Origin of the sequence: Peteryoungia aggregata LMG 23059 (assembly GCF_030814435.1) — a bacterium.
GTDB classification, from domain to species: Bacteria; Pseudomonadota; Alphaproteobacteria; order Rhizobiales; family Rhizobiaceae; genus Allorhizobium; species Allorhizobium aggregatum.
In genome coordinates this window covers 53,497-107,734 of record NZ_JAUSUW010000010.1, presented here as the reverse complement: position 1 = coordinate 107,734, position 54,238 = coordinate 53,497, and the positions used below count along the sequence as shown (strand labels likewise).

Below are 54,238 nucleotides of genomic sequence, written 5' to 3'. Positions count from 1 at the left end.
CTATCGCGGCGCCTTCATAGCGGCTGAAAAGGCACCCGGAGGCGCCACAATCGTCTGCTCGATCGTCGAGCTCGGTGACGAGCGTCTGATCCGTCGACTTGCCGAAGTGATGTATGGGAAGGATCTCCCGTTCCGCCTTGAGATCGTTCGCATTGCCGGTACGGGCAAGCGGGATGCGCTGGCTGCTGGTTTCCGGGCGGTTGCCGCCTATAAGCCTGCGGGTGACGACACGGTTTCCGTCATCGATGGCGACAGCATCGTTCCTCCGGATCTCGTTGAACGTTGCGCCTGCATGTTCCTGACTAACCCGAACCTTGGTGCGCTGACCACCGACGAGGTTTGCACGGTCGAAGGCGCCGAGATCTTCAAGCAGTGGTATTCGATGCGGTTTGCCCAGCGCCAGATTCTCATGTCTTCGCACGGTCTGGCGGGGCGTGTGTTAACGCTGACGGGACGAATGTCGATGTTCCGTGCGCGGCTCGCATGCGATCCCGATTTCATTGACCACGTGCAGAACGATTACATCGACCACTGGCGTCTCGGTCGCATCCGGATGCTGACGGGAGACGACAAGTCGAGCTGGTTCTGGTTGCTGAAGAACGGCTACAACATGCACTATGTGCCGGATGTTCAGGTTGAAACCATCGAGCAGCCGCCTTTGCCGGGCTTCATCGCGTCTGCCTATGTCCTGATGACTCGTTGGTTTGGCAATATGCTGCGCACCAACAGCCGGGCACTCAGGCTCGGGCCGATCAAGATTGGCGCCTTTACCTGGTGGTCCGTGCTCGATCAGCGGATGTCGATGTGGACCAGCCTTTCAGGCATCACCCTGGCCATTCTCGGAACGGCGATGGTCACACCTTGGACTGCGGCTTTCTACCTCCTTTGGGTGATCGTCTCCCGCTACATTTTGGCACTGACATTCCTGACCGTTCGGCCGTCAATCAACCTTGTCTACATCCCGTTGCTCTACTTCAACCAGATCTTCGGATCAGCGGTGAAGGTTATGATCTTCTTCCGGCTTGATCGGCAGAAATGGACCCGCCAGAAGACGGCCTTCAAGAGAACGGATTCGCGCTTTGACGCCGCCTTCAAGCTGTGGTCCTCGCGGCTGGTCAACACGGTTGCGGTTCTCGTCTTCGTATCCATTCTCGTGGTTCTCGCCAATCTGGGCAGCTACTTCCCCGAAGATATGTCGGAGAACCTGCCGAAAATGACAAATCGGATGTTCTGAAAATGGCAACAGCAGCTCCCAAGCGCCGCGAGCGCGAGTTTCCCCGGTACAAGATACCGCTTGCCGCGATCATCGACGGTCAGCGCGTCATGGTTTGTGACTGGTCGGTCGCCGGGCTGGGGCTTGTAGATGTCGAGCTTTCGCGCAAGCCAGGGGATCACCTCGTTGTTCAACTGCTGATCGAGACCGAGGGGTCGACGCTGCAGCTCCCGCTCAACACCTCCGTCGTCTGGGTGAACCCAGCCGAACGGCGGGCGGGACTGCAAATCCTCGATCCGGCTGAAAAGACGGCGCCCCTGGCGGAATTCGCCGACCTATATCTGGCCGGCCGCCTTGTTGACAGCGATTCAAGTATCTTCGTGTTGGGAAATGATATGGCAGACAAAGAAGACACCAAGGCTGCAGTGGTCGGGACGACTGCTCAGTCGACGGGAGAGGGCCTCGCCGGCCGGATCCTGGGGCTTGCGGTATTCCTCGTGGTTGGATTAGCCGCTTTCGCCTTTCTCTCAAGCATCGTCTACAAGCGGCTGTTCACCTTCGAGGCCGTGGCCGCCAATGTCGCCGCCGAGACGACCACCGTCTACCAGCCGCGGGATGGTGTGGTGGAATTTGCTGCCTTGGGTGAGAGTGTCAAGCAGGGCGAGCGTCTTGCCACCATTACATTGGCGCCGCCGGCCTCCGCAGGGCAGGCGACTGTCGATGTGCTTTCGCCCTGCGACTGCTATGTCGTCTCGGTTGACCATCCCTCTACGACCTATGGTCGCGCTGGTGGACGTCTGATTACCCTCGTCGACAAGGATGCCACACTCTACGTATCGGTAAGGCTTCCGTTCCGGAGACTTGCCAATCTTGCTGAACAGCCGAGCATTTCGCTGACCTATCTCGATGGTCAAACAGCGAGTGATGTCGGCGTACTGTCGATCCCCAAGATAACCGAATACACCGCGACGCAGCTTGAAATAAGGGTGCAGCCGGGCCGCGAACTCGATCCTTCATTGGTCGGGCAGCCCGTGCTTGCGACCTTCGATACTGCACCCTGGAATTGAACTGAAGATCTACACCCAGTCATCACCGACGAGTCCGGAGGCAAGCAATGAGCACATTGACGAAGTCCGTAACGGTAATCCCGGCCATCATGATTGGTGGAAGCGGTACGCGCCTTTGGCCGCTATCCCGCAGCAATATGCCCAAACAGTTCCTACAGTTGGTCAATGAGAGCAGCCTGTTCCAGAACACGCTTGCCCGCGTCGACAGCGCACTGTTTTCCGAGCCTTGGCTGCTCACCTGCCGCGCCTTCGTTGACATGGTCAACGCCCAGGCGCGCCATGTGGATGCGAATTTCGCTTGCATCGTTCTCGAACCGATGCAGCGCGGTACCGCGGCGGCGCTTGCCGCTGTCGCCGAGGCGATCAACCAGTCGGATCCGGACGCCCTCGTGCTGGCAATGCCGGCCGACCACGTGATTGAAAACCCAGAGATCTTCCTTGAGGCGGTGCACAAGGCGATCCCGCTCGCACAGTCCAGCAAGATCGTCACATTCGGTATCGTGCCGACGGCGCCGGAGACTGGTTTCGGTTATATCCGCCCGGGAACGCCGTTCCTCGTGGACGGCCAGGTGATTGGCTCGCTTGTCGACCAACCCGGCGGCTTCCTTGAAAAGCCGAACGTGGTGCGGGCCCAGGAATTCGTTGAGCTGGGCTATCTCTGGAATGCCGGGATATTTCTGTTCAAGGCCTCGACGCTCGTCGGCGAACTGAAGAGGCACGCTCCCGACGTCTATGAAGCGGTCGCCGCTTCGATCGAGAACGGCGTGACGCGGGACCTTGGCAGCCATCTCCTGTTGATGCCTAACGAAGAGGATTTCGCCCGTTGCCCGCTCGATATCCCGATCGATACGGCGGTTCTGGAAAAGAGCTCCGATGTCGCGGTCGTTCCGTGCGACGACATCGGCTGGGCCGATATCGGGTCGCTCTCGGCCCTCTGGGATATCAGCGACAAGGATGAAAACGGCAATGTCCTGCGGGGCGACGGTTATGTATCGCAGTCGCGCAATTGCCTGGTCCATGCTGAGGCCGGCCGTCGAGTGGTGTTGAGCCATATCGAGGACATCATGGTCATCGACAGCGAGGATGCCGTCGTCGTGCTGCCCAAATCCGAGGCTCAGCGTGTCAAGGATATCGTCAATTCATTGAAAAAGATGAATGCCCCGGAGGTAAGCTTTACCCGTAGCGCGCTGAAAAGCTGGGGAAATGTGAAGATTGACCGCATCTATGATGACAGCCAGGTCTGCGCCGTGACCTTTCAAGGTAAGGGATCGGTTACGTATCGCGTGTCCGGCGCTGAAAGCGAGACATGGTTCCTGCACGGCGACAAGCGCGCCGAATACGGGGTCGATGGTCACTTCATTCCGTTCATTTCCGGTAGCCCGGTGACCTTCATCAAGGGGCAGGTCGTAACCATTCGAAGTGCTTCGGGCATGTCGGAGTTTACTTATGTCCGCAAGGACACGGACCTGAACTGGCGTATCGATGACTGGTTCCCGCAGGTGGTAGAGGTTGAGGCCCCCAGGGTACGCGTGTTGTGACAAGTGAGAATATGAACCAGTCTTCGGATTTCACTGTGGAGGTTTCGGGCCGGGCGGTCCCGGTCACGGGACTGAATTCCAGTGGAATCCGTGTGCCTTACCGCGACGACTTATTGGGCTATAGCGGCCCAGTGCGTTTTTCGCTGTCCAGGGAAGGCAGGACCTGGATTGGGGAGCTCCAGGTTCGGGCCGAAAGGGAGGCCGATGAGGTGAAGCTCGTTCTCTCCGGCCCGGAAGAGGAGCGCCGGAGGCTTGTCAGTGTGTTGAACTGGTATGCCGGTCGCGCGTCATCTTTCGTCGGTCAGTTCACCGATCTTCCAAGGGTCGACAGGGCCCTCAAGGGGGCTAGGCGGCGACAAGTGGCGGGGCTGGTCGGCCTTGGCCTTCTGTCGCTTGGTTTGATCGTCACGATTTCTGAAATCCTTGCGCAACGTGGCATGAGCGCGACGTCGAGAGTTGCCTATATCGCAATGCCTGGCGCAGAACTCGGTTCCAACACGGCTGGCCAAGTGGTGTTCGTCAAGCAGGGTGGCCTGATTGAGAAGGGTGAGTTCTTCGCTGCCCTGCGAACGTCGCAGGACTATTCCAAGTTCCTCGAGGCGGATACCGGCGGGGACGTAAGCGCCCAGGCGGTGTTCGCGAATGACTATGTCCGTAAGGGTACGCCGGTGCTGCGCCTGTCTGATGGGAAGGCCGTTCCACATGTGGCGGCCTTCGTGCGGCTCTCCGACGCCGTTGCCGCCTTGAATGCGGCGGAAGCGCGGGTTGAGTTTCCCAAGTCTGGAACAAGCTTCTCCGTTCCTGTCGAGGGGCGGAACTACGTGAACAGCATTCGGGTCATGACGGATGACGATGGCAAGCCGCTTGCCGAAATCAGGCTGCGGCTTCCCGAGGGTGTGGATGTTCCCATGGACGAGCCGGTGGTTGTCAAATTCGGTCGGCCCGTTCGGGGTTTGGCGCTGCTGCCGCGACAGTGGCTGAGCACCCTGACCTCATTGGTGTATTAAGGATCGAATGGCATGAACCCTACTCGGACGAAAATGACGAACGGCAAGGCGCGGCGGATGTTTGGTCCGGCGTTGCTGACCCTTGTTCTTATGGCCTTGCCGGCTCAGCTTCGCCCGAATTTTGCGCTGGCCCAGGAGTTGACGGCCGAGGAGCAGGTGCCGCTTGGCGGCGAGCTGGCTCCCATCGAGCGTGTCATGTCGGAAGAAAGCCTACGATTTTCGGCCGAGCTGGCCGTCACGCGATGGAAAGCGCTTGAAGCCGAGCCGAGTGCCGGTAGCTTCGATGCCTATTTCGAGATTTTCCGGGAAGTGGCGCGTATCGAAAGTTTCGAGCAGGCGACGAAGATCGCCGGCGTTGATGTCCGCAGTCCGCTCGTGATGGTTGCGTCTACGGTGCTGGGCGAGATGAAGGCGAATGGACTTTCGGGTCGCGTGGCCGGTATCAGGGCGCTGGAGAGTCTGGTTGCGAAGCTGGAGGGCACTCAGACTCTCGACGATGCCGATTCCCTTAAAGTGCGCTACACGCTGGTACTCGACTATATGTCCGGCATCGACGTCACGCGCCTGGCCGTCGCGATCGCCGACGGCCTGGGCAGGTCGAACCGGCCGGATATGGCGCTTGATATATATTCCAATTTCCTGACCTATTATTTTGATAGGTTGCCGACCGCGCAGGAGCGGCTCGAACTGATTACCCTGGCCAGTGCTCGGGCCAGCGGCATGGCCGATCCCGCTGCCTTTCGTGTCCTGACCGACCTCCTGCGGATGGCTCCGCGGGCCGAGAAGGTCAACCTCGCGCAGGTTGCTTTCCAGCAGGTCGATATTAACGTTATTGCTAGGCTGAGCGCCGACGCCTCGAACAGCAACCTGTTGCTGGCTGCCTGGTTGAAAGCGGCGGAATCAGTTCAGGGATTGAAGAGCGCTGCCGATATCGCCCCATTGCGCGAGCAGGCGCGCGACAGCCTTGAAACGCCGGCGTTTGAGATTTTGTCGCTAGCGGAAAAGGATGAGACGACCCGCAACCGGATCGTGTCGGACGCAGTGCTGGCCGATGTTAGCCAGAACAGGGCGATGGTCGGATATGACCGCGCGCTCAATCTCGATATGGCACCAGAACAAGCGCCGGAGGCTTATTTCGCGCTGCTTCAGAGCTTCGCCGCCGATGGTTATGCCAATTATGTCCGAAGCCTTGCGCGGCAGATCGCCGAGCAAACGGAGGCTGGTCGATTGGTGTTGAGCGCGGAGCAGTCAACTGCGCTGCTGCTCGATGTCGAAACCACCGCCGATCCCGATTTTGTCCTGTCCCTTGCGCCGGCATTCCCCAACCTTTCAGCGGATCTGGAACGAATCGCGTTGCGAGCCGGCATTCGCACAATCTTCACCATGCCCGTCGATCAGGCGATCGGCTCAGCACGGATCTCTGTGGGAAAAGGTGTCAACCAGGCTCTTATGACGGCGGCAAGCCTTGCCAATGGCGACCTGCCGGCGCCGGCCTCGATAGCGGCGCTTGCGCCATCGCCTGAAGATGACCTGTCGCTTTTGTCCGCCGTGGCTGGACGCCTGTGGCAGTATGGCGAACGCCGTTCGCAGTTGGTCGATTTCATGGCAAGTGAGGTCGGTAGCGAGTTGAAGCAGGCCGTCGCGATCGGTGTGACCGGCTTCATGGGCTTCGAGGCCGGGGAGGGGGCTGGCGTCACTTTTGCGCTTGAGGTCGGCAAACTACTGCCTTCGACGACTGGCGAGGCCAAGGCGCTGCTGGCGGCCTCAATCGGCCAAGCGGCGGAGCCGGGCGAGCTGAGCGCGGAGGCTTTGCAGCGTTATGCGCGCTACCTGGCCGCGACAGGGCAGTCTATTTCCGCGCTCACAAAGGTTGCCGGCGAGCAGGCTTCGCTCGCAACGGTGTCGGCGGCGGTGTTTACAGATATCGAGCCGGCGACGGACCATATTAAGAAGGTTGAAAACGTCCGCGACAGGGTCCGCGAATTCCGACGCCTTGCCGAGGCTCGCGCCAGCGTGCTGGACAACAAAGGCTGGTTGAACAGCGCCAGCCATCCGACACCCACTGCCTCTTCGCCATTGGGCGTCAGTCTTGCGGGGATTAGCGACGGTCGGATTTCCGCCGCCGCCGCAGCAGACAAGGATGCCGTGCCGGCATCCAGACGCCCGTTCATGCCGAACCTATTGCTTGGCCGCGACGCGGTAGCGTCAAAAATCCCAGTTCCCATGCCGAGAGACAGCAACGCGGCGCTGGCAGATATCTCCAAGCGCGGCGAAACACCTGCCACGCGCCTGATCCGCTTTTCGTCCGAGCATTTCGAGGGCATCATCAATCTCGGCGTACGCGAGTATCTCTACCTTAATTCCGACACGACCTTTCCCCGGATCATCTTCGTCACCCGTGGCGTGATGACGATGAGTGAACTCATCGGGCAGGTCCGGGCCACAGCTCCTGATGCGATTACTGTGGAAGACGGCCACGTGACCTTCAACGTGCCGCTTGCGGTCAACGACGGTGCAAGCCTGATCGTCAGCGGTCAGGAAATCCGGTCGCTGCGGCTCAACACAAAGACCGGCGCCTTCCTGGTCAATAGCGGCAAGATATATTTCGACAATGTCACGGTATCCTCCTTCGATACGGAGACAGGCCAGCCGAGTTACGTGCAAGGTTATGAAAATGGCGTTTTCTTCCGGCCGTTTATCTTGAGTTGGAGCGGCAGTGAAACCTATGCGGTGGACTCCAGCTTCGTGGCACTAGGTTATTCCGGCGGAAGAACCTATGGCATGTCGCTCTCATCGGGCCCAACCGACGCCGTGTCACGCCAGGTTGAGTCCAGCCCCCCCCCGACCGGCTATTTCATCAATAACTCTTTCGACAATCTCTACTATGGCTTCTATGTACACGAGGCCGAGGATATCGTGTTTGTCGGCAATGAACTGGTCGACGGTGTCATTTACGGCCTCGACCCTCATGACTTTTCACAGAATCTCATGATGGCCTACAACACGGCCTATGGGACGCAGAAAAAGCACGGGATCATTATTTCGCGCGAGGTCGATGACAGCTTTATCGTCGGCAATCTTTCTTTCGATAACCGCGGCACCGGTATCATGCTCGACCGTCGGAGCTATGGAACTGTTGTCTACGCCAATGATGCGAGCCGCAACGACGGCGATGGCTTTTCGGCCCTGGAGAGCCCTTGCGTCCTTGTTGAAAACAACATGTTTTATGCCAATGGACGCTCGGGGGTGAAGATCCGGAATTCCTGGGATGTTCACGTCGAGAGCAACCAGATCATGCTCAACAAGTCGGCGGGTATCGAAGTCTACATCGACAACCTCGAACTGGCGGCGCAGAGCGAATTTCGTGATTTCAAGAAGGATGCGTACTCGGCGATCGCGACGGTTACTGCGCGCGACAATGTCATCAGCAGCAATCGTGTCGGCATGATTGCGCGCGGTGCGTCCGAAGCCCGGTTCCTCGGAAACCGCTTCATCGACCAATTGCCGCGTTATGTCGGCGGCGACCTCAAGCCGCTGGCTCTTGATATCGTGGCGGAAAACATGCGGTCGGGCGTAGTCGTGCGGTCCATCTGCATGCCGCGCATCCCCATGGACAAGGAATGCAGTCTGGCAAGGGATGGCGTCATCAGCGCGCAATCCATGCAGCCGGAGTTCGGTGCAGCTCAAGGCTCCATCGACCTGTGCGTGAACACGGCGGGGTCTCCGCAGTCGGCCGCCTTTAATGCACCGGAAGGAGAGTGATCCAATGATCATCGAGCTTCGTCGCAAACATATCTCAATGGCGCTGGCCATGGCCCTCTCGTCAAGTGTCGCTGCGCTGACGCCATTCGCCGAGGCGCAGGCTTCGGATAGACCTGCGCAGATCGTGGCCTTGACCAAGAAGGCCTATCAGACAGAGCAACGGGACGTGGAGGAATTCAAGGTATCCACGAACGCCACCGTGCGGTTGACCTATGCTCGCCTGTTGGCGCGGGGCAGAATTGTCAGCGACAGCAATCCGTTGCGTGCCCCCGACATGAATGGGGCGATCGAAGTCTATCGCGGCCTTGTTTCGACGAGCGATGCTGAAGTCCGAGTGAAAGCCATAGGCGAACTCGCCGATCTTCTGCAGCGCAAGGGTGGCGTGGAGAACGAGCAGGAAGCCACCGCTTTGCGTGCCTCCATTGCACGACCGCTTGCAGGAGCCTCCGTTCAGGCGGCGCCGGCCGCGGACACGCCAGTCAACATTGAAGAGGATCTTCGCAACAGAATGGCAAATGGCTCGCTTGATGCAGCCTTCGATCTTCTGTTGCTGCAGGCGCGCGAAAACCCCACCGAGGTTGACACGCTGCGAAGCCAGATGTTGCTGATGGCCAATCTGTCGGCCCTCGAAGGCGACGGCGCCGTCGGTAGGCTGGCCGGTCGTTATGCCGGTTCGTTCGATGCGCAAGAGCATCCCGAGGTGCTGAAGTCACTGCTGGTCCTCGCCGCAGGTGATGGCAGCGACAGCTTGGTCGGCGTGATTGAAAAGAACCGTGAAGCGCTTCTCGCCGTTCTCGGCCAGGAACAGACACGCGAGATCGTCTGGCAGCTTGTGAATGGTGGCTCGACCCGTGCCGCCGAACTGATCGCGCTCGACTTGGTCGACGAGAATGTCTTCGGCTTTGATGAGGCTGATGCCAAATGGGCCATCGAAGCGCTCAACGGCGCCGGCAGCTATCGTGCCAACTATGTGACGGCCAAGCTCTATTATCAGGGCATTTATGTTGACAAGGACATAGATCGTGCCGTGTCAGCGATGGAGAAAATGCTGGCCGGGGCTGATGCCGCCAGGCAGGAAAGTCTCGTGATCGCGGATCGCTTCGCGCGCATGAACCTGTCCGACAGCCTTGTGGCGAAATATGTCCTGCCAATCTACATGGGCGCTTGGAAGGCGGGAGATCTATCGGTGGTGGGGCGGTTGGCCCGCGTCATCGTCAGCGCGGAGAAGGGCGGCTTCTACGCCACCGCGGCAGACATGCCGGTCCCGCCCGACCAACTGGTCGCCGAACTGTCGAGCGCCTACACGAACGGAGATCTTTCCGCCGGCATGATGCTGGGGGATATCTACCGCGAAGGCCGCCTGGTCGCAGCCGATCCCACCATGGCGCGCACGATCTACGAAGACCTCAGGCAACAATATGCCGATATGCCCGGGATGCAGCTGAAGCTGCGCGAGCAATTGGCCAAGTTGGTCCGGCAGGACCTGGAGGTGACGCGGGCCTATGCGGCTTATCATGCCGAGCTTCGCGCTCTTGCCGGAGAGCGCAATCTGTGGGCCATGCGTGAACTTGGCCTTCTTCTTGCCAAGGGCGGGCCCGAAATCGAAACAGACGTCGAGGGAGGCTTGAATCTTCTCCTGGAAGCCTTGTCGGAAGGCTATTTTCCAGCTGGTCCGAATGCGGCAGACATCGCGCTCGCCAGTGGCTCGACCGATAGCCTTCGGCGACTTTCGGACGTCTTCAAAAAATTCGATCCGCGTACCTTGTCACCTGAAAGTAAGGTGCAGCTGGCGGAGGTGGATTTTGCGCTCAAGCAGTTCGATCAGGCTGAATATTTGTTGAGTGATCCGGACGTTCAAGAACTTCCGATCGGCCAATTTCTTCTGGCTCAAGTCATGTTGTCGAGTGGCAAGCTAGCCCCAGAGATCGCAGCCGGGAAGATGAAAGATGTGATCCTCGCATTCACCGGCCAAGATGGGCAGCTGATAGAGTTTATTCAGCAACTCGCAAGGCAAGACAGACTGAGCACAGAGTTCATGGAACCGGTTCTTGAGCGCCTGGCGAAAATTGCCGACAAGAACGACATGTTGGCGATAAACGTCGCGTTCAGACTGCGCCAGACATGGCCGTCGAGCCGGTCGCTCAGCTTTAACAGAGTCGTCGACTGGTCTGTTTATTACGCGGCCCGCGGTGTCAGTGAACCTCTTGCACGGATTGCGACAAATGTGAACGAGGCGGCCGTTGGCCCGGAAAAGTACCGCTATCTCGTCGACAAAGTGGAGGAAGTTCTTCCTGCTGTTCCGAACAACGGAAGCCTTCGAATGTTTCTTGCTGAGGTTTACGCCCAAGGCGTCGGAAGAAGCCGAGATCTCGATCGGGCACGGCAATTGGTCAAGGAGGCGGCCGAACTGGGCAATCTGGAGGCATTGAATGCAATCGCGTCAGATTTCCACAATGGACGTAGTGTTGGCATGGATCGCGACAGAGCCGAGGATCTCTACCGCGCTCTAGCCTTCGTTGGCTCGAACAGTAGCGCTCTGGCACTTGCGAGAAATTACTCGAAGGCACCGAGTTCAAAGGTCCATGAGACCCGCGCTTTCGCTTACTACATTAAGGCGGCGGCAGGTGGATCTAGCAGCGCAATGGTTGAGGTCGGGCGAAACTATCTTGCCGGTGCCGGCGTCGGGCTCGATGAAGCCGAGGGTATTGCCTGGCTTGAAAAAGCGGCCGACCTTGGAAGTGTAGATGCCATGACGCAGCTGTATTTCTACTACTTCGTGAAGAATCCCACGAGCAAGAACGACGATGCCGAGGTTTGGCTCGATAAGCTTGTTGAAGCGAATGTTCCGGAAATGATTATCAGGAAAGTCGTCCTTCTTCGGGATCGGGACCGAGAAGGAAACAAGAAGGAAATCTTCAGTCTTCTTGATCGCGCCGAAACTTTGGGGAGTCAATTCGCCAGGCGTCTCGAAAACATTTATATCCGAGAATATAGAGGGGGTGTTTCTAAATGAGTATATTGTTAGAGCGCTTCAGAATTTGTGCGGCAAGGGCGCATAATTTAAGCCTTGCTGTATCGATTGTTTCTATATTTGGCTTGATGGCGGGAGACGCGCTGTCTCAGGAGTATAAGTATAAATGTGAGGAAATAGAGCAGAAGTCTGTATTGTCCTCATTTGGATCGCAAGTCTATCAGGGCTATGACGGTTGGTTTTTTCGAAGGTACGAACTTAAGAGTATGTTCGAAATGCCTGATTCCGTTGTTTCCATGTTTGCAAATGTTAACAGAGCTCTAGCGTCGAAGGGTACTCACCTTATATTGCTGCCAATGCTGCCGAAGGGTATGGCAGCGTACGATTTCTTGCCAAAGGATGGCGTGCTCGCCGACATGATTTTCGATGTTCGGCTTGCGCGCGAAGACTATCGCAGGATGACGAGTGTACTAAATGATGTTGGGTTGGATGTAGTAAATCTCGAAGAAGCTCTTCGCGAAGATCCCTCATTTGATAGGAACAGTTACTATTTCAAGCGTGACCTCCATTGGCAGCCCGCTGGAGCGCGTTTCGCGGCCAATAAGGTGGCCGAGCGCATCGAGAGTCGCGTTTCCGATGCGATGGGGAATGTCGAGTATACTACAAGTGGGCCGGTCGAAGGTCGCCTCGTTTCAAGCTTGAACTTGGTTCTCAACGAACTGTGCCAATCGCCAGTTCCTTCCGAGCCAATCGAACTTTACGAAACCAAGCAAGTTGTGAGTTCGCTTGACGACCTTCTCACGGAAGAGCCAGTCACCGACACCGCATTCCTTCATGTGGTAGGAAGTTCTTTTACGGATGAAGCCAAGCCGTTTGCTTTCAACGATTTTCTCAGGGCGCGTTTGAGGAGGGTTGTTGACGGGTTCTCCATCGCAGGTGGCGGAGTTGATCAGTCGATTTACGCCTGGGCGCAAAAGTCAGAAGGGTTGGGACGAAAGCCCAGATTTGTGGTTTGGGAACTTCCGAATCTGGCGGACCTGATAAAATTGGCTCCCGAAATGAACCGTACTATTGTTCCGGCGATAGTAGGCTCTTGTGAAAATGAATATTTGATCGCGAGCCAGAAATTCGAGAGTTCCAGTCAGATAGATTTTGACTTTCCTGACCTGTAGGGAGATCCGGGTGGTTATTACATGGAGTTCAACTTTTCCAACAGGGCGCTCACTGAATTCAATTTTTCATATGAGTACCCAGGTCAGGTTGTCGAGAACGTGAATTATAGAAATCCCCCTCGTGTAACAGGTCTTATGAAGCTCTACCAAGCTCTACCTGGCGGGAGGATTGAAAGCCCTCTCAAGGTTACCGTGGATCTCGGTGCTAATGCGACGTCGGCTGGTTCCGTTTCGCTATGTCGCTATCCGGCCGGGATTGTCGAATCGAATGTTCAGAATTGAGGAGTGAAACAATGTTGGAAATCCGCAAGAGTTATAGGTTCAAATTCTTCAGCCTTCTGCTGGTCGGCTGGGCGATGTCCCAGTCGCCGGTCCTATCCAACGACGCTGCCCTCTATGACGCGCCGATTCCGGCAGACAGAAGTCTTGTTCGGTTTCTCAATGTAAAGCTGAAGTCTGGAGTCTCTGTCGAGTTTTCCGGCCAAAAATTTCAGATCGATCAGGCGGCCTTGTCCAACTACCGTATCGTCGGCAACGGCACCTTTACGATCACAGATGGCACCGCCTCCGCTGAAGCGAAATTCGAGCCTGGAAAATTTTACACTGTGGCGGTTGGCGCAAGTGAAGGTGGGATTGTGGTGATTCCCGACAACGATGTCGAAAACCCGTCCAGATCCGCGCTCTCATTCTACAATTTTTCTTCCGCTCCGGCGAATTTGGCATTGCGGTTGAATGGCGACAGCAAGGTCCTTTTCAAGGATCTTGTTCCTGGCTCTATGGCATCGAAGGAACTGCCTGTGATCGACATTGGCCTCGAAGTCACCGAGGGCGACAAGAAGGTCACCGAAATAGAAAAGGTTTCGTTGACTGCAAGGGAACGCCAGAACGTTGTCGTGGTCGATACAGCTAATGGTCCGGCCGGCTTTGTGATCCCGACAGGGATCGATCAATAAATTCTACACAAATGGGCAAGGACCTGGGGGTAAGTAGATTGCGTAAAGACTATTTCAGAAATTCGGTTGTAGTGACGGCGACCGTTGCAGGCTTGGCGGGCGGGTTTGCTTCTGCAGCATACGCAGAAAATCCCTCGATCTTGCTGGATCCCCCGGCTCTTGACTACAAGGCGGTTTGCAAGCCGCCTGTTGCGAAAGGCGACCGTCCGAAAATTGAAAAGGATTGGGCAAAGAACCCGGCTTCCGAAGTTGACCTTCCTGCTTCGTCCATCGTTTCCTTGGCCACGGAATATCAACGTGGCAGCGATCGTGTTTCGAAATCTGCCGATGTCGCGGAAGCTTTGCTGAGGGCAGGTTTGGCCAAGTATCCTGCCCAGCGCGACATATTTTTGCTTCCTCTAGCGCGCGTTCTCATAGAGAGCGGCTCGTCGATCGATGAACTGCGGGAAGCGGAGAGCAATCTGCTGGAAGCTTACGGCACGGGCAATTTGCGCGCCGCTTTCGCTCTCGGGCAGTTGTATGGTGACGGTGGACCAAGCCAGATGCGTGACGTATCCAAGGCGCACATCTACTTGGAGAAGTCCGCACTCTCTTCCGATCCTCAGGGCATGATTGAATATGCTCGCCTTATTACGCTTGATCCGCAAGCCACCGAGGAGCAGAAAAGAAGTGCGGTTACCAATGCGCTTCTTGGGCTCATGGCGCAGATCAAGGCGGGCGATTGTTCGGCGCTCAGCCAGATCGGTTTTCTGTACCTCAGGGGAAACTTGGTCAGCAAAGAAGTCGAAACGGCTCTGAAGTGGCTGGAGGCTTTCGCGCAAACCGGTGATCCGCAGACGGCGCAGAATCTTGCCAATCTCTACCGTTCCAATCAGGTTGATCAGATCGACATCCAGAAGTCGATGACCTATCTCAAGCAGGCCGCCGACGGAGGCATTGCCTCGGCGGAGTTCATGCTTGGAAAAGCTTACGCCACCGGCGTGTCTGTTCAGCAAGATTCGACCCTGGCTGTCCGCTATCTTACCAGTGCTTCCGAGAAGGGATTGCTTGCCGCCGATGAGTGGCTGGCCCGAGTTTACTCTGGCGAGTTTTCTGGCGAAGTAGATGCCGCAAAGGCGCGGTCGTTTTTCGAGCGCGCGACCAAGGATGTCGATCCTGCAGGCGCGCTGCCGGTGCGATACGGCGCGTTTCTTGCCAATTTTGGCGGATCGCAGTCTGATGTCGAAAAGGCATTGAAGGTGTTGGAGACTGCGGCTGCCGCGGGGTCGGCTGACGCTAGCAACGAGATTGGCAAGATCTACCTCAAGATGGGGCGTACCGATCCCAGCTATCTCAGCAAGGCCATCCATTTCTTTAGCGAGTCCGCGTCCTCGGGCAATTCCGATGGCGCAGCTAAGCTTGCGGGTATGTTTGCCTGCGGCCAGGGCGCGCCACTATCTGTCGAGCTTTCAAATGAATGGCGCCACAAGGCGGCGGTCTTTGGATCCACGAATTCGCTTTATATCTCCGGCCTGAACATGGTGACGTCATCTGACGCCACGGATCAGGCGAAGGGGCGAATTTATCTCCAGCAGGCGGCCTATAAGGGCAGTCCCGACGCGATCGGTTATGTCTTGGCTCGTTGGGAAAGGGGCGTGGATGGTTTCGAGCAGAACCCCGAGGCGGCCACCCGTCTTTTGAAATTCGTTGCCTTGCTCAAGGATGAGACTCAAAAGCGGTTGACCGAATTGTCGATCATTCGAAACCGCTTTGACGTATCCGCCAAGCTCGATGAGAAGATCTCGCAGATCGGCGCCATAGACGCCCTCATACAAGCGGGCGACAATGATGCCCTGATGCTCAAGGCGCAATTGCTTCAGGATGCTGGTCAGGCAAAGCCCCAGGATCTGGAGGCGATCTATGAGCAACTGGCGAATGCGGGTGATCCGCGCGGAATGCGGGAATACGGTAAGGTGTTGCTTGCCGATTTGAGCAAAGATAGCTCCGTCGGGCAAACCTGGCTGACGAAAGCTGCGGATGCGGGTGACTTCAAGGCGAAGCTATCGCTGATTGATCCCGGTGACCCGCAGGCCATGCCGAAAATTGCTGCAATTACTTCTGCCGGTGAGGCCTGCACTGTCGATGCCATGGTCAACGTGGCGCGCGTATACGCCAGCCTTCCGGACCCCGAAGCAAAGACCTTGGCACGTTATTGGCTTTCGTTGGCGGAGCGGCTTTCTGACCGAGACGGCGATGACCTCTTCAGTGTTGGTGCCGCATTCCGCGATGGTATCGACGGTGTAGAGAACCGATTCAAGGCCGAAGCGTTTTTCCTGCGCTCCTATGCGCTTGGTCGCATTTCGGTGCTTCGCGATCTCGCGGAGGGGCATTTGCAAGGCTTGTGGGCCTCCTCGTCGGCTGATGCGGCGAAAACCTATCTGCTCAAGCTTTACGCGTCCGGTGACAAGGATGCGGCGAATAAACTGATTAGCGAGATCGCCGACGAGAACCTCACGTCCTCGACGACCGAGGTTGATGAACTCCAGGCGTTCCTCGGGTCAGATGCGGTCAATTCAGGAAAGTACTTTCTCAAACTGGCAAGGCTCAACCTTGCCGGAAAGTTGGGGGCGCGTGACGACGCAACCGTCGTGCGATGGCTGACGATCTCGGCGCAGGCCGGTGAGGCCAATGCGATGTACCGACTGTATCAGACTTTCTTTTATGGGACGGGGGCGGAAAAAGACATCGGCAAGGCGGTCGAGTGGCTTACCAAGGCGGCCGAAGCCGGCAATCCGAAAGCGGCGCGTGAGCTCGCGACAGCCTACAAGGTCGGCGTAGTCGGTCTTCCGGCGGATGCAGAAAAGGCGGCTTATTGGGACGGCAGGGTCAAGGAGCTATCCGATGGCGAATGACGACTATCGAATTCTTATAGACCCCCTAGGCGTTGTAACAGCCTGAAATGGAGTATGCCCGTGTTCAACAAGGCGCGAAACACTCTTGGCCTATTGGGTGCAATGGTTGTGATGGGCACTGGGGTGCAGCCTAGCTCCGCTGCAACCCTTGCTGTTCCTTTCCAACTGGCCCGCGACGTGATGGAAAACAATGGCAAGCAGGAATGCACGCAAAGCTTTCCCGCGCCTGTCGTATCCCTGAACCTTTCAAGCATCTATGACGACGATGATGAGAGCCGTTCCACGATCGACCCGAAGAACAAGGCCAGATATGACGAAACCATATCGCAGACGCGCGATTTTCTAACGTTTGTTACGAAGAACGCCAGCAACTACACCGAAACCGATGGCAAAAGACTTGAAAGCGCCATTTGCGCGCTCAAGGCCTTGAACAATTGGGCCAGCGCCAATGCATTGTCCGATCTCCAGTCCCGCCAAAGCTATCTCAGCATGACGCGCATCGTGGCTGGAGCGGCCTTGGCCTATGTGCAGGTCGTTCCGGCTGCGAAGCTGACGAATTTCAACACGTCCAGGATCGAAAAATGGCTCGAAACCTTCGCCGAGCGAATCGTGCCGATCTACACGGAGTCCGGTGATCGGGATTCCAACCGGCAGAACCACCGCTACTGGGGCGGTCTCGCCCTGACGTCCGTGGGCGTTGCGGTCGGGCGCAAGGATTTCCTCGATTTCGGATTCGAGAGCTACAAGCTAGGTGTCTGCCAGGTTACGCCGGACGGAGCGTTGCCGCTGGAACTGGCGCGCAAGAAGAAGTCACGCGACTATCACCTTCACGCCGCCGGGCCGCTGGTGATGATGGCGTCGTTGTTGCAGGCAAATGGCTACGCGACATTTTCTCAATGCAACAACGGGCTTCAACGGCTTGTGCATTTCGCACTGTCGTCGATCGATGATCCGACCAAGATGGAAGCCTTAGCCGGCGAGAAGCAGGTCAAGCTTCCGCGTGAAAAGAACGGTTTGATCCGGGGCGATAGAATTGCCTGGATCGATGCCTACCTCGCTCAGTATCCCGAGGAAAGAGCATCGTATGGCGGCCTCTACGATAAGGCATTGTTCTCCTCCAACCTCGGGGGGCGCGTGAGTGTCTTATACAACATGAAGTTTCGTGACTGATTTTTTAGTTGGCAACCTTAACGGGAGTTGCGTGTGAGCCTTAAATTTGGAACCAGCGGACTGCGTGGTTTGTCTGTCGACCTCAAGGGCCGGCCTTCTTATGTCTATGCGTCGGCGTTCGCGGTCTTTCTGTTGCGTTCGGGACTGGCCAAGGTGGGAGACCGGGTTCTGGTCGCCTATGATTTTCGCGAATCCAGTCCGGCGATCGCCGCCAATGTCTTGGCGGCGGTGCGCGATCATGGCCTGGTCGCCGTCGATTGCGGTCTTATTCCGACGCCCGCGCTTGCATTCTACGGTTTCCAGACCGGTGCTGCCTCGATGATGGTCACCGGCTCGCACATCCCGGCGGATCGCAACGGTATCAAGTTCTACCTGCCCGATGGCGAGATCGCCAAGCCGGATGAATTGGCGATCCTGGCGATCGCCAACGAGCTGCACGATATCGCCATACCGGCTCCGAGCGCCGGCACGGACTTTGACAACGGCTCGGGAGAGGCGACGTCGCTGTTCCTGCGTCGCAACCAGAGCCTACTGGCCACCAATGCGCTGGCTGGCATGCGGGTCGGGAACTATCAGCACTCCACAGTCGCCCGCGATATGCTGTCGGAGATCCTGCGCTATTACGGCGCCGAGGTTGTCGATCTGGGGCGCTCGACGGACTTTATTCCGGTCGATACCGAAGCCGTGTCGCAGGCAACGCTCGACCTCTTGAAGGCTTGGGCCGGTGAACACAGCCTCGATGCGATCATCTCGGCTGACGGCGACGGCGACCGGCCTCTGATCGCCGACGAGTACGGCGAGCCGGTCAGCGGAGACCTCTGCGGGCTGATCGCCGCCCGCTTTCTTGGCGCCGACGCGATTGTGACTCCGATTACGTCCAATTCCGGGATTGACAGGGGCGGCTTTGCTCAGGTGATCCGCACGCGCGTGGGTTCCCCCTATGTGATTGCCGGCATGCAGGACGCATTGAACGGCAGCGCCGGCGTGGTCGGCTTCGAGGCCAATGGCGGCACGCTCACGGCTTCGACGTTTGCAGTTGCTGGCGGGGATTTGCTGCCCCTGCCGACACGTGACTCCTTCCTGCCGATCTTGGCGGTGCTGAGCTCGGCCAGAGCCGCCGGCCTAACCCTGTCGGACTTGAAGGCGGGACTTGGCCTTCCCGTGACCGCCGCAGATCGTCTGGAGAACTACGCGACCGAACGCAGCACCGCCCTCATGGCCAAGTTGCGCGGTAGCGAGGAACAATTGCGGCAGTTCGTAGAGCCGCTCGGCGAGCTCGCTGGCATTGATGAGACCGATGGCCTGCGCGTGGCGCTTTCGAGCGGGAAAATCGTGCATTTTCGCCCATCCGGCAATGCGCCGGAGATGCGGTGCTATGTCGAGGACACCAATGCCGAAAGCGCCAGGCGCCTGCTTGACGATGGTCTAAGGCTGTTGCGCGAGTTTCGGGCGTGATCCGGGGGAGGGGCGCGGAAGGGCGATATGTGGTTGAGGCCGTCGGTCGAAAAACGTTTTGACGGCATGAGATTGAAGAGCGCCGAGGCGCGGAACCTGCGGGTTAGGGTGGACTGAAAATGAAAGAACTCAAGACATGCGGTCAGGCAATTCTTGTCGCTGCGACTTTGGCAATGCTTGCCTCATGCAATAGCTCTCCCGAGGCGTCTTTCCTTGACGCCAAGGTGCAGATCGCGCAGGAACGCGCGGGTTTCGAAGCCCGCCGCGATCCAGGCGCGCTATTGGCCAAGTCCGCAGAAAACGCCAAAAGCAAGGATGAGATCATCCGCTATAATCGCGCTTATGGCAATTTCGCGCTCGATCATGGCAAGACCGCCGAGGCCTACTTGGCATTCGAGCGTGCGGCACTGGCCGGCGATCCCTCGTCCGGCCGCCGGCTCGCCAAGGTTCACCTTGATGGGGTCTACCACCCGTCGAACACGACGATGGTGGCGCGTTCGGTCTACCTACCGCTGGCCAATGACAAGTCGGAAGTCACGGTGCGCCTGCTGCTGGCGAAACTGATCGACGCGGGACAATTGTCGGCCGGTCAGTTTGGCAGCTCCGATACGTGGCTCAATCAGGCGGCTAGCGCCGGCGGAACCGGCGCGCTTCGGCAGCTGGCCGAACGGGCGGAAGCCTCCGGCAATCTCATGCTGGCTCTCGACTACTATACGAAGGGCGACAAGACCTCCAAGGCCGATCGTGCCCTGCGTCAGGCGCGGGTCAATTATCTTGGCCAGGAGACGGCGACCAATGTCAAGCGTGGCCGCGCCTGGATGGAGATCGCGCGCAAGCTCGACAAGCAGGGCGCGGCGCAGTTGGCGGCGCGCATCTATCGCCAGACTTCGGGCGGGCGCGATGGCGCCTATCTGTCCACCGTTGCTGCCGCGGGTGGTGTCAACGTCATGTCGCAATCGCAACTGGTTGGCGCCTTCCGGGCGGCGAAAACCGAGGCCGAGCGCGAAAAGATTGTCGAACCGCTGAAAGCCGCCGCCAAGGCCGGCAATGCCGAGGCCGCGTTCAACCTGGCCCAGCTCTACCTCGGCATCGGTAGCGACCCGTTTGCAGCCGGTCCCTTGCTGGCGACCGCCTTCAACAAGGGCAAGTCCGAGGCCATGGCGCCGATGGTGGCGCTGCTGATGCGGGCCGAGCCAGGCCAGACCAATGCGGAACCTCTGTTCAAGGCAGTCACCAAGGCGGCTGACGGTGGCAATGTCGAAGCGGCGCGCGCCCTCAGTTCGCTCTATGGCATCGGTGGCTACAAGCCGGCCAACGACGAAGAGCGCATTAAATGGCTGCGCAAGGCAGCCGATTCCGGCGATACCAAGTCGCAGTACGAACTCGGCGTCTATCTCCACGAGAACGACAAGACCGAGGCGCAAAAGAAGCTCGCGGTGGAATATCTGCTTAAGGCCGCCAAGAAGGGTGACGCCTTCGCACGCGCCTATCTTAAATCGAAGAACATCGCGGAGAACTGATCGATGGCAAACACCGATCCATCTTCGGTCATCACCGCACTCGCGGGCGAGATCGACGGCGCGGTTGAATGGCTGAAGCGGTCGGCGCTGCCGATCTGGGTCGATGTCGGCCACGATGCCGAAACCGGTGGCTTCTTCGAGCGCATCAATCTCGATGGCACGGCGAACCGAAACGACAATCGCCGGGCAAGGGTACAGCCCCGCCAGGTCTATTGTTATGCGGTTGGCGGCGACAAAGATGCGCCGGCTTCCTGGCATGCGGCGGCAACCACCGCATTTGCCTGGTTCGAGCAAGTCTATCGCCGACCGGATGGTTTCTATGGCAGCCTCGCCTCTCCGACGGGCACTATGCTGGATGACAGCTTCGACCTGTACAATCAGGCTTTCGCGCTGTTCGCCATGGCGCAGATCGCGCAGACCTTCCCCCCGCGTGCTCGCGAGATGGAAGACAAGGCTCGGGCACTTCTCGCCGGACTGAGGGCTACCTATGCCCATCCGCTCGGCGGCTTCGAGGAAGGCGATCCGGTCAAGCTGCCGCTGTGCTCCAATCCGCACATGCACTTGTTCGAGGCCAGCCTCGCATGGGAAGCTGTGGCCGGCGATCCGGCGCCGTGGACGGCGCTCGCCGACGAGATCGCGCGCGTTGCGCTAACCCGCTTCATCGATGCCAACACTGGTGCGCTTCGAGAGTTCTTCGACCATGACTGGCGTCCCTATCCCGGCGACAAGGGCAGGATCGTTGAGCCTGGCCATCAGTTCGAATGGGCGTGGCTGCTGGCCCGCTGGTCGGCGTCACGCGGTGACGCGGCGGCGATGAATGCGGCCACACGCCTGTTTGATATTGGCGCTCGGCACGGTCTTTGCCCCTCGCGCGAGGTGGCGATCATGGGTCTTTTCGATGATTTCACGATTTCCGATCCGGTGGCGCGGCTCTGGCCTCAGACGGAATGGCTGAAGGCGGCGATTCTGCTGGCCAAGGTCGGCGATCCAGCTGACCGTGAGCACTATCTCGACCAGGCCCTGCAGGCCACGCGTGCGCTGAAGAAATTCCTGGCAACGAAAGTTACTGGCCTGTGGTTCGACAAGATGCGGCCCGACGGCAACTTCATCGAGGAACCCGCGCCGGCCAGCAGTTTCTACCACATCGTCTGCGCCATTCTTGAGGCCGACACGGTGCTCAAGCGGATCCAGACACGCTAGCAGGCAAGCTCGTGAGCGCGAGCGTATCCGGCATCTCGAAAGTATTCGGCGTGCCGATCATCGAACAAGGCAAGGATGCAAGACCAGGGGGCAGCATCATGGCTACGCATTTTCCGTTTCTCCGGGGCCGCCCCCAAGGGCTCTCACGGCAGCCATTCTCACAGTCCGGCGTCAGATAAGGAATATCGGTAATGGTATTTTCGTCCGTCATATTCATCTTTGTTTATCTGCCGGTCTTTCTGGCACTCTATTATCTCTGCCCGCAGCGGTATCGGTCCTACTTCATCTTCGTCGGTTCTTATGTCTTCTATGCCTGGTGGCGTATCGACTTTGCCTTGCTCATGCTGGCGACGACGGCATTCAACTACTATGTCGCCATGATGATCCATCGAACACTGGATCAGAAGTGGTGCAAGCCGATTCTGATCGGTGCAATAATTGGCAATCTGGCGCTGCTGTTATACTTCAAGTATTTCAATTTCTTTGCAGACAGCGCCGCGCAATTGTTCAACCGGGGTGAGGCCTACAGCTGGTCTCTGCCGCATGTCATTCTTCCTATCGGTATTTCCTTCTATATCTTCCATAACCTCAGCTATATCATCGACGTCTATCGCCGTGATCTGGAGCCCTCGCGGACCTTTGTCGATTACGCAGCCTTCATCGCATTCTTCCCGCACCAGATCGCAGGACCCGTGCTGCGGTTTCATGACCTGGCGGAGCAGTTCTATCATCGCGAACACAACTGGTCGAAGTTCAACTATGGTGCCACCCGGTTCATGACCGGGCTGGCGAAGAAAGTTCTGATCGCCGACTCGATCGCTCCGATCGCCGACGCGGCCTTCGCCATCCCAAATCCCACGATGGCGGAGAGTTGGCTCGGCGCAATTGCCTACACGCTGCAGCTCTATTTTGACTTCTCCGGCTATTCGTCGATGGCAATCGGGCTTGGTATGATGGTCGGGTTCTACTTCGTGGAAAACTTCGACGCGCCCTATCGATCAAACAGCATCACCGAATTCTGGCGACGTTGGCACATCTCGCTGTCGAACTGGTTGCGCGACTATCTCTACATACCCCTCGGCGGCAGCCGGAAGGGTGTCGCTCGTACCTACTTCAATCTCGCGGCGACCATGGTTCTCGGCGGTCTCTGGCATGGTGCAAATACCACCTTCCTGGTTTGGGGCGCCTGGCACGGCATCTGGCTTGCCATCGAGCGCTATTTCAACGTCTCCCCGAAGGCGCCTTTCCGAGTGTCGCGATGGCTGTTTACCATGCTGCTCGTGATCATTGGCTGGGTGTTCTTCCGGGCTGCGAACATGACCGAGGCGCTCGACGTGCTCTCGGGCATGGCAGGTCTGCAAGGATTCGCGCTCCGCAGCGATTACGCTTGGCAATTCACCAATTTCTCGTTCGTCGTGATGATCTTGGGTGCGGTAATTGCGGTCGGCGAGCCTGCTCTGCGCCGCTACTTCGCACTGCCAATGACGGTGGATCTGGTCAAAGCCAAGGAGATCGATCGCCCGCGGATCACTCGCGCGATGAGCGTCGCCGCGGTTGTTCTCGGAGTGCTGGCGATCGTCAAGCTGGTCGCCGACAGCGACACGCCCTTTCTCTACTTCCAGTTTTAAGGAGAGCAGAACATGGAAGAGTCCAAGTCTGTCACCGCCAATTCCGCCCTGATAGAGCCCCGTCCGTCTCAGGAAGTGACGCCCGGCTTGCGTGTGCTCAACTATCTGCCCGCCATCTGCATGGTTGGACTGTTTATCAGCGGTATCGGTGTTGTCGGGCACTTCTTCGCCAGCAAGGAAGCGACGGAACACTGGCAGCAGCCACGCACGGTGGACTACATCATCAAGGGCCACGAGGCGCTCAAGATCGAGGAGATCTTCAAGGAAGTCTTTCCGATCCGGGATTTCTCCACCGGACTTCTCAACGCCATTAGCCTGGTGGTCTTCGATGAGACACGCAAGGGTCTCGTGAAGGGCGATGATGGCTGGTTCTTCTCGGACGAGGAGTTCAGCTGGAATCGCAAGTCAACGACCATGGTGGAAAAACATCTCGGTTTCGTGAAGGAAGCGGTTGCCGACCTGAAAACGGCCGGTATAGAGCCGATCATCCTGCTGCTCCCCGAAAAGGCTGATATCTATCGTGACAAGCTCGGATCCATCCAGCATCCAGTGGGCCGAGGGACTTTCTATGATGAGATCCGTGCCCGCTTGACCGCGCTTGGTGTGCAAGTGCCGGATCTTCGTGCTGCCTTTCTTGAGGCACGCAAGGGAACCGACGTCTTCCTCAAGACCGATACGCATTGGACCGTAGCGGGGGCGGGCGTCGTGGCGGGGGAGACTTCAGCGCTTCTGGCCGCAGATGCGGGGCTGCCGCGGGAGTCCTACACGTTGTCAGCAGAACCGGAGGTGCCGCACAGCGGCGATCTCTTGAAGTTTGCCAAACTCTCTGTTTTCTCAGGCCTGGTATCGCTGCCGCAGGAGACGATATCACCTCTGTCTGCGAAGAAGGCCGAAGCCGATCTTGATGAACTGCTCGCAGACGTCACGGCTGGCCCGCAGCTCGCCTTGGTCGGCTCGAGTTACAGTGCCAATGGCACCTGGAGCTTCGAGGCGCAGCTGAAGGCAGCCAGCGGCGTCGACGTGATCAACTTTGCTGAAGAGGGTAAGGGTCCGTTCAAGCCGATGGAGACCTTCCTGGCCGAAAAACTCCCGGGTACGCAGGGATTGAAATACGTCGTCTGGGAAATGCCGCTGCGCTACTTTGATGAAGTGAAATATTGAGGGCCCCAGCAGGGCATGCACATCGGTCCGTTCACCTCAACAATGAGCGGATGGTGCTCTATTCCTCTCGGAACAGGCGATTGGAACGATCCAGGATCGGCTTCGAGACGTAGGAGAGCATGCTGCAGTCGCCGGTCGTGATAAACACGTCCACCGGCATCCCCGGCAACAGCGCCAGGCCCTGCGGCAGTAACCCGTCCTTTTCTTTCGGAATCGAGATTGCTGCGCGGTCGAAGGAGGCCCCGTTGCCGGGTCCGTTTCGAGATCCGCCGACAGCCTGAGGATGGATCCATCGATTTGGGGCGTGGTGTTTCGGTTGAATGCCGCGAGCTGGAGGGGGCTGTCTGGCCCACCCGTCCCTGGTCGATGTCCTTCGGCAGATTCGTGCCTCAACTTGAAGCACGCCACTGCTCGGTACAATTTCCATGAGAGTCTCGGCAGGGGATAACTCCGCCGATCGTATGCACCGACAGCAGATGCACGATCTCGGTATCAGACGCCCGAACATCGGTCCGCTTCAATCGTTCGCGCGCTGAGGCTTCGTCCACCACCAGGGTTGCAAGCTCGTTTGCGACGTCTCGCAGTTCCGTGGATGCCGCCGCGAAGGTCTGCTGGTCTACTTGCATGATCTGACGCTTTAACTCGGATGTTTTAGCCTTCGGGGCCGAGATCGAGGAGAGGGGGTTGCCCACGTTCCCCTCGCAGGCGTACCGCACTCCTGTCGAGGCGTCCGAAGCGAGGCGTGCTGCCGTCACGTTCTGCCGGGGTGCTAGAGCGTTTCCAGCCGAAGCGTGATCGCTTCGGCGTGGGACAATGCGATAAAAAGCAAAAGCATAGAGCATTGACGGTGATCCCGTGATCGCCGGAAACGCTCTAGAGGATGAAGTCGCTGTTGACCAAGGTGATCACCCCGTCGATATGGAACGAAAAATCGGCGGAACCATCGCCATCGGTGTCGCCATACACATATGTTTCGGATGAACTGTTCACGAAACGAAGTTCGCCCGCACGACCTGAGAAGCCCTGGGTTCCGATGAACGAGAAAGTCTGGTTGCCGTCAGTCTTGCTGTTCGCATCGAGTGCGGACAAGTTCAGGAGATCGTCCTCATCCTGGGAGAATTCGTAAATGTCGTCACGACCGCTCGTGGTCAAGGTCGATGAATCGAGCGAAGTGAATATGAAGGTGTCGGTGCCGGTTCCGCCATAGAGATTGTCCGCACCCGCATCGGCATAGAGGAAGTCGTCGCCAGCTCCGCCATAAAGTGTATCGTCGCCGTCGCCGCCCACTAGCTTGTCGTTGCCGTCCTGACCATACAGCCTGTCAGCTTCGGCATAGCCGTAGAGACTATCGTTGCCTGAACCTCCGTCGAGTCGGTCAATTCCATTGCCGCCATCGAGAAAATCGTCGTCATCTCCACCCTTCAAGGAGTCGGCTCCGTCTCCGCCGTAAAGCTTGTCCTTTCCCGAATCGCCCGAGAGTGTGTCGTTTCCGGCCTCACCCTTCAGTGTATCGTCCCCGTTTCCGCCGGAAGCGGTGTCGTTTCCATCACCGCCATAGACGGCATCAGTTCCGTCGCCGCCGCTGAGATAATCGTTACCTGCGCTTCCGCTTAGCTTGTCGTCGCCGGCCTGTCCGTAGAGGGCGTCATTTCCATCTTCACCGGAGATTTGGTCGTTGCCGTCGCCGCCTCGAAGATCATCCGCACCGCCGCCGCCATAGATCTTGTCGTCGCCGGCTTCACCTTTCAGGGCATCGTCACCCGCTTCTCCTTTCAAGATGTCGTCGCCGTCTCCACCTTTGATGACATCGTTCCCATCACCACCATAGACGGTGTCCTGGCCGTCATCACCCGTGATCGTGTCCGCGCCGGCACCACCGACGACCTTGTCATTCCCAGCGCCTGCCCAAATCGTGTCGTCACCATCCTCCCCGCGCAGCGTGTCCGCTCCAGTTCCTCCAACGATCCTGTCATCCCCGGCACCCGCCCAGATCTTGTCGGCCCCACCATATCCGTAAATGACATCGTCACGGGTGCCACCCTTCAGAATATCGGCGCCGGAAGTGCCCGTCGTATCGACCGAATAGGAGTTATCATGGGCATTGCCGGTGATGTCGTCGAGCAGCCCGTCCAGTCCTGCGTCGGAACCATGGCCGAAATCGAGCCCATAGAAGGAGACCTGGCCGGCGCCGGTGCTATTGGTCTCGTTGCTACCGAGATAAGCCCCGGCCTTGAAGTAGAACTGGTCATTTGCCCATTCGGACCCAACCTCAAGGGTTGCCGTGTAGGTCTTGCCGTCTGCATAGACGTCTACGGTGACCTTGTCGCCTTTTACTTTGATCAGATATGAGAAAGGCTCGCCAAGGGAAACGTTCGGCGTTGTGCCATCGTCGTCCGTCAGCTGGTACGTGGTGGATGCATTGCTGTCGTTGCCGATATCGCTTTTGAAATAGACCTTGCCGTCATCCCAGTATAGACGCACCAACTCTTCATCCGAGCCGTGAATTTGGCCGATCACGATCCGGCCTGCAGAGCCATCAGACATGAGTGGAGCTTCGTCTATCTTCAGTGTCGCGGTCATCGTGCCGCCTTCGCTTAACGACCAGGCCGCGAGCGAACCATCCGCCTCCATTTCCCGAAGCTCGGATCGAGCAGCGGTGGTGCCTTTGCTGACGGCGCCCACGGTAGGTGCGTGAAACACCATCGCGCCATCTTCGCCGGTGTAGAAATATGACGTATGCTCAAAACCTTCAAGTTCTAGAATTTCGTAAGCAACACCGTCCGTAGTCCCATTTTGGTCAATCGGAAGGCAAAGTTTCCAAAGCGCTAAATCAAAATTCTCTGAATTAACTGTCATGGCTCGTGCTCTCCGCCAGAATACATCGCTTCCTGGGCGACAACTGAATTTCAGGAAGCCCTGAGGAGGATGCTAGGTGCTACATATTTCCGGGTCATTGACTAAAACGATACATTTTTAACCAAATACAACTGGAAAATGTAATATTCCCACCACCTGATGCTTTCGGTTCCACACCGACGCGACGATACGCAGGAGGGTTTTGCCACCTTCCGGGCTCGCTCCATCGAAATGCTCAGCATCGCGGGCCTTTCCGGTTGTCCGCAGACAACGATGCCGTGGCCGTTACCGAGTGGAGAGGTTTCAGGTCTTTCACTCCTAGCGGCACTCGATCCCTAATTCTGGCTTACCTGCTCTCGTTTTCGCAGCCCGCTTCGGTGTGACGGCGCATGTAGTGAAGCAGCGGATGCGTCTTGGCGCGGTCAGCCCGACGCTGATGCAGGTCTAAATCGCGGTAGCGATCTAACGCTCGATCAGCTGATGGCCTTTGCCGTCACCGACGATCACGCGCGGCAGGAACAGGTCTATGTTTGGCTTGGTAATGACCCTGAGCCGTGGACGATACGCCGCGACGTCACACGCACGCATGTGCAGGCGAGCGACCGCAAGGCCATGTTCGTCGGCGCGGAGGCCTATACCGAAGCGGGCGGCTCTATCATCGGAGACCTATTTGCTGAGGATCGCGCCGGCGAGCGAAGACGCGTGGACGCATATCGGATGGTCGCGGCGCCGGTTGCATAGCGGCTGATCCAAGATGAGCATGGGACAACGTGGCAGAGGGGAGCGCGTTGTGCCTTCAGTCGAGCCAGTCAATAAGGTCGCACCATTCGGAACGTTTTTTTGCCGAGGGACGTCGATCCCTGTTTCCGTCCAAAAGCGTGTCGAGAATTCCCCAGATTGCTCTGGGACCAAACCTTGGACCGCCGGTAATTAGAGTTTTCCGTCTCTGTTCAACCATTCACGGCTTCTGGAACCCATCGGCAACATCCCACCAGCAGAAGCCGAGGAGAAGTATTATGCCTATGCCATGCTGGACGAACCAGCCATGGCTGCATAACTTAAACCAAACGGCCTCCGGAAAACCCGCTGCGGTTCAGGGGCTTTCTTCCGTCGTTCAATGAAATGTCTGATCACACGAACGAGTTCATCCAAGGTGGGTCTCCGATCGCGTTGCACTGACCGGGCTATGATACCTATTCAACGGGAAACATTGACAGCGTCCTCCATCTCCTGCTCGTCGAGTCGATAGCCCCACATCGGCCGCGCGATTGCGAAGATCGTCCCGAGATGACTGGCGTAGTTTCCGACGGTCTGTGGTTTCGCCGTCAGTGATTGCAGAAATTCAACTGTGTCTTTCGATATGCTCGATGAGCAGGGCATGTTGGCCAAGTCGTAGTTCTTGATCGCCGTCAGGACCTGCGCTTTTTTGCGACCAGTATCCTTGATAGTCTCCTTGGTGTAGCGGTCGATGTCGTTGGCCAATGTCGTCAGAGCCTCATTTTTAATTTTGCAACTGCCCCAGGCTTTGAGAGTTCCCGTTCGCGTTTTGAAATCCAGGCGGCCGCCGCAGGAGGTCTGTCAAAGGCCTCGGTCTCGTGATAAATCACGCCATCCTGCATGACCCGCACTCGCGCCCGGTAGACGACGCTGGCATCCTTCCGCTTGCACGCGGTGATCGCACCCATAACCGTACCTCCGTTGGCACAGTAGAAACGCTGGTTGGTACATTGTACCAAGTCTAGGACCCAAATCGGCGGAAATAGCGCCGGAAGAGCGTGAACAAGACGATGGAGAAAGCGCCTTAAGTGTCTGTAAAACAAAAAAATGCCAATTATTTCCAGGCTCCCGTCTTCGCCGTCGCACCTATGATCGACTGGACGCATTAGACAAGAAAAAGCCCGGAGAACCGGGCTTCTTGGTTGCTCAAAGTTTCAATGTCACCCCGGCTTGTCACCCCCGCCGCCCAATCCGGTGGAGCTTCTCGAACTCCTTGACCGCTTCATCGCGCCGCTGATCAAGGTAATTCGCAAGATCCGTCAGGTGTATTCCCTTCGCAGATTTCTGGCTTTGCTCGATCCGAACGAGCGGGATCGCGATTTCCCCCGCGTCGACTTTCCGAATGAACTTCTGCGGCGTCAGGTGCTTGAAGTAGTCGAGGCAGACATCTTCAATCGGGATGATTGCCTTGCCGTCATACTGGGCCATGAGGAGGAACGCGGTGTTCATGCGTTCCCCATCGTCGGGTAGGTGTAGGCCTCGTAGGCAGCGAGGTTCTCGACCTTGGCCTTGGCTGCCTCGAGGGAGAGGCTCGGACCCAGGCGGGTTATCTGGGTCATGGAGTAGTAGGCGTTGCCATAGAAGGCGACGACGCCGAGCTGGACCCCGTTCTGCATCAGGTAGGTTGTCTGCTTGTTGCAGCCCTCGTCGCCGCATTCGCAGGGCTTGAACTCTGTCCAGGCGGCGATGTTCATGGCTCCGGCTCCAGCGCGAGGTTTGACAGGCGTGTCTCCTGATGCCGATTGTTGAACCCGCCCCTCTTGTCGAGCGGGCCTTGGGCAACCGGGTAGACCGGTTCCTGGGTGTGGATCATGGGGATGCCCCCGCCAAGGGCGATGTATTGCAGAAGCATACGCCTGCCAGCGTAGCGCCCTGAGTGGATGCGGTAGATGCGGCCGATCTCGCGACCGCACTCCGCCTCGAAACGCTGCTGGATGAGCCTCATGAGCAGCTTGCGATCATCCCGCGCCTGGCGCTCAAGCTCCACCAGCTCGTCGGTGGGAAGGTTATCAAAGCGCGTTGTCATTTCGCCTCCCGCAGGTTCTTCATCACGTCGTCGGGGACCAAGGCCGGGATATACCAGCGGCGTATCCAGCCCTCCTGGGCCTTCACATACTCCCCGATGATCCAGTTCGGCTCCTTGCAGGCCGGGTCATGGATGCCGTCGTGCCGGCGCCAGCGCTTGCCCTCGGCGACCCCGTCCGGATAGGAGGCGCTGTATTCCGGCAGGGCGAAGAACTCCTCCCGGGTGAGCAGAAGCCCCTCCATGGGAGGGGCCTTTGCTTTGCAGGCGCGATGCTCGGCGCAGAGATACTTCACCAGCTTGGCGTGTTCGTTGTCGCCGTAGTCGGTGTGGCCGCAGTCCCGGCAGGAATAGACCGGGATCGAACAGGCGGCGTCCGGATGGCAGCCGCAGTTCGCCCCATCGGAGATGGTCATGACGTGGCCGAGGGGGCAGTAATTCATGCGAACCTCCCTTCGCCATCCATCTTGCGAGCCGGGCGAGCCATGACCTTTTCCTGCAGCCGATGGATGCCATGGCGGAACTCGGATATGTCGTCCCCATGTTGGATGGGGAGAGCGACGAAAGCGTTCCACGCGCCGACTAGGTGCGAGAGCACGAGCTTCTCTTCGGGGGACAGCTCTCTCATCTCTTGAACCCAAAGTAGATGCTGACCCCAAGCCAGACGGCGAGGCAGACGGCGACAACGGCCCACCGGGCAATGATCGGCGTGTTGTCTTTTTGCGGCGGCGGCGGGGTGGGTCTCGCCTCGGTCTTCTCGAGTCCACGACGCATGTCTCGGATCAGGTCGTCGATCATCATGGGCGTGAGGCCGGTGTATCTGCGCACGTCGTCGACCGTCATGGAGACGAGGCCGTCGGCCGAGACTCGAGCCAGCCTGTCCAGATCCACGGCGAAGCGGATCGAGCCCATAACGGGGTGGAGGTAGCCAAAGCGCAGGCCACGGCTCACCTCCTTCTGCAGTGCTTCAATCTCGTGCTTCCTCGATCGGTACCGGAGGAGGAAGGGTTCCAGTTCGTGAATGATGCCGCCGGCATTGACGCGGGTGGTGGGTTCCTGGCGCGGGTTCGTCATTCCCCTGCCTCCCTCGGTTGGGGTGCGGGTGAGCCAGCAAACAGAGGACGTACGCGATCCGGATCCCACTTCGCTTGCGCAAAGCCCTTCTCATCGGTCCATGCGAGCATCTTGCCCATCTCATCAAATAGGCCATAGCCCGCCACATTCGGTTGGGGTGCGGGGGTGGCCTCTGGCGGGGAAAGAAGGCAAGCCGCAAGCTCTTTGACAAGAGGCAGGGCATTCATCATGAACCGCCTGTTGTCGGTCGCGCCCCCGTGGTGGGGCCTCACGTCGGCTGAATACGACAGGTCCGTTTCGACAAAGACCACCATCCCGTTGAGCGAGACAGATATCTCCCACTCACGGCCCTCGGCGACCGTCAGTGTGCCGATGTGCTGCGTCATGCAAAGGGTGTTCGGGCTAACCTCGGTCCACTGGCCGGAGATCGACGGACCCGGCTTGTCAGGTTGTGCTTTTGGCAAGTTCATCGCGTCCTCCTCGCCAGATCGTAGGCTTCCATGGCTATGTCGCGAGCAGTCCCAGCGAGGAGGGCGGGGGCTTCCGCCTTGCGCCCATCATCGAGGATCTCATCAAGCAGTGAAGGGTTTGCGCAGAGGCCGGACAGCGCGCTGCAGAGGAGGGCGTCGAAGAGGCTCATGTTGTCGGCCGCGATCGGCAGGCCGTCGCCGTCGGGTCGGTAGATGACGAAGTAGTCGCCCTGGTCATCAAACGCGGTGTGGCCAAAGCGCCAGTTGTGGCCGTCGAACGGGAAGGTGACCCCCTGCTGCGGGGTCATGAGCGGAGCGCCAACTTTGTAGTGCTCGTCCGAGTTCTTGTAGATTTTACGAGTGATCGTCCCCATTGGACTTGGTCTCCTTTTTGCGCTGCTGAAACGGGCGGCTAGGCCACTTCGTTTTCTTGCGCGGGTTCACCGGTTCGCTTTCGCCTGGCTCGGTTTTCGCCAGCATTCTGCGCCTTGCCTCTTCCTGCGCCTTGGTCAGGCGCCTGACCTTTGCGATGGCGTGGATGTCGGACCCGGCTGTCGTGATCCTCTTCTCTCCGCCTCTGCCGAATGTCTTCGTCTTGTGGTCGGTGATGAGGAGGAGCTCGATATGCCTCGGGTCGTTCGCGGGTGGGATTGTGTCTTGCTTGACCGGATCCCACTCGCGGAGTGCTAAGGGTGGCGAGTGATCCCAGTGGATCTGCTCGATGGTCAGCCCGAGCTTGCGCAGTGCAACCTCGAGCTTGACCGAAAGGGGGATAGCCTTCCGCCTGTCAGGCTTGTCCGCCATTCAGCGCCTCGAGGATTTTGTCACCAGCCTCGTCGGTGATGCAGAGGCACATAACCCCTTCGTCATCGCCGCCTCGGATACGCTCTGCATCGACCCAGTCCTCTGCGATATAGATCTGGGTCGCATTGTCATCATCTTCGAATTTCATGATGATCTTTTTGTAGCTGGTCTTCATTTTGAATTGTCCCTAGTCCCTTTGAAAAGTGATTTCCCCAAAACTCTTCGATGTCTTCTGGTCGGCGCACCTCACTTGCTATCGCCACGGTGGCATCTCCCGTCTAGCGATCAAATATCCCCATTAGAATATGCCATTGCGACTCTGGCGTTTAATTCTGAGCCAATATCTGCAGGTATGGTGAACTTCCGGAGCGAAGTCTTTACCAAGTATCCATTCAAGCAAACCCTCATCTAAGTCGCTGTAAAGCTTTCCCTTATGTTCCTTGGTGAAGGTCAGGGTCTTGAGCAGCGGCATCTCCTTCGTCAGCGCAATGAGATCCTGCGGTGAACGCTCAAGTAGCAATCGGGTCAGGATGTAGGAGGTGACGTAGGTGTCGGGGCCGGCGCGGTGCGGAGGCATGGCGCGGTGCGGCTCGGCGATCTCCTCGTCCACGCCGAGCCAGTAGCGGAGGAACTGATTGCCGTAGGCGGGAGCGTCGGGGAAGACGTGCTGAGCGCACCGCATGGTGCAGATCCAGGGGAAGTTGCCGCCACCGAAGAAGGCCTGCTCGAACGGGGCGTTGTGCGCGACGAAGACGTCCCCGGTCTCCATACCCTTCATGAGGGCCTGGCATGCCTGCATGTAGTTCACACCAGTGGCAACGTCGGCGTCGCTGATGTGGTGGACTGCCCGACCCTGCGGAGGGATCGGGAAGCCCGGGTTGACGAAGGCGGCATGGGTGTCGCCAATTACGAGCTGGTCGGTGACGTCGGTGTATCCGTATTCGACGACTCCGACCCGCTCACCACTTTCCTTTGCTTCGACGCGGTCGGTGGTTTCGAGGTCAATGACCCTGAGTTTCATCCTGATAAGTCCCTGATGAGCAGCAGGCCGATTACGACCATGACTGCGAATGCGATTTTCATTCCGATGTCTGCGACGCGGTAGATCTTTTTCACGGTGGGGCTCCTGCCTTGAAGATGAGCATTGCCCCTATGGTGTAGACGATGATCGCTGCCACCATCAAGGGCACTCCCCGCCTCGGCGTCTCCTCCCAGGTGCTCTTGGCGAAGAGGCACATGCCCAAGATCTGCAGAATGATTGCGAGCATCACCATCATGTGCGTAGCTCCGGCTGGGTCTGGGCCGCTTGCGAGATCCCGTGGGACATGGCGGTGGCGAGGAACTCCTCCTTGCGCTTTTCCAGTGCATTGGTGGCGTGTTCGACCAGCCAGCGCAGGACGGCGGGCTTGGAAACGAACTCGTGCCAAGCGGCCTCAACGGACTCGCGGATGTGCCAGTCTGGGTGCTCGATCGTGATGCCCATCCGGTATTGTCCGCCTTCGCTCTCGAACTTCTTGAGGATCTCGACGCGCTGCTCGGCTTTTTGCAGGTCATTGAGGAGTTCCTGCATCTCCTGAACTATCGAAGTCATTGGGTATCCTTGGCTGCATGATTGCGGCGGGTGGGTGGAGCGCCCCGGTGAGGGCGCCCCGGGTTAATCACTTGATGGGCAGGAAGGGGAGCGTCGCGTTGGGGACCATGGTGGCCGGCAACTGGCCGTTCCAACGCTGGACGGTGGTCAGCTCGATAAGTCCGGCGTTTTCGCGCAGGGCCTTACCTTTCGCCGCCATGGCATCGGCTTCCGCCTGGCCGGCGAGCCCAACGGCCTTGGCCTGCGCCTGGGCGTTGACCAAGGTTGCATAGGATTCCGCATCTGCCTTGGCTTTCGCGCTGTCGGCATCTGCCTTGGCTTTGGTCACGGTGATTTCGGCTTGCACCTTTTCACGCGCGGCGTTCTGCTGGAGCCTCTGCACCTCCACCTCGGCCTGCATACGCTGCTCGATCGACGTCTCATAGGTCGCCGAGAAATCGATGTTCTCGACCTGGACCGACTTGATGTTGACCGGTCCCTTGATGGCCTTGGTGATCGCTGCCGAAACCTCGGCGGAGAGGCGGGCGCGTTCTTGCACGGCAGCGATGGCATTGAACTGGCCGAAGACGATCTCGGCAGGCTCGCTGATGTTACGGTCGATGAGGCGGGCCTCCATGTTCTCGACTGACTTGTAAGTCGAATAGAGGTCGGTGACGCCCCCGGCCGGGACCACGTATGTGACCGATATGGTCAGTTCCGCTGTCTGCTGGTCTCGCGAGTAGACGGGAACCTTCTCGTAGCGGCGGGTAACATCCTGCAGCGAGATGCGGCGGACGGCCCCGAAGAACGGGTTCTGGAAGCCGCGGCCGGGCTCGGCCACGCCGACGACTGCACCGTTGTAGAGCAGGACGCCGCGCTCGCCTTCGTCAATCGTGTAGGTGCCGAACCACCAGAGGACGACGAGGGCGACACCGGTCACGGTCAAGAACGGGCCTGCGAGGATAGAAAGAATGCGCATGTTAGGTTCCATAGTTGGAGGGTTGGTTTCAGGGGTACTTGCCGATGTTGAGCTTCTCGACACCGAGCAGCTCTTTCATCTTGTGAACGAACATCGCGTGTTCACCTGCCCACGGCAGGCCTGCAGCATCCCGAAGGATTGCCCAGTCGGTCACGTCGATCATCGTTTTCAACAAGGGATGCAGGTATTCCGGAAGCACAGGCTTCCAGGTTTCCGGCATTCCCTTGAGGACGCCACGGCGACCAGGAGCGTCGAGCTTCTTGTCGAGGGCGATCTTGAGAACCTTCTCGGTTGCCTCCTTGAGGGAGTCGATGTCGCCGGGGAGAAGGTCGAGGTCTGAGGGGAACTCCGGCGGCTTCTCCGCCAGTTCCTTCTTGGCAGGAGCGGTCTTCTCCGAGGCACCGGAGCCCGCCTGCTGCGTTCGCGAGGCCGGGGCGGCATCAACCACCGTCCCGTCGATCGTCGCGCCAGAGAACGGGTCTACGCGCTCGGCCTTCGGCTTCTCCTGGAAGTCGAACATGGTGTCCTGGCGCTCGATCAGCGCGCGGATCTTGTCGTTGTTGATCGAGATGTATTTCGCACCGCGCCGGAGCACGGCTTTCTTGCACATCTCCTCGAACCAATGCTTCCAGGCGGGGCTGTCCGGGGCCTTGGAGGCTGCGCGCACCCGGTCGAAGTCCTCGCGGGACATCTTCTCGAAGTGCATCAGGCGCTTGTGCTCGTCGCGGAAGATGACGTAGCCGCCGACGACGTCACCGCGATCGGTACCGAAGGGGTCGGCCTGCTTGTGCGCGAGGCTGTCCGGGTCGGCCTCGTTCATGGAGAAGAGGTCGGTCTTGTAGACGAGGTTGCAGACGATCTGGAAGACGCCGCCCAGTTCCTTCATCCGCTTGATGATGCCGTAGACCATCGGCTGGTAGTTCGCGATGTATTCCTTCGACTTGTTGTCGAGGTACGGCAGGAGCACGGCTTCCTTGCTGTCCGGCACAAGGCCGTCAACGGCGCACTTGGAGATCTCGCGGCGCAGCGATTCCGGTGTGCATTTGAGGATGTCCGGGTTCTGCTGAACCGCGATGGAGAAGGTCGACTTGAGGCGGTCGAAGGACTGCCCAGTCTCGGCCATGATGGGGAGCAGGTCCGGTCGGAACTGCTCGAACATCGTGGCGGCGTTAACGGTTAGCTGGTTGCTCACAGAGAACTCCTCGGTTGTAGGATGGCAAGGCAGACTGATTGAGGCGGAGGGGCACCTTGGGTGGGTCCGACCACAATTCAGTGGGGCCGCACCGCGAGACGAACTCGCGATAGCGGTCCAAGGCATCGACCACGATCGTGCGACCGTGGTCGAACATCGGGTCGAGGGTATCGACCGAGATGATTACGGGGATCATGCCGGCGTCGCGGCGGATGAAGATCCAGACCCAGTCCATGTCCTGGGCCTCGAGGAAGGCCTTGACCGTCTCGATGGCAGCGTCGTCGCCGCCATAGATGCAGCCGGCGTCCGCGAGCTGGCGGGCGGACTTGATCTGGTCCAGGTAGTAGGCGCCCTGGACGTCGTAGCATTCGCCATAGATCTTGTGCGTGGCAGCCGCCTCGTTGTCGCCCTCCCGAAACGTCGTGAAATGTTTCAGGTCGATCGACAGGGACTTCGTGCGGCTGCCGGCCGGGGGCAGGGCGTAGTCGATGCGGCCCTTGCGGCGGATGCCGTTCTCATCCGTCGAGAAGATCGACAGCTCGGACGCACCCGACATCAGGGTGCCAGCCTGCATGACGCTGGAGAGGATGGGGTCGCGGGCCATGATGGTCACCGCGTCCTCAATTTCCTGCATCTGGCGATCGGTCAGATCCTCGTGGCCCTGATGCTCGGCATACCAGTCGCGCAGGATGTCGTCGAAGAAGGGCGGGCAGCCGTCGACATCCCGGGCGCGGGCGATCAGCTCGCCCTTGTTGCCGGTGAGCTTCTGCCCGTTCTCCTTCAAGAAGTCCTTGATCTGGTCGGTCGTGTTGAGCGCCTTCGGGTAGTCACCCGGTACCGGCGGCTTGGCATAGCGACGCTCGAACTCTTCCTTGCCCTCCAGGATCCGGCAGTGGAAGGCGCGGCCCCAGATGAAGTGCTCGGGCGTGACCTCCTTGCGGGGGCGGAGCCGGTCGTACTGCCACTTGGGCGGGTTCTTCGCCAGTTGCTTGATCGAGGTGGAGCCGAGTGCCGTGTCGGAGTGATAGATATCCTCCGGCAGCTCGATGTAGACGCCGTCGGGCAGCTGATAGGTGCCGTCGGTTTGCTTGAACATATCGTAGACGAGCGACATCAGTTCTTGCCCTCCGACTCGAGGCGCAGGTCTGCCGCCATGAGGGTCTGCATCCTGCCGTCAATCTCGACCCATGCCTTCGGCCCGAAGATCGCGCGCACGGTCCCGGTGCCTACGAACTCCGTGCTCACCACCTTATCGTTCGGGTTGAAGTGAGGGACGAGGAGCGTGACCAGATCCGCCTCGACGTAGAACGGGCTGTGATGGCCATCGACCCTGACATGGGTCATCAGCGGGCCGGCCTCGTGGCCAGAGGGCGTGCGCTGGTCCGTCTCGATGACGCCGGTGAGGCTGATGACGTCGCCTTTGCGGAAGAGCCGGGTCATGCGGCACCTGCCTTGTCTCCCCAGGAGACCTCGAGCCAGACGGCGACGAACTGACGTTCCTCGCTGCCGATATCGGCGGAGTAGCCAATCTCGCGCAGCTGGCCGATGACCGTCTTGCCGATGGTCGGCCACTCCTGCGGGGGGCAGTAGTATGCGGCGGAGCCAAAGCCCCACTCGCGAACCTTGATGCTGTACTCGCCTTTTGCTGCGGCGAGCTTCACCAGCTCGAGGATGTTGCGGAGGGTCTGTTCGGGGTCGTTCTTGCGCGAGATCTCAAGCGCTTCCTTTGCGGTGAGCAGGGTCATGCTGCTACTCCTTTATCGGCGATGGCAGCGATCCGAGACCGGCGGTTGTTCGCTTGCTCCTTGGCCGTGGCCCAGCGGCAATTGCCGGGCTCATAGTGTCCGTCGTTGTCATCCCGCTCGATCGAGAGGTCCGGCGACGGGCGCCGACCGACATCCTCCATGAAGCACTCGAAGCCGGTCTTGCCGTCCTGGCCAAAGCGCCAGCGATCGCAGACCGTGATGCCGCGCCCACCGTAGGACGGGTAGTTCTCTCTGTTGGGGTTGAAGCAGCGCTGGAGCATCGACCGATGGACGGCATACTCTGGCCAGTGCTCCCCGCGAGGGGCGGCACCATGCTTGGCGCTTCGCTCGGCAACGCCTTCCTTCTGCAGGCACCCGCAGGAAGTGGTGTCGCCTGAATGGAGGGAGCTTGCGCGGATTTCCTTCTGCGCGCCGCAGTCGCAGTCGCACATCCACATGGTATAGGCCTGCGTGGGGCCAGCTTTCACCCGATGGGAAACGGCGATCAGGCGACCAAAGCGCTGGCCGGTGAGGTTTCGGAAGGCGGTCATTCGGCAGCCTCCGCGCGCTCGACGATGTGGCCGTCCTCGATGACGATCGCGCCGGGACGGCCGGACTCCACAACCTCGCACCAGACCTGGAGATCATGCAGCTCGGCGTAACCGGCGAGAAGAGCCATGGAGTCGCGGTCCAGAAGAGACCCGTCCCGAACCAGCATCACGCGAAGCTTGGGGTTCATAGCGCCGGCAATGGCGACAGAGGCCCGCAGCTGCTCAGCGTCGCTCGCCTGCGAGAACGGCTGACCATTGAGGAGGATCGAGTCCTCGGTCAGCTCAAGCCCGTCCACGGGCAGCTGTGCGGCCCTGACGGCGTCGGCTGCGGCCTTGCGACCATCGTCCACCTTTTGGGTCAGCGCCTCGGACTCGGCGGTCTTCTGGTCCAGCTCGGTCTGCAGCTGCTCCTTGCGGGCGCGCTTGGCATAGAGGGCGTTCAGTCGCTCGACGTCGCCGATGCGTTCGCGGATGGCGTCGATGTCCTTGCGCTCGGGGATCTCGCCGAGTTCGACGTCGCGCAGCTCCTCGAGTCGCAGCTCGGCCTCCTTGAGGCGGAGCTTGAGCTGGTTGACCGTGTCCTCGGTGGCGGTGATCGACGCCTCATGCTGCTGCACCTGGCGCTCCATGCGGTCGACGCTGGAGTTGTGGTCAAGGGCAGCCTGCAGTTCGTCGGTCAGGTCCGAGAACGAGACGGCCTCAAGCGGCGCGTCTTCGGGAACCTCGATCGCAGATACCTGCACCTCCAGTTCGCCGACGCGGCGGTTGACGGCAGTGCGCGCTTCGAAGGCGTCCTTGATAGCCTTGTCATTGGCGGCGAAGTCGAAGCCCGGGACGAGGGAGCGGAGCGCCTTGACCTGTGCGTCTGCCTTCATGTGGGCGAAGGCGAGGGGATCGAAGGTCAGCTCGCCCACGATGCCCTTGAGGATCTCGGTCGGGTTGCTGGCCTTGATGCCGTCGGCAGTGGTGATCGTGACAGCCTTGGTGAAGCTGCCGTCTTCCTTGGCCTTGAAGGTGCGGGTCACCTTGTATGCGCCGAGGTCGACTTCGATGACGCCCTTGTCAGCGCCGTCGCGGATGGGTTTCTCCGGGATGGCCTTGTCGCCACCAAGAGCCATCCAGATGCTATCGAGGACCGAGGTCTTCCCCTGGGCATTGCGGCCGGTGATCTCGATGAGGCTCCCATCCGGCTTGATGTGAACGGCTTCAAGTCTTTTGATTTGCTCTGCTTTCAGCGACAAAATTCGCATGGTCTATCCCCTGGTGTGCGCATCACATCGATGCGCCGTGAATGTCCGTCACTACGTTCGGCATCGCTTTTGGGCGTGCGTTCCCGTCAATGCGGATCGGGGTGTATATTCGCTGCGAATGCAAAAAAGTCAACGCAAAAAATGCGCAACGAAGCGATTGACACAAGACGTATCGATGTGGGAATAAAAAAAAGGCCCCGCTGGCTTAAAGCGGGGCCTCAACAAAGAGAGCGGTCGGTTGAAGACAGTGGCGCTCTCTCTCGTCTGACACGAGTTTTTCTATACCACTGGGCGCAGGCAAATAGAAGCCCCACTCCGTAAGTCCAAAGGGGTGCCTGCCGTGGCCTTATCAGGGGCGACGAAAAAGTGTGGACAATCGACAGCGCTGATTTCGACTGTCGAGGATGGGTGATGGGCGGCTCCGGCAGTCATGTCATTCGGCATAGGGGCTAACTCCGGATGCTCTCTGAGCACGGGGCTTAGTCCTCCTATGTTCGGGCTCCGGGCTTTCCAACAGTCATAAAGGGTTAAAAGGAATAAATATAACTTAGACTTAGTAAGGTCTCAGAGGGGTTTGATGGTGGCTACCACCTGTCCCAAGATCTTAATCTCACTGAGCGGTTTGATTATTTCCTTATCACCCCCGGTTGAGGAAAAAGCGCGCACGACAAAAGCGCCCTCATCCGTCCTTGAGTGCAACTCAATAGCGAACACATCCGGAAAAATGCCGTCTGCAACCAGGTAGCGTTCTCCTCGCGGAGGGCCGTGGTTCTGCGATCTGACCAGCAGGATTTCGCCGGCACGAAATTCCGAACCGCGCGATGATTCGCGGGAACTGGGCTTCCACTCCATTGCGAATAGGGATGTCGGCTTCGAATAGATCTGCCGATCGAGGAACGCGGACGGCAGTCGCAGCGTGTCGACGGTGAAGTCAGCGATCATGTTGCTGTCGAGAACAGCATACTCATTGAGCATTCGCGGCGTGCGGTCTGCGACACCCGGCGTAAAGTCCACGAGCGGAATGTTATTCTCTTCGGTGGGGGCCGGGCCGGAAGCGTCCGCGCCGAACATCAGCCAGGCTGGGCTGACATGGAACCGGCGCGCGTAATTGAGGCAGGCCTCGCGGTCGTACTCGCGGGTGCCATTCTCATGAGCCGTATAGGTTATTGGGCTCACGCCGATGCGGCGCGCGGCCTCGGCTGCGCTGGCAAAGCCCGCGGATTTCCTCGCCTCTCTAAGGCGGTCTGCTGGTTTGGCTTGTTTCATAGGGTGACTCCTTACTCTGCATTTATACCCTGTTGTTGCTATTCGTTGTGCATTTTTGTTGACGTTGAGCGATGCGTAACGTAGATGTAGTGCGTTCTGAAACGATACATTCCGCATTCCTGAGAGGAACCATGAAGAACGACACAACCCAAGAGAATCAAGAGATCGAAGGCCTCACCCCTATCCTGCAGCGAGTTAAGGGCATGCTCTCTGAATTGCAGCTGCCAATTGACGGGCTCGCCGTCTCGCTTACGGGGCGACAGGTCCGACATGTTCGCGCCTGCCTCGGCGAAACTCAGACGGCGTTTGGTCGTCGGATGGGGGTTAGCCAGACGGCCATCTTCCGCCTGGAGAACGCGCCGGAGCGGTCCAACACCGGCCCCGACGTGATCTTGATCGCGCTGACTGCAATCCAGCACTGCATCATCATCCCTGATGACGCCACGCTCGCGGAGGCGGAGGCCGGGCAGCCGGTCGGGGAATACGCAGTCGAGGGCGCCTGATCATGGGCGCTCACAAGTGGAACTGGACTTCGGAGCTCGATCGCAAGCTTCGCGGGCTGAATGCCTCCGGCCTCACCATGCGCAAGATCGCCGTTGAATTGGGCGTGAGTGGCAGCGCGGTCCAAAAGCGGATGTCCGACCTTGGCATCCCGCCGGCCTTTGCCAAGCGCGTTCACAAGAACCTCAGGGGCCAGCAACGGGAACGTCGCGTCGACGACGTTCGCAAGTCCCAGGTGTCTCACCAGCAGGACATCCGCCGCGGCTTTTCCATCCCCGCGCATCTCCAGCCCGAGTATTTCGAGCTCCTCAAAGGAGGGCTCGCCATCGCCGAAGCGCGCAATCGCCTCGGCCTCTAACCGCACCCAGGAGGGGCAACATGATGACGAGTACGCATAACGAGAAGACCCAGCAGGAGAACTACGAGGACCAGCAGTTCCTCAAGGGCTACGCCGACATCAAGAAGGCTCAGTCCGAGATGGCCGGCACGAAGGGTGGGATGAACGCCATCTACAAGCGCCTCAAGGATCTCGGCTGGTCCAAGAAGGACATCGAGTTCGCGATGTCCCTCGAGGAGAAGGACGTCGGGCAGGTCATCGCCGACTTCGAGAGGAAGATCCGCATCGCGAAACTCTTCGGCCACCGCATCGGACGGCAGATGAGCCTCATCAATGGCGACGGCGCCACCGAAGCCGACCGTGCCTATGAAGAGGGGCGCCTCGCCGGGATGCTGCGCAAAGCAAACCTCAACCCCTATGCCGCCGGCTCCGAGGGCTACGATGCCTGGCAGCGTGGCAACAACGATGGCTACGCCTTCATCAACCAGGATCTCAAGGCGGCGATCGCCACGGAAGGCCCGGGCAACTGATCCATGAGGCGGCGCGATTACCAGCGCCTCCGACTGGAGCGGGCCTTCGAACGGGCCGAGAGAGAGGCAGCCCTACGGGCGCAGGGTGGGCGGTGCAAATACTGCCTCGAGCCTCTCTCCCTCAAGTAGGCCACTCGGGACCATGTGATCCCGAGGGCCAAGGGCGGCAGCAACCAGAAGGAAAACACGGTCGCTGCCTGCGCCGAATGCAACGAGACCAAGGGCGACATGGATGTGAAGCGGTTCGTCCGAATGATCCATGCCCCCAGGCCGGGCGAGCCGATCAAGTTCCGGCTCATCTGGGTGAAATGGAAGTTGAACCTCGCGCTCATCGAGCTGGAGCGCAGGATCATGATGAGGGTTAGGGGCAAGAAGTGACGACTTGGTTTTTCGACCCGCTGCGACCGCTGTATCACGAGCTGATTGTGATCGACCCGCCGTGGGGCTTCGACCTTTACAGTGAGGAGGGCGCCAAGAAATCGGCGCTCGCCCAGTACGACCTGATGAAGGACGAGGACATCCTCGCCATGCCGGTCGGCCAGCTCGCATCGATGAACACCCTGCTCTACTGCTGGACCATCGCTCCGAAGCTGCCGTTCGCCATCCAGTGCGTCGAGAACTGGGGCTTCACCTACAAGACCTTCCTCGTCTGGCGGAAGACCACTCGCAATGGAAAGGTCCGGATGGGTACCGGGTACCGGGCCAGGACCATGGGCGAGCTGGTCATCGTCGCGACCCTCGGCAACCCGAAGCAAGATTGGGTACCGCCGGGGGTCTTCGACGGGGTGGCCCGAGAGCACTCCCGCAAGCCGGAAGAGTTCTATCATCTGTGCGATCGGGTCATGCCCCATGCCCGTCGCTGCGACATCTTCTCCCGTCAGACCCGTCCGGGCTGGTACGGCTTCGGCAACGAGGCTCAGAAGTTCGACGAGGCCGCGGCATGAAGCGCGAGCCTGTCGCCATCTTCCTTTGCGACGCCAGCGGGATCATGGCCCAGCCGTGGGCCGAGGCCGGTATCCGCTGCATCTGTGTCGACCTGCAGAACAGCGCGACCGCGCGCCGGTACCATGCTGGGGTGGAGAAAGTCTGGGGCGACGTGCGCTCCTGGACGCCGCCGGCAGGGGTCGAGATCCTGTTCGTTGCAGCCTTCCCGCCCTGCACTGACGTCGCCTCGAGCGGCGCTCTTCATTTCAAGCGCAAGGGCACGGCCCTGCTGCGGGACGCGCTGGAGATCTTCGAGATCTGCCGTCACGCCTGCGAGTGGTCAGGCGCACCGTACCTGATCGAGAACCCCAAGGGGGTGCTCAGCACCATCCCTCATGTCGGCGCACCGGATCACCGCTTCCACCCGTGGGAGTATGCCGGCTGGCACGAGGAAGACCACTACACCAAAGAGACCTGCCTCTGGACCGGCGGCGGGTTTGTCATGCCGGCGAAGAGACCGGCCGCGCATCTGGCTGACGTCAAGCCAGACGATCGCATCGCGAAGATGGGGGAGGGCGCATTCCGCGGGGATCTGCGGAGCCGGACGCCTCTCGGCTTCTCGATCGCAACCTTCATGTCCAACGCACCAGCCAAATACCGGAGAGCTTAATGGCACGCGCACCCGGCAGTTACCTCGTCCTCGACCCCGGCAGAAATATGGGCTGGGCTTCGTGCCTCGCAGGCGGAGAGAAGCTCAAGCACGGAACCTGGAGGTTCAACCAGGAGACCCCAGGCGAGGCCTATTTCACATTCACCCAGTTCATGCGGCGCACCTTGGAAAGCATGCCGGACCCGCTGGTCTGCATCGAGCTGATGACGATCGTCACCCATGGCGATGACGACCGGATTGACGCCGAGCAGGTCATGTTCTCGTCGGGCTGGCCGACCCACGCTCAGACCCTCTGCCATATCATGGCGCTGCGGCAGCCTGACTTTGTGGCCATCCAGTCTTGGCGCGCGAAGACCCACACCAAGACGCGCACCCCGGACAGCATGAAGGGTGCCAGTCAGGTTGAGCGGTCCAAGTGGTTCAAGGAGCGGGCGAAGGAATATTGCGACGCTCGAGGCTGGAGCTACGGCTCAGCGGACGAGGCCGAGGCCCTCTGCATTCTCGACTACACCCGCATCGTTCACGAGCCGGGCTATGCCTTCGATCGCGGTCGGGCATACCAGCAGGAAAGCCTGTTCTAATGCGCTTCACAGAGCAGTTCCTCGACGAGATCCGCGAGCGGGTACCGATCTCAGAAGTTGTCGGCAAGCGCGTCACCTGGGATCGCGCCAAGACCAGACCAGCCAAGGGTGACTATTGGGCATGCTGCCCGATCCACGGGGAGAAGAAACCCTCCTTCCACTGCGAGGACAAGAAAGGCCGGTACCATTGCTTCGGCTGCGGTGCGTCAGGCGATCACTTCAAGTTCCTGCATCAGCTCGACGGCCTGTCCTTCCCGCGCGCCGTCGAAGTCATCGCCAACATGGCGGGCATCGCCTTGCCGGGCGGCGGAATCGAAACCCAGGCGGAGCGCGAGGAGCGCCTCAAGAGGGAGCGGGCGAGGGAGGCGAGCAAAGCCAAGCGGGAGCGCGAGCAGGCCCGGGAAAACAAATGGAAGGACGACACGGTCAAGGGCGTCTGGGCCTCGGCCACACCGATCGCCGGCACACTGGGCGAGGGCTACCTCGTCGGGCGCGACCTCGAGCTGATGCCGGAGCTGCCCGGTCTGGGCGAATGGCCTCCAAGCCTGCGCTTCCACCCATCCCTGCCGTTCAAGGGCGGGCGCCACCCGGCCCTCATCGGTGGGGTCCAGAATGTGCGGCGCGAGCTGGTCGCCATCTGGCGGATCTTCCTCGGACCTGACGGCAAGGCACTGGTCGACGAGGACGGGAAGAAAATCAAGCTCGGCTTCGGGAATGCGTCCGGGGCTGCCGTTCGGTTCGGCCCTGCAGCGCCCACCCTGCGCCTTGCAGAGGGGATGGAGACTGCGCTGGCAGTCCAGAGGCTCACCCGCAACACCTTCTCTGTGTGGGCCACCCTGTCGACGTCAGGGATGGTCGGCCTCGACATCCCGCCGGGGGTCAAGCGGCTCGAGATCTACGCGGATGGCGATCGACACCGCCTCAACCGGAGAACCGGGGAGGTGGAAGACCCACCGGGGATCAGGGCGGCGAACTCGCTCAGGGAGCGGGCGCAGAGGCAGGGAATTGAGACCGTCATTTTCCCATCACCAGAGCCGGACGACTGGCTCGACGTCTACCAAGCGAAGGTGAGGCACCAACGCCTGATGCAGAGACGATACGGCGAATAAGAACACAGACAGGCTGACACATGACCATCGACATCACCAAGAACATCGAGATCGAGAAGATCGTCCTAGGCGCGATCCTGTTCAACGAGGACTCCTTCTGGGATGTGATCGACATCCTCAACATGGATCTCTTCGCGTCCGAGGATCACCAGAAGATCTACGTCGTGATCAACGAGCTGGCCCAGGACGCTCGCGCCATCCGCCCGCACATCGTCGCCGGCAGAATCGGTTCTCTCTCTGAGGGGAAAGACCCGGAGGCCTACCTCTCGATGCTGCTGCATGTGGCAGCGCGCGAGGAGAACCTCCCGCTTCGGGACTATGCGTTCGAGCTGCGCTCTGCAGCCACGCGCCGCCGGGTGATTGCGCTGGCGGAGAACATGATCAAGACCGCCAACAATCCCAAAGCCGACGCTGACCAGATTGTCGATCGCGCATCCGAGAGACTGGCCGACATCTCGCGCGAGGCGAAGATCGAGCACGAGAGCACGGTGTCCTCAACGCTGGCTCAGATCGTTCACACGGCATCGAATAGCGCGGGCAAGGGAATCGCCCTGGCACCCTGCCTGCGGGGGCTGGAGGAGATGATCGGGTTCTTCCCGCCGGGGTCGCTCGTCCTCTGGGGTGGGGGCCCGGGCTCCGGCAAGACCGCCTTCGCCATGCAGCAGCTCCTCTTCACCAGCACCGCCGACCCTTCCACCCTCTTCGAACTCGAAATGGAAAACACCTCGCTGGTCGCGCGCTCAGTGGCGGGGGACACAGGGGTCAAGTCCAGGGACATCATGCGCGGGCTCAGAGACGAGCAGTTCGAGGCCCTCATCGCAGCGCAGGCAAAGTTCTCCGATCGCAAGCTGCGCATCGTTGCCCCGTCGAAGATGGATATCAACCAGATCCGCAGCCGCGCCTATGCGCACAAGCGGAAGTTCGGCCTCCGCATGCTGGCCGTCGACCACCTCAAGCTCATCGAGCGCCACACCAAGAACCGCATGGACCCAGTCGAGCGCGCCTATGAGAACGCTCGAGACCTCAAGTCGCTGGCCAAGGATCTCGGGTGCGTCGTCATCGCGCTCTGCCAGTTCACCAAGGCAGCCCGTCAGAAGGAGACGCCGGAGCCGGAGATGGAAGACTTCTATGGCGGCTCTCTCGAAGAACACGCCGACCTGATGCTCGCGAATTTCAACCGCCACGAATGGCTGAAAAAGAACCCGCCCCGCACCAACCAAGCGAAGGCGAAGGAAGACCACCAAGCACAACTCCGAATGCACGAGGGGAGAATCGAAGTGTATAAATTGAAGGACCGCTTTGGGACGCCGCGCGACAGGCGCGTGTTCCACTGGGATGGGGCAACCACCCGCTACGCCGACATCGGCGGCTATCAGGCAACCATGGCATTCGATGAGATGCCTGATCTGGATCACGGGGTCTGACCATGAACGACATCCAGGCATTCCCCCATCCGGTACCGGGCGGACAGTATCTCGCCATGCTGCGGCTCGCTCACGAGGCAGAGGCCACCCCCATCAAGGGGAAGGGTGGCAACCCGAGGTTCTTCCCGACCAAGGGCGCGGCCTACGAGGCGCTCACTGAGCAGCTTCTCAGCTACATGCGCGGCAACTATGTGCGCGACGGCGAGGTGGCAGGCAGGACGGCAGCCGAGGTCAACGCCATGTTCAAGGTGGCCCCGCAGCGGGCCAAGACCAGAGTGATCAGCGTCGTCTACAAGAGGGGCAAAGCCCGTGGCCCCAAATCTTGAGAAACGCTTGGTTCGGCACAGCGATCGGACCAATTATGTGGTGTGGGTTCTGTGGGTCATCGGCATGTCGGAGATCAGCATCGCCGAGGTGACAGGCAAGCGGAAGAAACAGATCTCGGGAATCGTCAATCGTTCCCCCTATCCGAACAGGTCGAGCATGACCACGGCGGAGAGACAGGCGGCGCTCGATGAGCTGCTGCTGATCCGGATAGGGGACGATGGGAAGCCGATAGACGGCGGCGTCCTGGACAGGGTGCCGCACAAGATCATCGCCCTTCGGGGCAGCCAGGTTAAGAGGGGCTGACAATGGCAACGGGACAAAGCCTTCGCGATCGGCTCAAAGGTCGCAAGCTGGACGATGAGCGGCGGGGTGTCCTGCCGCTGGTCGCCTTCTACGGGCGAGAGCCAAAGCAGGAGATCGCGCGGAACACCATGTATCGGCAGATCGAGACGGTGATGAATCAAGCGGAGGCCCGCGACATCACGTTCTTTATGGGGACTCGAGGTATCGCCATGGTGGATGCCAACTCGAGCCCGGTCGAATACCTCGTCGCTAAAGGCGAGATGGACTCGAGCCGGGACGAGGAGGGCATGGCAGGGGTGCGCTTCCACACGGCGCTCAAGATCCGCGAGCTCATCGATGGGGCGCAGGTCAAGGTGCTGCGCTCTCCCTCACTGGAGGGCGCCGGAGGGGGCGGGGCGAGCACCTCTGCCGGCGACATCAGGGGCTATCAGCTCGACTGCATGAAGCTGATGGATCTCTTGAAGAAGTCTCTCGAAAAGCCGTGGTTGTGGACGGTGATCGAGCTGGTCGTCTGGAGTGACGACTGGATGGATATCAGGGTCGGGGTGAAGAAGCTCACCCCGAGGCAGGCGGCGGAGCGGAGCGGCACCATTGAGGCGCTGCATTTCGCCCTCGACAATGCCGCCGTTATCCTTGGGTACCTTCCGCCGGAAGATCTGATTTCACGGTGGCCGAGGGGGTGCCCGCGGATGCCGCCACTAATGAAGCGTCGTAGGCTGGTGTCCAGGGATGCAGGCCCGCTCGAATTGCGCTCATAGCCAGGCGCTCCACCTGGGTAAGTTCCCGGCGTCCGTTCGCGGTTTCGGAAGCGGTAAACCTCTTCATATCAAGCAGCCCTCCAGCGACGGAGAGCTGCTTTTTTTCGTTGAAGCCCATGCGGGCTATCCATGTGCGGAAGTCATTCGTAGAGATCATGGTTCCTCTCGGTAATCCTCGGTGATCCGCTCTGCCATTTTAAAGTTCGGCTCGTTGGCCGCGATCATCTTGATGAGGATGTGGATGGAGTGCGGGATGTCCTGCTCGCCGTCGATCCACTTCATGACGCGGTGTTGGGGAACGCCCGCGATCTCGGCGAAGTAGGTGACGGTCAGGTTTGCTTCGTCGATCAGCAATGCCAGCTCGGCGCCGGTCAGTCGGCGATACCCGCCGGCCTTCCTCGTGTCCCGTGTCCTGCTTTCATGCAGGCGGAAGAGCGCTTTGAGCGCAGCATACTCAGCTTCGTGTTCAGTCGGGAATACCTGCGGCTTGCCGCCTTCTCGAACGAGGGCAGGGACAAGGCCGGGTAGTGAGAACTGCGCCTGGAAGCCGCCATGAGTAGGGATCGGGTTAGCGATCGGTCGGGAAGAGGGTTTGTGTTCCACGGTAATCCTTTCTGGTTGTGCTCGCCCCCGCTATTGCAGGGACGAGCCGCAACTTGTCAATTACTCGGTGGTGTCGGAACCCGTGTCGCCGCCAGCGTCGCCGCCGGTATCGCCACCCGTGTCGCCGCCGGCATCATCGCCGTCGGAACCGCCCGTGTCGCCCGTGTCGGAGCCGGTATCGCCGTCGCCGGCATCGCCGCCAGTGTCACCGTCGCCGCCGGTACCGCCGTCGCCATCGCCGTCGCCTGCGCCGGGGTCAGTCGGCTCACCGCCGTTGTCACCGTCGCCATCGCCCGGGTCCGTCGGGTCGGTCGGGGTTTCGCCGTCGCCATCGCCGTCACCGTTGTCGCCGTCACCGTCGCCCGGATCGGTGGGGTCAACAGGGGTTTCGCCATCGCCCGGATCGGTCGGGTCGGTCGGCGTGGGATCGACCGGGACGGGGGTCACCGGAGCGGGGGTAGCGGAGACGGGAAGGACGCTTCCGCCGCCACCAACCTCGGCGCGGCCGAAGCATCCGGCAAAGACCTTGCCTACCGACCAGCCGGGTTCCTGGCACACGGGTGCATCGGGTCCGGCAATGGCGGTGGTAGCGGAGAGAGCAAGGAAGGCGGAGAGAAGGATGGAGTTTCGATTCATGATTTACCTCTTGGGGGTTAACGGCCAACAGCGGCCGGGTCAGGAGCGGGATGCTCCTCACCGGGCGGCTTTCAGCGATGTCAGGGGTGGGGGTGCCTGCCCCGTGGATGGGGCAGGCGGGGGCGTCAGGGCCGGTCCAGGGACCAGAGCTTGGCGGAGACGTAGAGGGGCCAAGCAATGGACGTCAGGAGCGCGCCTGACAGCCTTGTGTCAGCATAGGCGTCGGCGGGCTGGTCCCTGTATGCTGCGCCAAATGTGACGACAGCGGCCACCGCATAGACTGCGATGGCGAGTGGCTTGAATTGTGCGAAGCGCTTCACGCCGCGATGTCCTGGTCGGGCTCGAGGTCGTCAGCCTGCTCGGGTTCGTCCTGCGCCTGCTCGGCGATGATGGCGGTGACGATGCGGGAGATGGATTGCCTGGTCTGGGCGCCCTTGATGCGGTCGAACGCAGTGGCCAGCTTCATCGCCTGGGGAGAGGCCTGCGGCAGCGATAAGGGCGCGCAGCCTGTGGCGGCGGTGCCGGCGAAGAGGTCAGAAATATGGCAACCGAGGGCTTGGCACAGCATGTCGGCCATGCTCGCGGAGATCCTGTTCGCCCCGGATGAGTATTTCTGGAGCTGTTGGAAACTTACTCCGACCCTCTCGCCCAGCGCTTCAAGCGACAGGCCTTTGGCCTTGCGCAGGCGAGCCAGATTGTTGCCGATGATGACGTCAGTCGGATGCGGTGTGTCTTTCATTGTCGTTCTCCTGTTGCAGTTGGTTTCGTCTTGCCCAATAGGCGGCACTCGCCTCTTCGGGGGTGTCGAAGAGGCCGATGTGTTTCTTCTTCACGGTCTTCCATGAGATCCGCGCCGCCCACTTCCCGGATTTTTTATGGAAGTGAGCACCGATGAGCCCGCTCTTGGTGCGCTTGTGCGGCTTGTCCTGTCTCCGCATCCGGGCCGACTTGGTTGTGTCGATCAGGTTGTTGAAGCGGAGGTTTGTGTCGTCCTTGTCGGCGAGGATGACGACGCCGTCCGGCCATTTGCCGGTATGGAGCAGGAAGGCGAGGCGGGTGCAGAGGAGAACCTTGCGGTCAATCTGTATCCGCTTGGCACCACGCGCCGGCTGGCTTCCCGCCTTCTGGCCTTTGACCGCGTGGCTATGGATCGTCACCTTCCAGGTGAACTCTCCGGTCTCGGGGTCGTAGGCGAGGATGCTGGCTATTCGTTCTTCAAGGGTCATGCTCTCCTCTGGTTGAAAAAGAAAAAGGCCCGCTGGGTTAGCGGGCCTGGGTCAGGGACATGGCCAAACATTCGGCCATGGTTTCGTCGTCGATGTAGCGGGTGATCTCCTCCGGGGTCAGCTGCTTGTAGAGGTGGAACGGGCCTTCGTTCGATGTTGGGTTGTTAAGGGACGGTGGCCTGCCCTTCACCTTGACTTCCCAAGAGAACGTGCGGCCGATCGGGTCGTAGCTGATCTGGTGAAACGGAAGCTCGGGGCCTTTCGGATGGATGCGCACGGGCTTCTCCCCTTTGTGGATGGTCAGTTTCACATTGTTGCTGGTCATTCCCCTCCCTTGAATGTGAGTGCCCAGCCTATGCAGGCGGCGTGGTTGTTGTCCGAGACGAAGCGCTTCACCTCCTGCTCTGTCAGCGGTGTGGAGTCGGGGGTGGTGCCCCACCGATAGGTGCGATCGAGGCGGTGGAAGATGATGACCCCATCTGCTGTGACCGCGACGTGTCGGGTTTTCTTGCTGAGTCCCCAGCTCATGAGCTGTCCTCGTAGGTGAGGGAGACGCCGAGGGCTTCGGCCACCGCGCTCTCCTCGATCCGGTCGGCGCTGATCTCAGTCCGGCGCAGGTTGCGGGGCAGGTAGAAGCGGCGGCTTTGCACATAGTAGGCAACGAAGAGGCCGAGCGGCTTCCTTCCGGCTTTCAGGTGCAGGAGAGGCGGGCCTTTGGGGTCGCCGCCCCATGTCCAGTGTTCGAGTGGGTCACCGCGCTTCATGGCTGCTCTGCCAGAATGCCAGCGATGCTGTAGGCCAGGCACTTGGCGACCACCTCTTCCGGCAGCGCCACCTCTGCCTTCTCGACCTGGTGGAACTCCTTGCCCGCCGTGAAGCCGAAGGCGCGGGATGGAACGTGGTAGGCGATGATCAGCTTGTTCGTCTCGGCGGTGAGGATGAGCAGGACATCCCTCTCCATGGGCGACCGCTTTATGCGGGGCATGCTCATGTCGTCTTCTCCCAGGATCTGAGGGTGACCTCCGGCTTCTTGTAGCCAAGGTATTTGATCTGCTCGGCCGTGCCTTTCAGATACTCGGCCTGGTTTCGCACGGTGGTGGTGGCGGTGCCGGCGTCAGGGCTGGTGACCTCGACGCGGTAGGTCAGCTCCACGACAAAGGTGGGCATGGTCTCTCCTGTGCATGGTTGCGGGTTAAGGGGTGGCGCTCGCCGTAATAGCTGCGGCGAGGCATCGTGCGATCTCCTCATTCGTGAGGTATTCGGGAAGCTCCTCGGCGGTGAGGGGCCTCTGCATCCTAGTTGAAACCCAGTTTTCCCAGTACAAGACGAACGCTCTTCTGGACGGGTAGAAGAAGACAGCAGCATTCCGGCGCAAGCGGCCGAGTTGGATGTCCTTCACCTTGAAGGGGCGCGAGGGGCCATCAGATGGCGGAGGCGGAGGGGCAGGACCGAGACCCATCAACTTTCCCTCGTACTCAAGGAGATCGAGTGAGCGATCAGCTCGGCGATGATGCGGTCTGGGATCTTGGCGATCACCGCATCGATGAAGCGCTTGTTTGTGAAGTATGGCTTTATGTTCCGCCCGGCATGCGAGCGTCGAGGCATCAGGAGACGGGTATCCGCTCCGTATCGAATGAACATCTGAATGCCTGCACGTTCGCGGATCATCATGTTGATCCAGAGCACGCGGTCATCAGGATCGTATTTGTCGAGGCTGCAGAATATCAGGCCTTCCAGCCTGTCTCGTCTTTGCATGGATTAACTCCCAATGAGGCGGCAACCGCCTTGGCTTTCTCCTCGTCGGAGAGGAGGGTGACCAGTCTGCTGGCGCTGACTTCCGGCCACATCTGGTAGGTTATCTCTCCATACGAGCCGGCCTTGGCCTTGTTGGTGGCTGTGAAAGCGCGCGTATCCGCCCAGTATGTCAGCTGGTTTGTCGAGAGTTCCTCCCCGTCCCTTGTGAAAAACCACACGAGGTTGAGGTCGAAGAGGATCTGCGCCGGCCCCATCAGGCGGAGGCCTTGGAGGGGGTCATACACTGGGCAACCCCATCCTTGCGACGGTGAGGCGGGCCAGCTCCTCCGGAGGGAGGAGGTCGATCAGGCGGGGCAGGTGCTGCTGATAAGACTGCTCGAAGAAGTCCCAGCCCCCAAGGCCATCACCGCCGCCAATATCGCGGATGCCGACCAAAAACCGTGCGCCCTCCGACTTGAACCGGAGGGAGACACGGCGCAACTTTTCCCCGTCTCCTGCCCAGTAGAAGTCGAAGTCCAGATAGTCGGGGCCGGAGTCCACGTCGAAGCTGTGGAACTCCAGCTCTCGGGCGATAATCTCCTCGTAGCTCACGTCAGCCTTCCTTGGTGCAGATGCTCTTGGCCAGAGAGATGAAGCCCTCGATCGCTTCCATGCACTGCGGGTCTCGGGGCAGCCCGTCCAGCTTGGCCAGGCCAACGACCAGCCTGCATGCGTCCCAGCTGAACGGGTTCCCCGGCTTGCGCATGTCGATCTCGACGCCGTCTCCGGCCCATTCGTCATCGTCATCCTGGTTGTCGTCGTCGGGGCCGTAGACGTGGAGTGTCTGGTCACCCTCGACGCTATCGTCGAACGTGTAGTTGAAGTCGTTGTGGTCGAGCTGCTTTGCCTTCTCGATCGCCTCGTCGTAGCTCGTGGCCTCGACTGTGACCTCGCACTCTCCGCGGAAGGTGGCCCAGAGGCGGACGCCATACTTGCGGAGGATGGGCTCGGGCTCAAGTTCTTCAATCTCATTTTCAGGTGGGAGCGGGATGTTGAAGGCCAGTAAGACGTCCGCCATCTCGGTCTTCGTCGTTACCTCCATGATCTTGACGGCATGCTGCCAGGCCTTCTGGCTGCGGGGATCTTCCGCCTCATAGAATTTGTGGTCGCCGGGTACTTGGTACCCGGTGCCGACCAGCTCGGCGAGGATGTAGCGCGCCAGCTCGTTGGTCTCTTCGATGATCTGCTCATCGGTGCGGGGGGTGGTCATGTCTGTTCTCCTTCAAGCGAGGGGAGGTGGATGCGGAGGT

The 54,238-nt window shown here is 59.6% G+C and carries 66 protein-coding genes and 3 pseudogenes (2 of these 69 running past the window's edge); 30 read left to right on the top strand and 39 right to left on the bottom strand.

The window, feature by feature from the left end:
* From J2045_RS17030 to J2045_RS16960, 15 genes are all read left to right on the top strand, one after another.
* Positions 1-1,234: the 3' portion of a glycosyltransferase gene (locus J2045_RS17030; protein WP_307374908.1), read on the top strand. The gene continues 296 nt to the left of window position 1, outside the view; only the last 1,234 of its 1,530 coding nucleotides appear in the window; its start codon lies off the left edge, out of view; it ends in the stop codon at positions 1,232-1,234.
* 2 nt (positions 1,235-1,236) lie between these two features.
* Positions 1,237-2,280 (top strand): PilZ domain-containing protein, encoded by a 1,044-nt coding sequence (locus J2045_RS17025; RefSeq protein ID WP_307374906.1) that lies wholly within the window; start codon positions 1,237-1,239, stop codon positions 2,278-2,280.
* Between the two features lie 47 nt (positions 2,281-2,327).
* Positions 2,328-3,818, top strand: coding sequence for a mannose-1-phosphate guanylyltransferase (locus J2045_RS17020; protein ID WP_166599846.1), 1,491 nt, complete (start codon positions 2,328-2,330; stop codon positions 3,816-3,818).
* Positions 3,819-4,027: 209 nt separating this feature from the next.
* Positions 4,028-4,825: a hypothetical protein gene (locus J2045_RS17015; protein ID WP_307374903.1), complete on the top strand. Its 798-nt coding sequence runs from the start codon at positions 4,028-4,030 to the stop codon at positions 4,823-4,825.
* Positions 4,826-4,858: 33 nt separating this feature from the next.
* Positions 4,859-8,587 (top strand): right-handed parallel beta-helix repeat-containing protein, encoded by a 3,729-nt coding sequence (locus J2045_RS17010; RefSeq protein ID WP_307374901.1) that lies wholly within the window; start codon positions 4,859-4,861, stop codon positions 8,585-8,587.
* Positions 8,588-8,591: 4 nt separating this feature from the next.
* Positions 8,592-11,600, top strand: coding sequence for a tetratricopeptide repeat protein (locus J2045_RS17005; protein ID WP_307374899.1), 3,009 nt, complete (start codon positions 8,592-8,594; stop codon positions 11,598-11,600).
* Positions 11,597-12,730 carry an alginate O-acetyltransferase AlgX-related protein gene (locus J2045_RS17000; protein ID WP_307374897.1) on the top strand — a complete coding sequence of 378 codons (1,134 nt, stop codon included), beginning with the start codon at positions 11,597-11,599 and terminating at the stop codon, positions 12,728-12,730. Before J2045_RS17005 ends, J2045_RS17000 begins: the two co-directional genes overlap by 4 nt.
* 293 nt (positions 12,731-13,023) lie before the next feature.
* Entirely contained in the window at positions 13,024-13,683 is a 660-nt protein-coding gene (locus J2045_RS16995; RefSeq protein WP_307374895.1) for an alginate O-acetyltransferase AlgF, read from the top strand.
* A 38-nt stretch (positions 13,684-13,721) separates the two neighbouring features.
* On the top strand, positions 13,722-16,574 hold the full coding sequence (locus J2045_RS16990; protein WP_307374893.1) for a tetratricopeptide repeat protein: 2,853 nt from the start codon (positions 13,722-13,724) through the stop codon (positions 16,572-16,574).
* 60 nt (positions 16,575-16,634) lie between these two features.
* Entirely contained in the window at positions 16,635-17,744 is a 1,110-nt protein-coding gene (locus J2045_RS16985) for an alginate lyase family protein (protein ID WP_307374891.1), read from the top strand.
* 33 nt (positions 17,745-17,777) lie between these two features.
* Positions 17,778-19,199: a phosphomannomutase gene (locus J2045_RS16980; RefSeq protein WP_166599854.1), complete on the top strand. Its 1,422-nt coding sequence runs from the start codon at positions 17,778-17,780 to the stop codon at positions 19,197-19,199.
* Between the two features lie 119 nt (positions 19,200-19,318).
* The gene (locus J2045_RS16975; protein ID WP_307374888.1) at positions 19,319-20,719 is read left to right on the top strand and encodes a tetratricopeptide repeat protein; all 1,401 of its coding nucleotides are present in this window, start codon (positions 19,319-19,321) and stop codon (positions 20,717-20,719) included.
* A 3-nt stretch (positions 20,720-20,722) separates the two neighbouring features.
* The gene (locus J2045_RS16970) at positions 20,723-21,919 is read left to right on the top strand and encodes an AGE family epimerase/isomerase (RefSeq protein ID WP_307374886.1); all 1,197 of its coding nucleotides are present in this window, start codon (positions 20,723-20,725) and stop codon (positions 21,917-21,919) included.
* A gap of 191 nt (positions 21,920-22,110) precedes the next feature.
* The gene (locus tag J2045_RS16965; RefSeq protein ID WP_307374884.1) at positions 22,111-23,547 is read left to right on the top strand and encodes an MBOAT family O-acyltransferase; all 1,437 of its coding nucleotides are present in this window, start codon (positions 22,111-22,113) and stop codon (positions 23,545-23,547) included.
* Between the two features lie 12 nt (positions 23,548-23,559).
* Positions 23,560-24,708, top strand: a complete 1,149-nt coding sequence (locus J2045_RS16960; protein ID WP_307374882.1) for an alginate O-acetyltransferase AlgX-related protein — start codon at positions 23,560-23,562, stop codon at positions 24,706-24,708.
* A gap of 389 nt (positions 24,709-25,097) precedes the next feature.
* Here the strand turns inward: J2045_RS16960 and J2045_RS16955 are convergent, their stop codons facing one another.
* Positions 25,098-25,400, bottom strand: coding sequence for a hypothetical protein (locus J2045_RS16955; RefSeq protein WP_307374880.1), 303 nt, complete (start codon positions 25,398-25,400; stop codon positions 25,098-25,100).
* A gap of 181 nt (positions 25,401-25,581) precedes the next feature.
* Positions 25,582-27,564: a polysaccharide lyase family 7 protein gene (locus tag J2045_RS16950; RefSeq protein WP_307374878.1), complete on the bottom strand. Its 1,983-nt coding sequence runs from the start codon at positions 27,562-27,564 to the stop codon at positions 25,582-25,584.
* Between the two features lie 343 nt (positions 27,565-27,907).
* On the opposite strand from J2045_RS16950, the pseudogene J2045_RS16945 reads away from it, so the two are divergent.
* Positions 27,908-28,254 (top strand): annotated as a pseudogene (locus J2045_RS16945) (chromosome partitioning protein ParB); the annotation flags it as partial.
* A gap of 507 nt (positions 28,255-28,761) precedes the next feature.
* Here the strand turns inward: J2045_RS16945 and J2045_RS16940 are convergent.
* From J2045_RS16940 to J2045_RS16835, 22 genes are all read right to left on the bottom strand, one after another.
* A complete protein-coding gene (locus J2045_RS16940) occupies positions 28,762-29,046 on the bottom strand; it encodes a hypothetical protein (RefSeq protein WP_307374876.1) in 285 nt (94 codons plus the stop codon).
* Positions 29,047-29,051: 5 nt separating this feature from the next.
* Positions 29,052-29,249, bottom strand: coding sequence for a hypothetical protein (locus tag J2045_RS16935; protein WP_307374874.1), 198 nt, complete (start codon positions 29,247-29,249; stop codon positions 29,052-29,054).
* Between the two features lie 265 nt (positions 29,250-29,514).
* Positions 29,515-29,790, bottom strand: coding sequence for a pyocin activator PrtN family protein (locus J2045_RS16930; RefSeq protein WP_307374872.1), 276 nt, complete (start codon positions 29,788-29,790; stop codon positions 29,515-29,517).
* A complete protein-coding gene (locus J2045_RS16925) occupies positions 29,787-30,035 on the bottom strand; it encodes a hypothetical protein (protein ID WP_307374870.1) in 249 nt (82 codons plus the stop codon). Before J2045_RS16925 ends, J2045_RS16930 begins: the two co-directional genes overlap by 4 nt.
* A complete protein-coding gene (locus J2045_RS16920) occupies positions 30,032-30,367 on the bottom strand; it encodes a hypothetical protein (protein WP_307374868.1) in 336 nt (111 codons plus the stop codon). The genes J2045_RS16925 and J2045_RS16920 overlap by 4 nt, the downstream gene beginning before the upstream one ends.
* Positions 30,364-30,807, bottom strand: coding sequence for a hypothetical protein (locus tag J2045_RS16915; protein WP_307374866.1), 444 nt, complete (start codon positions 30,805-30,807; stop codon positions 30,364-30,366). Before J2045_RS16915 ends, J2045_RS16920 begins: the two co-directional genes overlap by 4 nt.
* Positions 30,808-30,988: 181 nt before the next feature.
* On the bottom strand, positions 30,989-31,438 hold the full coding sequence (locus J2045_RS16910; RefSeq protein ID WP_307374864.1) for a hypothetical protein: 450 nt from the start codon (positions 31,436-31,438) through the stop codon (positions 30,989-30,991).
* Positions 31,435-31,908 carry a hypothetical protein gene (locus J2045_RS16905; protein WP_307374862.1) on the bottom strand — a complete coding sequence of 158 codons (474 nt, stop codon included), beginning with the start codon at positions 31,906-31,908 and terminating at the stop codon, positions 31,435-31,437. Before J2045_RS16905 ends, J2045_RS16910 begins: the two co-directional genes overlap by 4 nt.
* The gene (locus tag J2045_RS16900; RefSeq protein ID WP_307374860.1) at positions 31,905-32,282 is read right to left on the bottom strand and encodes a hypothetical protein; all 378 of its coding nucleotides are present in this window, start codon (positions 32,280-32,282) and stop codon (positions 31,905-31,907) included. Before J2045_RS16900 ends, J2045_RS16905 begins: the two co-directional genes overlap by 4 nt.
* A complete protein-coding gene (locus tag J2045_RS16895; RefSeq protein ID WP_307374858.1) occupies positions 32,263-32,712 on the bottom strand; it encodes a hypothetical protein in 450 nt (149 codons plus the stop codon). Before J2045_RS16895 ends, J2045_RS16900 begins: the two co-directional genes overlap by 20 nt.
* A complete protein-coding gene (locus J2045_RS16890) occupies positions 32,696-32,887 on the bottom strand; it encodes a hypothetical protein (RefSeq protein ID WP_307374855.1) in 192 nt (63 codons plus the stop codon). The genes J2045_RS16895 and J2045_RS16890 overlap by 17 nt, the downstream gene beginning before the upstream one ends.
* 123 nt (positions 32,888-33,010) lie before the next feature.
* On the bottom strand, positions 33,011-33,733 hold the full coding sequence (locus J2045_RS16885) for an exonuclease domain-containing protein (RefSeq protein WP_307374853.1): 723 nt from the start codon (positions 33,731-33,733) through the stop codon (positions 33,011-33,013).
* 91 nt (positions 33,734-33,824) lie between these two features.
* Complete coding sequence (locus J2045_RS16880) at positions 33,825-33,989, bottom strand: hypothetical protein (protein WP_307374852.1); 165 nt, start codon at positions 33,987-33,989, stop codon at positions 33,825-33,827.
* Positions 33,986-34,303: a hypothetical protein gene (locus tag J2045_RS16875; protein WP_307374850.1), complete on the bottom strand. Its 318-nt coding sequence runs from the start codon at positions 34,301-34,303 to the stop codon at positions 33,986-33,988. The genes J2045_RS16880 and J2045_RS16875 overlap by 4 nt, the downstream gene beginning before the upstream one ends.
* Positions 34,304-34,370: 67 nt before the next feature.
* Positions 34,371-35,261 (bottom strand): prohibitin family protein, encoded by an 891-nt coding sequence (locus J2045_RS16870; protein ID WP_307374848.1) that lies wholly within the window; start codon positions 35,259-35,261, stop codon positions 34,371-34,373.
* A gap of 28 nt (positions 35,262-35,289) precedes the next feature.
* The gene (locus J2045_RS16865; RefSeq protein ID WP_307374847.1) at positions 35,290-36,453 is read right to left on the bottom strand and encodes a recombinase RecT; all 1,164 of its coding nucleotides are present in this window, start codon (positions 36,451-36,453) and stop codon (positions 35,290-35,292) included.
* On the bottom strand, positions 36,431-37,567 hold the full coding sequence (locus J2045_RS16860) for an SAP domain-containing protein (RefSeq protein ID WP_307374845.1): 1,137 nt from the start codon (positions 37,565-37,567) through the stop codon (positions 36,431-36,433). Before J2045_RS16860 ends, J2045_RS16865 begins: the two co-directional genes overlap by 23 nt.
* The gene (locus J2045_RS16855; protein ID WP_307374843.1) at positions 37,567-37,893 is read right to left on the bottom strand and encodes a hypothetical protein; all 327 of its coding nucleotides are present in this window, start codon (positions 37,891-37,893) and stop codon (positions 37,567-37,569) included. The genes J2045_RS16860 and J2045_RS16855 overlap by 1 nt, the downstream gene beginning before the upstream one ends.
* On the bottom strand, positions 37,890-38,198 hold the full coding sequence (locus J2045_RS16850; protein ID WP_307374841.1) for a hypothetical protein: 309 nt from the start codon (positions 38,196-38,198) through the stop codon (positions 37,890-37,892). The genes J2045_RS16855 and J2045_RS16850 overlap by 4 nt, the downstream gene beginning before the upstream one ends.
* Positions 38,195-38,749, bottom strand: coding sequence for a hypothetical protein (locus J2045_RS16845; protein ID WP_307374839.1), 555 nt, complete (start codon positions 38,747-38,749; stop codon positions 38,195-38,197). The genes J2045_RS16850 and J2045_RS16845 overlap by 4 nt, the downstream gene beginning before the upstream one ends.
* Positions 38,746-39,999 (bottom strand): AAA family ATPase, encoded by a 1,254-nt coding sequence (locus J2045_RS16840; RefSeq protein WP_307374837.1) that lies wholly within the window; start codon positions 39,997-39,999, stop codon positions 38,746-38,748. Before J2045_RS16840 ends, J2045_RS16845 begins: the two co-directional genes overlap by 4 nt.
* Positions 40,000-40,563: 564 nt before the next feature.
* Positions 40,564-41,265, bottom strand: coding sequence for a helix-turn-helix domain-containing protein (locus tag J2045_RS16835; RefSeq protein ID WP_307374835.1), 702 nt, complete (start codon positions 41,263-41,265; stop codon positions 40,564-40,566).
* A gap of 131 nt (positions 41,266-41,396) precedes the next feature.
* Here J2045_RS16835 and J2045_RS16830 point away from each other — a divergent pair, with 131 nt between their 5' ends.
* The 14 genes and pseudogenes from J2045_RS16830 (at position 41,397) to J2045_RS16770 (ending at position 48,729) form a co-directional block, all read left to right on the top strand.
* Complete coding sequence (locus tag J2045_RS16830; RefSeq protein WP_307374834.1) at positions 41,397-41,768, top strand: hypothetical protein; 372 nt, start codon at positions 41,397-41,399, stop codon at positions 41,766-41,768.
* A 2-nt stretch (positions 41,769-41,770) separates the two neighbouring features.
* A complete protein-coding gene (locus tag J2045_RS16825; RefSeq protein WP_307374832.1) occupies positions 41,771-42,124 on the top strand; it encodes a hypothetical protein in 354 nt (117 codons plus the stop codon).
* Between the two features lie 20 nt (positions 42,125-42,144).
* Positions 42,145-42,633: a hypothetical protein gene (locus J2045_RS16820; protein ID WP_307374830.1), complete on the top strand. Its 489-nt coding sequence runs from the start codon at positions 42,145-42,147 to the stop codon at positions 42,631-42,633.
* 144 nt (positions 42,634-42,777) lie between these two features.
* Positions 42,778-43,011, top strand: a complete 234-nt coding sequence (locus J2045_RS16815; RefSeq protein ID WP_370873154.1) for an HNH endonuclease — start codon at positions 42,778-42,780, stop codon at positions 43,009-43,011.
* A complete protein-coding gene (locus J2045_RS16810; RefSeq protein WP_307374828.1) occupies positions 43,008-43,577 on the top strand; it encodes an MT-A70 family methyltransferase in 570 nt (189 codons plus the stop codon). Before J2045_RS16815 ends, J2045_RS16810 begins: the two co-directional genes overlap by 4 nt.
* Positions 43,574-44,227, top strand: a complete 654-nt coding sequence (locus J2045_RS16805) for a hypothetical protein (RefSeq protein ID WP_307374827.1) — start codon at positions 43,574-43,576, stop codon at positions 44,225-44,227. Before J2045_RS16810 ends, J2045_RS16805 begins: the two co-directional genes overlap by 4 nt.
* A complete protein-coding gene (locus J2045_RS16800) occupies positions 44,227-44,808 on the top strand; it encodes a hypothetical protein (protein WP_307374826.1) in 582 nt (193 codons plus the stop codon). The genes J2045_RS16805 and J2045_RS16800 overlap by 1 nt, the downstream gene beginning before the upstream one ends.
* Positions 44,808-45,149 (top strand): annotated as a pseudogene (locus J2045_RS16795) (CHC2 zinc finger domain-containing protein); the annotation flags it as partial. The gene J2045_RS16800 and the pseudogene J2045_RS16795, both read left to right, overlap by 1 nt.
* Positions 45,150-45,239: 90 nt before the next feature.
* Positions 45,240-45,536 (top strand): annotated as a pseudogene (locus tag J2045_RS23200) (DUF7146 domain-containing protein); the annotation flags it as partial.
* Between the two features lie 48 nt (positions 45,537-45,584).
* Positions 45,585-45,917 (top strand): toprim domain-containing protein, encoded by a 333-nt coding sequence (locus J2045_RS23195; RefSeq protein WP_442417751.1) that lies wholly within the window; start codon positions 45,585-45,587, stop codon positions 45,915-45,917.
* 20 nt (positions 45,918-45,937) lie between these two features.
* Entirely contained in the window at positions 45,938-47,341 is a 1,404-nt protein-coding gene (locus tag J2045_RS16785; protein ID WP_307374825.1) for a replicative DNA helicase, read from the top strand.
* Between the two features lie 2 nt (positions 47,342-47,343).
* Positions 47,344-47,667: a hypothetical protein gene (locus J2045_RS16780; RefSeq protein ID WP_307374824.1), complete on the top strand. Its 324-nt coding sequence runs from the start codon at positions 47,344-47,346 to the stop codon at positions 47,665-47,667.
* A gap of 64 nt (positions 47,668-47,731) precedes the next feature.
* Positions 47,732-47,971, top strand: coding sequence for a hypothetical protein (locus J2045_RS16775; protein WP_307374822.1), 240 nt, complete (start codon positions 47,732-47,734; stop codon positions 47,969-47,971).
* Between the two features lie 2 nt (positions 47,972-47,973).
* On the top strand, positions 47,974-48,729 hold the full coding sequence (locus tag J2045_RS16770) for a hypothetical protein (RefSeq protein ID WP_307374820.1): 756 nt from the start codon (positions 47,974-47,976) through the stop codon (positions 48,727-48,729).
* Between the two features lie 153 nt (positions 48,730-48,882).
* Here the strand turns inward: J2045_RS16770 and J2045_RS16765 are convergent, their stop codons facing one another.
* The 15 genes from J2045_RS16765 to J2045_RS16695 all read right to left on the bottom strand — a co-directional run.
* Positions 48,883-49,332: a hypothetical protein gene (locus J2045_RS16765; protein ID WP_307374818.1), complete on the bottom strand. Its 450-nt coding sequence runs from the start codon at positions 49,330-49,332 to the stop codon at positions 48,883-48,885.
* Positions 49,333-49,392: 60 nt separating this feature from the next.
* Positions 49,393-49,968, bottom strand: a complete 576-nt coding sequence (locus tag J2045_RS16760; RefSeq protein WP_307374816.1) for a hypothetical protein — start codon at positions 49,966-49,968, stop codon at positions 49,393-49,395.
* Positions 49,969-50,093: 125 nt separating this feature from the next.
* Positions 50,094-50,288: a hypothetical protein gene (locus J2045_RS16755; protein WP_307374814.1), complete on the bottom strand. Its 195-nt coding sequence runs from the start codon at positions 50,286-50,288 to the stop codon at positions 50,094-50,096.
* Positions 50,285-50,707, bottom strand: a complete 423-nt coding sequence (locus J2045_RS16750) for a helix-turn-helix domain-containing protein (RefSeq protein ID WP_307374812.1) — start codon at positions 50,705-50,707, stop codon at positions 50,285-50,287. Before J2045_RS16750 ends, J2045_RS16755 begins: the two co-directional genes overlap by 4 nt.
* Positions 50,682-51,194 (bottom strand): HNH endonuclease, encoded by a 513-nt coding sequence (locus tag J2045_RS16745; RefSeq protein WP_307374810.1) that lies wholly within the window; start codon positions 51,192-51,194, stop codon positions 50,682-50,684. Before J2045_RS16745 ends, J2045_RS16750 begins: the two co-directional genes overlap by 26 nt.
* Before the next feature lie 37 nt (positions 51,195-51,231).
* Positions 51,232-51,519, bottom strand: coding sequence for a hypothetical protein (locus tag J2045_RS16740; RefSeq protein WP_307374808.1), 288 nt, complete (start codon positions 51,517-51,519; stop codon positions 51,232-51,234).
* On the bottom strand, positions 51,516-51,722 hold the full coding sequence (locus J2045_RS16735; RefSeq protein WP_307374805.1) for a hypothetical protein: 207 nt from the start codon (positions 51,720-51,722) through the stop codon (positions 51,516-51,518). The genes J2045_RS16740 and J2045_RS16735 overlap by 4 nt, the downstream gene beginning before the upstream one ends.
* Positions 51,719-51,958 (bottom strand): hypothetical protein, encoded by a 240-nt coding sequence (locus J2045_RS16730; RefSeq protein ID WP_307374803.1) that lies wholly within the window; start codon positions 51,956-51,958, stop codon positions 51,719-51,721. The genes J2045_RS16735 and J2045_RS16730 overlap by 4 nt, the downstream gene beginning before the upstream one ends.
* Positions 51,955-52,185: a hypothetical protein gene (locus J2045_RS16725; protein ID WP_307374801.1), complete on the bottom strand. Its 231-nt coding sequence runs from the start codon at positions 52,183-52,185 to the stop codon at positions 51,955-51,957. Before J2045_RS16725 ends, J2045_RS16730 begins: the two co-directional genes overlap by 4 nt.
* Positions 52,182-52,361, bottom strand: a complete 180-nt coding sequence (locus tag J2045_RS16720) for a hypothetical protein (RefSeq protein WP_307374799.1) — start codon at positions 52,359-52,361, stop codon at positions 52,182-52,184. The genes J2045_RS16725 and J2045_RS16720 overlap by 4 nt, the downstream gene beginning before the upstream one ends.
* Before the next feature lie 291 nt (positions 52,362-52,652).
* Positions 52,653-52,949, bottom strand: coding sequence for a hypothetical protein (locus J2045_RS16715; RefSeq protein ID WP_307374797.1), 297 nt, complete (start codon positions 52,947-52,949; stop codon positions 52,653-52,655).
* On the bottom strand, positions 52,919-53,233 hold the full coding sequence (locus tag J2045_RS16710; protein ID WP_307374795.1) for a hypothetical protein: 315 nt from the start codon (positions 53,231-53,233) through the stop codon (positions 52,919-52,921). The genes J2045_RS16715 and J2045_RS16710 overlap by 31 nt, the downstream gene beginning before the upstream one ends.
* Positions 53,226-53,540 (bottom strand): hypothetical protein, encoded by a 315-nt coding sequence (locus tag J2045_RS16705; protein WP_307374793.1) that lies wholly within the window; start codon positions 53,538-53,540, stop codon positions 53,226-53,228. Before J2045_RS16705 ends, J2045_RS16710 begins: the two co-directional genes overlap by 8 nt.
* Before the next feature lies 1 nt (position 53,541).
* Positions 53,542-54,198, bottom strand: coding sequence for a hypothetical protein (locus tag J2045_RS16700; RefSeq protein ID WP_307374791.1), 657 nt, complete (start codon positions 54,196-54,198; stop codon positions 53,542-53,544).
* Positions 54,195-54,238, bottom strand: partial view of a hypothetical protein gene (locus J2045_RS16695; protein WP_307374789.1) — the end only. It continues 193 nt past the right edge of the window; the window shows 44 of its 237 coding nt (coding positions 194-237); its start codon lies off the right edge, out of view — the gene reads right to left on this strand; its stop codon occupies positions 54,195-54,197. The genes J2045_RS16700 and J2045_RS16695 overlap by 4 nt, the downstream gene beginning before the upstream one ends.

What these genes read in the sequence shown, in the direction of transcription:
- J2045_RS17025 (WP_307374906.1), top strand. Translation starts at nt 1,237, where the DNA reads ATGGCAACAGCAGCTCCCAAGCGCCGCGAGCGCGAGTTTCCCCGGTAC.
- J2045_RS17020 (WP_166599846.1), top strand. Translation starts at nt 2,328, where the DNA reads ATGAGCACATTGACGAAGTCCGTAACGGTAATCCCGGCCATCATGATT.
- J2045_RS17010 (WP_307374901.1), top strand. Translation starts at nt 4,859, where the DNA reads ATGACGAACGGCAAGGCGCGGCGGATGTTTGGTCCGGCGTTGCTGACC.
- J2045_RS17005 (WP_307374899.1), top strand. Translation starts at nt 8,592, where the DNA reads ATGATCATCGAGCTTCGTCGCAAACATATCTCAATGGCGCTGGCCATG.
- J2045_RS17000 (WP_307374897.1), top strand. Translation starts at nt 11,597, where the DNA reads ATGAGTATATTGTTAGAGCGCTTCAGAATTTGTGCGGCAAGGGCGCAT.
- J2045_RS16995 (WP_307374895.1), top strand. Translation starts at nt 13,024, where the DNA reads ATGTTGGAAATCCGCAAGAGTTATAGGTTCAAATTCTTCAGCCTTCTG.
- J2045_RS16975 (WP_307374888.1), top strand. Translation starts at nt 19,319, where the DNA reads ATGAAAGAACTCAAGACATGCGGTCAGGCAATTCTTGTCGCTGCGACT.
- J2045_RS16970 (WP_307374886.1), top strand. Translation starts at nt 20,723, where the DNA reads ATGGCAAACACCGATCCATCTTCGGTCATCACCGCACTCGCGGGCGAG.
- J2045_RS16965 (WP_307374884.1), top strand. Translation starts at nt 22,111, where the DNA reads ATGGTATTTTCGTCCGTCATATTCATCTTTGTTTATCTGCCGGTCTTT.
- J2045_RS16960 (WP_307374882.1), top strand. Translation starts at nt 23,560, where the DNA reads ATGGAAGAGTCCAAGTCTGTCACCGCCAATTCCGCCCTGATAGAGCCC.
- J2045_RS16950 (WP_307374878.1), bottom strand. Translation starts at nt 27,564, where the DNA reads ATGACAGTTAATTCAGAGAATTTTGATTTAGCGCTTTGGAAACTTTGC.
- J2045_RS16935 (WP_307374874.1), bottom strand. Translation starts at nt 29,249, where the DNA reads ATGGGTGCGATCACCGCGTGCAAGCGGAAGGATGCCAGCGTCGTCTAC.
- J2045_RS16930 (WP_307374872.1), bottom strand. Translation starts at nt 29,790, where the DNA reads ATGAACACCGCGTTCCTCCTCATGGCCCAGTATGACGGCAAGGCAATC.
- J2045_RS16925 (WP_307374870.1), bottom strand. Translation starts at nt 30,035, where the DNA reads ATGAACATCGCCGCCTGGACAGAGTTCAAGCCCTGCGAATGCGGCGAC.
- J2045_RS16920 (WP_307374868.1), bottom strand. Translation starts at nt 30,367, where the DNA reads ATGACAACGCGCTTTGATAACCTTCCCACCGACGAGCTGGTGGAGCTT.
- J2045_RS16915 (WP_307374866.1), bottom strand. Translation starts at nt 30,807, where the DNA reads ATGAATTACTGCCCCCTCGGCCACGTCATGACCATCTCCGATGGGGCG.
- J2045_RS16910 (WP_307374864.1), bottom strand. Translation starts at nt 31,438, where the DNA reads ATGACGAACCCGCGCCAGGAACCCACCACCCGCGTCAATGCCGGCGGC.
- J2045_RS16905 (WP_307374862.1), bottom strand. Translation starts at nt 31,908, where the DNA reads ATGAACTTGCCAAAAGCACAACCTGACAAGCCGGGTCCGTCGATCTCC.
- J2045_RS16900 (WP_307374860.1), bottom strand. Translation starts at nt 32,282, where the DNA reads ATGGGGACGATCACTCGTAAAATCTACAAGAACTCGGACGAGCACTAC.
- J2045_RS16895 (WP_307374858.1), bottom strand. Translation starts at nt 32,712, where the DNA reads ATGGCGGACAAGCCTGACAGGCGGAAGGCTATCCCCCTTTCGGTCAAG.
- J2045_RS16890 (WP_307374855.1), bottom strand. Translation starts at nt 32,887, where the DNA reads ATGAAGACCAGCTACAAAAAGATCATCATGAAATTCGAAGATGATGAC.
- J2045_RS16885 (WP_307374853.1), bottom strand. Translation starts at nt 33,733, where the DNA reads ATGAAACTCAGGGTCATTGACCTCGAAACCACCGACCGCGTCGAAGCA.
- J2045_RS16880 (WP_307374852.1), bottom strand. Translation starts at nt 33,989, where the DNA reads ATGATGGTGATGCTCGCAATCATTCTGCAGATCTTGGGCATGTGCCTC.
- J2045_RS16875 (WP_307374850.1), bottom strand. Translation starts at nt 34,303, where the DNA reads ATGACTTCGATAGTTCAGGAGATGCAGGAACTCCTCAATGACCTGCAA.
- J2045_RS16870 (WP_307374848.1), bottom strand. Translation starts at nt 35,261, where the DNA reads ATGCGCATTCTTTCTATCCTCGCAGGCCCGTTCTTGACCGTGACCGGT.
- J2045_RS16860 (WP_307374845.1), bottom strand. Translation starts at nt 37,567, where the DNA reads ATGTCGCTCGTCTACGATATGTTCAAGCAAACCGACGGCACCTATCAG.
- J2045_RS16855 (WP_307374843.1), bottom strand. Translation starts at nt 37,893, where the DNA reads ATGACCCGGCTCTTCCGCAAAGGCGACGTCATCAGCCTCACCGGCGTC.
- J2045_RS16850 (WP_307374841.1), bottom strand. Translation starts at nt 38,198, where the DNA reads ATGACCCTGCTCACCGCAAAGGAAGCGCTTGAGATCTCGCGCAAGAAC.
- J2045_RS16845 (WP_307374839.1), bottom strand. Translation starts at nt 38,749, where the DNA reads ATGACCGCCTTCCGAAACCTCACCGGCCAGCGCTTTGGTCGCCTGATC.
- J2045_RS16840 (WP_307374837.1), bottom strand. Translation starts at nt 39,999, where the DNA reads ATGCGAATTTTGTCGCTGAAAGCAGAGCAAATCAAAAGACTTGAAGCC.
- J2045_RS16835 (WP_307374835.1), bottom strand. Translation starts at nt 41,265, where the DNA reads ATGAAACAAGCCAAACCAGCAGACCGCCTTAGAGAGGCGAGGAAATCC.
- J2045_RS16830 (WP_307374834.1), top strand. Translation starts at nt 41,397, where the DNA reads ATGAAGAACGACACAACCCAAGAGAATCAAGAGATCGAAGGCCTCACC.
- J2045_RS16825 (WP_307374832.1), top strand. Translation starts at nt 41,771, where the DNA reads ATGGGCGCTCACAAGTGGAACTGGACTTCGGAGCTCGATCGCAAGCTT.
- J2045_RS16820 (WP_307374830.1), top strand. Translation starts at nt 42,145, where the DNA reads ATGATGACGAGTACGCATAACGAGAAGACCCAGCAGGAGAACTACGAG.
- J2045_RS16805 (WP_307374827.1), top strand. Translation starts at nt 43,574, where the DNA reads ATGAAGCGCGAGCCTGTCGCCATCTTCCTTTGCGACGCCAGCGGGATC.
- J2045_RS16800 (WP_307374826.1), top strand. Translation starts at nt 44,227, where the DNA reads ATGGCACGCGCACCCGGCAGTTACCTCGTCCTCGACCCCGGCAGAAAT.
- J2045_RS23195 (WP_442417751.1), top strand. Translation starts at nt 45,585, where the DNA reads ATGGAGACTGCGCTGGCAGTCCAGAGGCTCACCCGCAACACCTTCTCT.
- J2045_RS16785 (WP_307374825.1), top strand. Translation starts at nt 45,938, where the DNA reads ATGACCATCGACATCACCAAGAACATCGAGATCGAGAAGATCGTCCTA.
- J2045_RS16780 (WP_307374824.1), top strand. Translation starts at nt 47,344, where the DNA reads ATGAACGACATCCAGGCATTCCCCCATCCGGTACCGGGCGGACAGTAT.
- J2045_RS16775 (WP_307374822.1), top strand. Translation starts at nt 47,732, where the DNA reads ATGTCGGAGATCAGCATCGCCGAGGTGACAGGCAAGCGGAAGAAACAG.
- J2045_RS16770 (WP_307374820.1), top strand. Translation starts at nt 47,974, where the DNA reads ATGGCAACGGGACAAAGCCTTCGCGATCGGCTCAAAGGTCGCAAGCTG.
- J2045_RS16760 (WP_307374816.1), bottom strand. Translation starts at nt 49,968, where the DNA reads ATGAATCGAAACTCCATCCTTCTCTCCGCCTTCCTTGCTCTCTCCGCT.
- J2045_RS16750 (WP_307374812.1), bottom strand. Translation starts at nt 50,707, where the DNA reads ATGAAAGACACACCGCATCCGACTGACGTCATCATCGGCAACAATCTG.
- J2045_RS16745 (WP_307374810.1), bottom strand. Translation starts at nt 51,194, where the DNA reads ATGACCCTTGAAGAACGAATAGCCAGCATCCTCGCCTACGACCCCGAG.
- J2045_RS16740 (WP_307374808.1), bottom strand. Translation starts at nt 51,519, where the DNA reads ATGACCAGCAACAATGTGAAACTGACCATCCACAAAGGGGAGAAGCCC.
- J2045_RS16735 (WP_307374805.1), bottom strand. Translation starts at nt 51,722, where the DNA reads ATGAGCTGGGGACTCAGCAAGAAAACCCGACACGTCGCGGTCACAGCA.
- J2045_RS16730 (WP_307374803.1), bottom strand. Translation starts at nt 51,958, where the DNA reads ATGAAGCGCGGTGACCCACTCGAACACTGGACATGGGGCGGCGACCCC.
- J2045_RS16725 (WP_307374801.1), bottom strand. Translation starts at nt 52,185, where the DNA reads ATGAGCATGCCCCGCATAAAGCGGTCGCCCATGGAGAGGGATGTCCTG.
- J2045_RS16720 (WP_307374799.1), bottom strand. Translation starts at nt 52,361, where the DNA reads ATGCCCACCTTTGTCGTGGAGCTGACCTACCGCGTCGAGGTCACCAGC.
- J2045_RS16715 (WP_307374797.1), bottom strand. Translation starts at nt 52,949, where the DNA reads ATGCAAAGACGAGACAGGCTGGAAGGCCTGATATTCTGCAGCCTCGAC.
- J2045_RS16700 (WP_307374791.1), bottom strand. Translation starts at nt 54,198, where the DNA reads ATGACCACCCCCCGCACCGATGAGCAGATCATCGAAGAGACCAACGAG.